The 43,037-nt window shown below is 44.7% G+C and carries 41 protein-coding genes and 1 pseudogene; 14 read left to right on the forward strand and 28 right to left on the reverse strand.

The genetic code is table 11. The features are described from left to right. Window positions 1–97: 97 nt before the first annotated feature. Window positions 98–325, forward strand: a complete 228-nt coding sequence (locus tag AB4371_RS18395) for a phosphonate metabolism protein (protein ID WP_371973534.1) — start codon at window positions 98–100, stop codon at window positions 323–325. A gap of 108 nt (window positions 326–433) precedes the next feature. Here the strand turns inward: AB4371_RS18395 and AB4371_RS18400 are convergent, their stop codons facing one another. Next, window positions 434–1,768 (reverse strand): MATE family efflux transporter, encoded by a 1,335-nt coding sequence (locus tag AB4371_RS18400; RefSeq protein WP_372150452.1) that lies wholly within the window; start codon window positions 1,766–1,768, stop codon window positions 434–436. Window positions 1,769–2,030: 262 nt separating this feature from the next. Further along, complete coding sequence (locus tag AB4371_RS18405) at window positions 2,031–3,005, reverse strand: AraC family transcriptional regulator (protein ID WP_137002312.1); 975 nt, start codon at window positions 3,003–3,005, stop codon at window positions 2,031–2,033. Window positions 3,006–3,097: 92 nt separating this feature from the next. Between AB4371_RS18405 and AB4371_RS18410 the strand changes: the two genes are divergently transcribed. Continuing rightward, window positions 3,098–4,453 carry a serine hydrolase gene (locus AB4371_RS18410; protein WP_017060556.1) on the forward strand — a complete coding sequence of 452 codons (1,356 nt, stop codon included), beginning with the start codon at window positions 3,098–3,100 and terminating at the stop codon, window positions 4,451–4,453. A 66-nt stretch (window positions 4,454–4,519) separates the two neighbouring features. After that, window positions 4,520–5,311 carry a hypothetical protein gene (locus AB4371_RS18415; RefSeq protein ID WP_017064910.1) on the forward strand — a complete coding sequence of 264 codons (792 nt, stop codon included), beginning with the start codon at window positions 4,520–4,522 and terminating at the stop codon, window positions 5,309–5,311. A 111-nt stretch (window positions 5,312–5,422) separates the two neighbouring features. Here the strand turns inward: AB4371_RS18415 and ppsA are convergent, their stop codons facing one another. Further along, complete coding sequence (ppsA, locus tag AB4371_RS18420) at window positions 5,423–7,795, reverse strand: phosphoenolpyruvate synthase (protein WP_372150453.1); 2,373 nt, start codon at window positions 7,793–7,795, stop codon at window positions 5,423–5,425. Between the two features lie 178 nt (window positions 7,796–7,973). Between ppsA and AB4371_RS18425 the strand changes: the two genes are divergently transcribed. After that, on the forward strand, window positions 7,974–8,807 hold the full coding sequence (locus AB4371_RS18425) for a pyruvate, water dikinase regulatory protein (RefSeq protein WP_017060559.1): 834 nt from the start codon (window positions 7,974–7,976) through the stop codon (window positions 8,805–8,807). 140 nt (window positions 8,808–8,947) lie between these two features. Here the strand turns inward: AB4371_RS18425 and grxB are convergent, their stop codons facing one another. From grxB to AB4371_RS18440, 3 genes are all read right to left on the reverse strand, one after another. After that, window positions 8,948–9,580 carry a glutaredoxin 2 gene (grxB, locus tag AB4371_RS18430; protein WP_102394180.1) on the reverse strand — a complete coding sequence of 211 codons (633 nt, stop codon included), beginning with the start codon at window positions 9,578–9,580 and terminating at the stop codon, window positions 8,948–8,950. A 347-nt stretch (window positions 9,581–9,927) separates the two neighbouring features. Beyond that, window positions 9,928–10,086, reverse strand: coding sequence for a hypothetical protein (locus tag AB4371_RS18435; RefSeq protein WP_004733064.1), 159 nt, complete (start codon window positions 10,084–10,086; stop codon window positions 9,928–9,930). 164 nt (window positions 10,087–10,250) lie between these two features. After that, window positions 10,251–11,231 (reverse strand): Gfo/Idh/MocA family protein, encoded by a 981-nt coding sequence (locus AB4371_RS18440; RefSeq protein ID WP_017060561.1) that lies wholly within the window; start codon window positions 11,229–11,231, stop codon window positions 10,251–10,253. 219 nt (window positions 11,232–11,450) lie between these two features. Here AB4371_RS18440 and AB4371_RS18445 point away from each other — a divergent pair, with 219 nt between their 5' ends. Continuing rightward, window positions 11,451–11,933, forward strand: a complete 483-nt coding sequence (locus tag AB4371_RS18445; RefSeq protein WP_017064907.1) for a GNAT family N-acetyltransferase — start codon at window positions 11,451–11,453, stop codon at window positions 11,931–11,933. Between the two features lie 2 nt (window positions 11,934–11,935). Continuing rightward, the gene (locus tag AB4371_RS18450) at window positions 11,936–12,709 is read left to right on the forward strand and encodes a murein L,D-transpeptidase family protein (protein ID WP_017067270.1); all 774 of its coding nucleotides are present in this window, start codon (window positions 11,936–11,938) and stop codon (window positions 12,707–12,709) included. 105 nt (window positions 12,710–12,814) lie between these two features. Here the strand turns inward: AB4371_RS18450 and AB4371_RS18455 are convergent, their stop codons facing one another. The 7 genes from AB4371_RS18455 to AB4371_RS18485 form a co-directional block, all read right to left on the reverse strand. Beyond that, complete coding sequence (locus tag AB4371_RS18455) at window positions 12,815–13,552, reverse strand: sulfite exporter TauE/SafE family protein (RefSeq protein WP_102394179.1); 738 nt, start codon at window positions 13,550–13,552, stop codon at window positions 12,815–12,817. A gap of 160 nt (window positions 13,553–13,712) precedes the next feature. After that, a complete protein-coding gene (locus tag AB4371_RS18460) occupies window positions 13,713–14,432 on the reverse strand; it encodes a glycerophosphodiester phosphodiesterase family protein (protein ID WP_372135117.1) in 720 nt (239 codons plus the stop codon). Window positions 14,433–14,488: 56 nt separating this feature from the next. After that, window positions 14,489–15,799 carry a sn-glycerol-3-phosphate ABC transporter ATP-binding protein UgpC gene (gene ugpC / locus AB4371_RS18465; protein ID WP_372150454.1) on the reverse strand — a complete coding sequence of 437 codons (1,311 nt, stop codon included), beginning with the start codon at window positions 15,797–15,799 and terminating at the stop codon, window positions 14,489–14,491. Then, window positions 15,789–16,631, reverse strand: a complete 843-nt coding sequence (ugpE, locus tag AB4371_RS18470; RefSeq protein WP_372126745.1) for a sn-glycerol-3-phosphate ABC transporter permease UgpE — start codon at window positions 16,629–16,631, stop codon at window positions 15,789–15,791. The genes ugpC and ugpE overlap by 11 nt, the downstream gene beginning before the upstream one ends. A gap of 38 nt (window positions 16,632–16,669) precedes the next feature. Further along, on the reverse strand, window positions 16,670–17,551 hold the full coding sequence (locus AB4371_RS18475) for an ABC transporter permease subunit (protein ID WP_017064901.1): 882 nt from the start codon (window positions 17,549–17,551) through the stop codon (window positions 16,670–16,672). A gap of 242 nt (window positions 17,552–17,793) precedes the next feature. Next, complete coding sequence (locus AB4371_RS18480; protein WP_372132552.1) at window positions 17,794–19,086, reverse strand: extracellular solute-binding protein; 1,293 nt, start codon at window positions 19,084–19,086, stop codon at window positions 17,794–17,796. A 305-nt stretch (window positions 19,087–19,391) separates the two neighbouring features. Continuing rightward, window positions 19,392–19,994, reverse strand: a complete 603-nt coding sequence (locus tag AB4371_RS18485) for a 2OG-Fe(II) oxygenase (RefSeq protein WP_372150455.1) — start codon at window positions 19,992–19,994, stop codon at window positions 19,392–19,394. 202 nt (window positions 19,995–20,196) lie between these two features. Between AB4371_RS18485 and AB4371_RS18490 the strand changes: the two genes are divergently transcribed. Beyond that, the gene (locus tag AB4371_RS18490) at window positions 20,197–20,985 is read left to right on the forward strand and encodes an MBL fold metallo-hydrolase (RefSeq protein ID WP_017067276.1); all 789 of its coding nucleotides are present in this window, start codon (window positions 20,197–20,199) and stop codon (window positions 20,983–20,985) included. 146 nt (window positions 20,986–21,131) lie between these two features. On the opposite strand, the gene AB4371_RS18495 is transcribed toward AB4371_RS18490, so the two are convergent. Together AB4371_RS18495 and rimK are read right to left on the reverse strand one after the other, a co-directional pair. Continuing rightward, window positions 21,132–21,560, reverse strand: a complete 429-nt coding sequence (locus tag AB4371_RS18495) for a RimK/LysX family protein (RefSeq protein ID WP_004740039.1) — start codon at window positions 21,558–21,560, stop codon at window positions 21,132–21,134. A 32-nt stretch (window positions 21,561–21,592) separates the two neighbouring features. After that, window positions 21,593–22,498 (reverse strand): 30S ribosomal protein S6--L-glutamate ligase, encoded by a 906-nt coding sequence (gene rimK, locus AB4371_RS18500; protein ID WP_004740040.1) that lies wholly within the window; start codon window positions 22,496–22,498, stop codon window positions 21,593–21,595. Window positions 22,499–23,100: 602 nt separating this feature from the next. Between rimK and AB4371_RS18505 the strand changes: the two genes are divergently transcribed. Both AB4371_RS18505 and AB4371_RS18510 read left to right on the forward strand, forming a co-directional pair. Then, window positions 23,101–24,885: an SgrR family transcriptional regulator gene (locus AB4371_RS18505; RefSeq protein ID WP_372150456.1), complete on the forward strand. Its 1,785-nt coding sequence runs from the start codon at window positions 23,101–23,103 to the stop codon at window positions 24,883–24,885. Window positions 24,886–25,072: 187 nt separating this feature from the next. Beyond that, entirely contained in the window at window positions 25,073–26,134 is a 1,062-nt protein-coding gene (locus tag AB4371_RS18510; RefSeq protein WP_029235615.1) for an MBL fold metallo-hydrolase, read from the forward strand. A gap of 111 nt (window positions 26,135–26,245) precedes the next feature. Here the strand turns inward: AB4371_RS18510 and AB4371_RS18515 are convergent, their stop codons facing one another. After that, entirely contained in the window at window positions 26,246–26,671 is a 426-nt protein-coding gene (locus tag AB4371_RS18515; RefSeq protein ID WP_017060573.1) for a MarR family winged helix-turn-helix transcriptional regulator, read from the reverse strand. A gap of 97 nt (window positions 26,672–26,768) precedes the next feature. On the opposite strand from AB4371_RS18515, the gene AB4371_RS18520 reads away from it, so the two are divergent. The 4 genes from AB4371_RS18520 to AB4371_RS18535 all read left to right on the forward strand — a co-directional run bounded on the left by AB4371_RS18520 (window position 26,769) and on the right by AB4371_RS18535 (window position 30,109). Further along, window positions 26,769–27,260, forward strand: a complete 492-nt coding sequence (locus AB4371_RS18520) for a DUF2798 domain-containing protein (RefSeq protein ID WP_372150457.1) — start codon at window positions 26,769–26,771, stop codon at window positions 27,258–27,260. Between the two features lie 33 nt (window positions 27,261–27,293). Beyond that, a complete protein-coding gene (locus AB4371_RS18525; RefSeq protein WP_017069212.1) occupies window positions 27,294–27,599 on the forward strand; it encodes a DUF3861 domain-containing protein in 306 nt (101 codons plus the stop codon). A gap of 206 nt (window positions 27,600–27,805) precedes the next feature. Further along, window positions 27,806–28,570, forward strand: a complete 765-nt coding sequence (locus tag AB4371_RS18530) for a hydratase (RefSeq protein WP_372150458.1) — start codon at window positions 27,806–27,808, stop codon at window positions 28,568–28,570. Between the two features lie 189 nt (window positions 28,571–28,759). After that, a complete protein-coding gene (locus AB4371_RS18535) occupies window positions 28,760–30,109 on the forward strand; it encodes a Na+/H+ antiporter NhaC family protein (protein WP_372150459.1) in 1,350 nt (449 codons plus the stop codon). Between the two features lie 201 nt (window positions 30,110–30,310). On the opposite strand, the gene AB4371_RS18540 is transcribed toward AB4371_RS18535, so the two are convergent. From AB4371_RS18540 to AB4371_RS18560, 5 genes are all read right to left on the reverse strand, one after another. Continuing rightward, on the reverse strand, window positions 30,311–31,471 hold the full coding sequence (locus AB4371_RS18540; RefSeq protein ID WP_102394171.1) for a multidrug effflux MFS transporter: 1,161 nt from the start codon (window positions 31,469–31,471) through the stop codon (window positions 30,311–30,313). A 210-nt stretch (window positions 31,472–31,681) separates the two neighbouring features. After that, window positions 31,682–33,175, reverse strand: a complete 1,494-nt coding sequence (locus AB4371_RS18545; RefSeq protein WP_240698176.1) for a methyl-accepting chemotaxis protein — start codon at window positions 33,173–33,175, stop codon at window positions 31,682–31,684. Further along, complete coding sequence (locus AB4371_RS18550; protein ID WP_102394170.1) at window positions 33,165–34,022, reverse strand: ABC transporter substrate-binding protein; 858 nt, start codon at window positions 34,020–34,022, stop codon at window positions 33,165–33,167. Before AB4371_RS18550 ends, AB4371_RS18545 begins: the two co-directional genes overlap by 11 nt. A 221-nt stretch (window positions 34,023–34,243) precedes the next feature. Further along, entirely contained in the window at window positions 34,244–34,624 is a 381-nt protein-coding gene (locus tag AB4371_RS18555; RefSeq protein WP_017064884.1) for a hypothetical protein, read from the reverse strand. 155 nt (window positions 34,625–34,779) lie between these two features. Then, window positions 34,780–36,492 (reverse strand): RluA family pseudouridine synthase, encoded by a 1,713-nt coding sequence (locus AB4371_RS18560; RefSeq protein WP_017072196.1) that lies wholly within the window; start codon window positions 36,490–36,492, stop codon window positions 34,780–34,782. A 279-nt stretch (window positions 36,493–36,771) separates the two neighbouring features. On the opposite strand from AB4371_RS18560, the gene AB4371_RS18565 reads away from it, so the two are divergent. Beyond that, complete coding sequence (locus AB4371_RS18565; RefSeq protein WP_017060581.1) at window positions 36,772–37,224, forward strand: NUDIX pyrophosphatase; 453 nt, start codon at window positions 36,772–36,774, stop codon at window positions 37,222–37,224. 17 nt (window positions 37,225–37,241) lie between these two features. On the opposite strand, the gene AB4371_RS18570 is transcribed toward AB4371_RS18565, so the two are convergent. The 7 genes and pseudogenes from AB4371_RS18570 to AB4371_RS18600 all read right to left on the reverse strand — a co-directional run. After that, the gene (locus AB4371_RS18570; protein WP_102394169.1) at window positions 37,242–37,679 is read right to left on the reverse strand and encodes a bifunctional diaminohydroxyphosphoribosylaminopyrimidine deaminase/5-amino-6-(5-phosphoribosylamino)uracil reductase RibD; all 438 of its coding nucleotides are present in this window, start codon (window positions 37,677–37,679) and stop codon (window positions 37,242–37,244) included. A gap of 155 nt (window positions 37,680–37,834) precedes the next feature. Then, a complete protein-coding gene (locus tag AB4371_RS18575; protein WP_372089714.1) occupies window positions 37,835–38,389 on the reverse strand; it encodes a nucleotidyltransferase family protein in 555 nt (184 codons plus the stop codon). Further along, on the reverse strand, window positions 38,389–38,676 hold the full coding sequence (locus tag AB4371_RS18580) for a putative quinol monooxygenase (RefSeq protein WP_017060584.1): 288 nt from the start codon (window positions 38,674–38,676) through the stop codon (window positions 38,389–38,391). The genes AB4371_RS18575 and AB4371_RS18580 overlap by 1 nt, the downstream gene beginning before the upstream one ends. A 950-nt stretch (window positions 38,677–39,626) precedes the next feature. Beyond that, window positions 39,627–40,484: a hypothetical protein gene (locus AB4371_RS18585; RefSeq protein WP_136978731.1), complete on the reverse strand. Its 858-nt coding sequence runs from the start codon at window positions 40,482–40,484 to the stop codon at window positions 39,627–39,629. Next, window positions 40,484–41,338: an ABC transporter ATP-binding protein gene (locus AB4371_RS18590; RefSeq protein ID WP_017072200.1), complete on the reverse strand. Its 855-nt coding sequence runs from the start codon at window positions 41,336–41,338 to the stop codon at window positions 40,484–40,486. The genes AB4371_RS18585 and AB4371_RS18590 overlap by 1 nt, the downstream gene beginning before the upstream one ends. Further along, window positions 41,335–41,706 (reverse strand): GntR family transcriptional regulator, encoded by a 372-nt coding sequence (locus AB4371_RS18595; RefSeq protein ID WP_145575318.1) that lies wholly within the window; start codon window positions 41,704–41,706, stop codon window positions 41,335–41,337. The genes AB4371_RS18590 and AB4371_RS18595 overlap by 4 nt, the downstream gene beginning before the upstream one ends. Window positions 41,707–41,929: 223 nt before the next feature. Then, window positions 41,930–43,037, reverse strand: a pseudogene (locus AB4371_RS18600) (EAL domain-containing protein); the annotation flags it as partial.

The following is a 43,037-nucleotide window of genomic DNA, read 5'->3' on the forward strand; positions in this document are numbered from 1 at the left end:
ATTTTTACTTTAATTGGTATAACTTCCTTTTAAAATGGTCCCGAATGAAACTGAAGTACTGCAGTTTTAGGCTGGTGAAGTACTTTGATACAATGGAATGATTAACTCATTTATGTTGATTGTTTTCGTTGGCAACCGCTGCTTAAGGCGTACCGCCATACTCGATTGCGTTTGGCAACTGCGTCCTCGGTTTGATGCTCCTAGCTATGCCGAGCGATTAGAAAGCTTTGAATGGTGGCATTGGGATGATGAAACACTAGCAGAAATATTGCCACCATTCCAAAAAGATTGCGGTGAGTTTTTGGCTTACTTTGAGCAAGTCTAACCCCAATATATTTTAAGTCTGAAACTAAAAAAGCAGCCTAAGTGGCTGCTTTTTCGTTTAATAACTTTATAGCGGTTTAGCTGGCAAGCCGTTTAGTTCGCTAACTGATTAATTAGAAAGTTTAGCCTCGACTTGCCCAAGTGCGCGTTGGTACATAAACCAAGCACATGTACCGGCAAGCACATTACCCACCATGGCACCCCAGAACAGGCCTTCAATACCAGCAAGCTGCGAACCAATCCACAAGCAAGGCAAGAAGAAGGCGAACAGGCGCAGTGCTGATATCGTTAAGGCAGTATAAGACTTACCAAGCGCATTCGAGATAGAAACCATCAGCATACAGATACCCAACGGCCCTAAACTGATAGGAACGATAAGTAAGTGGTAGTTCAAAATGGTCGAGACTTCGTCTTCGCTGGTCATGAGATTTGCCAACCCGCCAGAGAACATCCAAGTTACCAGTGCGATCACCAATTGGAATCCTAATACAAACATCACGGCAATCTTCACAAGACTACGTATGTTCCCTAGGTTCTTTTCTCCCAACATTCGGCCAATCATAGGTGGCATCGACATAGTCAGAGCAAGCACTGCAACAATCGAAAAGAACTCAAAACGTGAACCTAGCGCCCAAGCTGCAACGGCTGCTGTGCCGTAGCCTGCAAGCAGTTTGGTGGCGAGCATCGAAGAGACTGGTGGCAGTAGCTGACTGATCATCGCTGGTCCCATGATGTTGCCAATGGAGCGAACACTCTTACCAATGTTGAGATCGTGCCAGTCAAATGTCATCCAATGTTTCTTAGTTACCTTAGGAGCAACGATAAAGATACCCGCACCGAACGCCAAGATGGTCGCAATCGCGGCTCCGTTGATGCCCATGTCGAGCGTGAATATGAAAATCGGGTCCAATATCAAGTTGATGATGCTGGTCGCGATCATCATCGAACCGGGCAGCATGGTATTACCATTGGCACGACACACACTGTAGAAAAAGTAGAGCAGTGCGCCTGTCCAAGAGCTTACCAGCCAATAGATCCAGTAATAATCAATGATCGGCAGTACCGTCGGTGGTGCATCGAGGAGTTGTAAAATAGGACCACGCAACAGATAGATGATGACCGAGAACAGCGCGACACTCACACTGCCCATCGCAACGACTAATCCGCCGAGCTGTTTGGCATAGCGTATCTCGTTAGCCCCAATAGCTCTCGCGATCACAGCCGTTGTCGCGATGCCTAGTCCGACTTGAATCCCGATAATGATCATCTGAATTGGTAGCGTGAAGCCTTGAACCGCGAGCGGCAGTACGCCTAACTGGCCAATAAAAGCACTGTCTACAAGTTGGAAGCTCATCAGGGAGAGCACCCCAAACAGCATTGGCCATGTCATTGTATAGAGTTGTCGGCCAAGAGAAGGCGAGGGAGTTGCGGTCGTAGAATTCATAACACTCTTATCAGTCTTGAAGGTAGGTTTGTCGTAGTGACAATCCACTCAATGAAGAATTGCGTAAAGGATAACGTAACGTTAGCTCGATACCAATAAATGTCATTAAATCTATCGATATTACCTTTGCACAGTTTCATCGGTATGTGAGCATTGTACAATGTAACTTTATGCGTTCGCTTATTGAAATTTAAGGTGTCGTATCTTGTTTCTGAGTTTTATATTAGCGGATTGGGTCTAAAGGTTTTCCATTCGACTATTTCTAATGTTTCGCTTTATCCCGATAACTTGGTGGCGTGACTCCAACCCAACCTTTGAATGCACGATTGAAATTACTCAAGTCGCTGTAACCCACTTGCCAACTGATGTCTTGAACAGAAAGGTTGGTCTCTTCAAGTAGCTGTTTTGCTTTAGCTTCCCGAACTTGTTCTTTGGCTTGTTTAAAGAGAATGTTTTTGCTCTTCAGGTTTCTCTGCAGCGTTCGTTTTGTCATGCCGAGCATGGTCGCAAACCACTCAATATTGAACCAAGGTAGAGTCGCATAGGTGTCTATTAATATCTCGACAGCGTGATGCCAATCTTGGGTACTATTTCGTTCTGAAATGGCACGATAATCATCGGGCAGCGGAATCGAGAACGCACCGTATTGCTCTTCAAACTGAATATCAGAATCAAAGAAATGCTTAGGTAATTTACGTGCGCTGTTGTGCTTAGAGACCAACTTGGCGTGTGATGGTTGCCAGTGACTGTCAATGAACTTACGGCATAGGCTAATTACGGTCAGGGCGCGAAACCATTCTGCTTGTTCAAAACCTGAGGTCGATGGGTGATAGTAACTTCGATGACACAGCCACCACAATCCATCGCTTTTTTCCGTCCATATGGTGACGTGATTACTTAAGGTCGATATTTCAGTAATCAAGCAGCGTACCGCTTGCTCGAGAGAAGTGCATTGTTCAATTTTTCGGTCTAGCTCAGGTGACAATTGCTCTAGAGAGGCCTTACGTCCAACCTCAATCCCTATCGAATAGCCAAACTTACGCTCAAGGCCATGAATGAAGCGAATCACGTCTTGTGTAGGAAGCCATTGATTGGATTGTGTCAGTTCAATGGGTAGACCGCACGCAACGGCGACGGTGCGCCAATCCAGTCTATGTTTGTCACAATACTGAATATATGGAGCAATGTTACTGGTCGAAGTGAGCAGTATGCTGGTGGTGTTCGATGATGCTTTCATTGTTTTGTGCCTACCATTAAATGTCATCAAGTGACCTAATTAAGTGTAGCGCATCTCCCTATACTTTTCCTAACCTAAACAGGAGAACAATTATGAAACTTAAACACATTGCCGTTCTAGTATCGTTAGCGACCCCATCATCATTTGCTCTTGCAGCAAACCCAGTTGAAGAAGCTCTGAAAGTTGAAGGTGCTCAAGTTACCTTGACCGTGAAAGAGGCGAGCACAGCATTTACCCCAAGTTTTACTGACTCAGCTCGTGAGTTATTCAATAACTTTCATTGGCAGATGGGCGGCGACCACAGCGTTTACTACAACATGCACATGAGTGAGTTTCTACCAACGGCACTGGCGGCTCCAAACGAAGAGTACAAGCCTTTAGTCAAAAATATCGACCCACGACTCGCTGCACTGAAAGTTGATACTGAAAGCAAAGGTCAGTTGACAATGGATGAGTACTTGGCGGATGAACAGTTCCGTACCCAAGGCTTTATGTTGATTCACAAAGGGGAGATCGTTTACGAAGCTTACCCAGGTATGAAGCCGACAGATACGCACGTTTGGGCATCTACAGCAAAAACGACGGTTGGCACAGTGATCGCAATGTTAGTGGAAGAGGGCAAAGTCGACCCTGAAAAAGAGATCGCTGAGTATGTTTCTGAATTGAAAGGAACGAACTGGGATGGCATCACAGTACACCAAGTTCTGAACATGTCGACCGCGCTAGACAATGAAGAGACATTAGAGTCTATCTTGAACCCAGACTCTGATGTGGTGCGTTTCTTTGCGGCATCGTTTAACTCACCTCGTGCAAAAACGGGTGAAATGGAAACTTGGATGGAAGTGGCTCAAGGTGCACAGAAACTGGAAGGTGAAAAAGCCGGTGACCATTTCCGTTACGCATCTATCAACACCATGGTGCTGACTAAGTTAGTTGAAAACGTTGAGAACAAAACTTGGACTCAAGTATTCGAAGATCGTGTTTGGTCAAAAGTGCACGCACGTCAACCAATGCAATTCAACTTGACGCCAGATGGCATGGCGATCGCGGTTGGCTTGGTTTCATCAACGGTAGAAGACATGGCTCGCTGGGGAACACTATTTACACCTAGCTGGAAAGCGGTGGCTGATGAGCCAGTGGTGTCACAAGCTGTGATTGATCGTATCCGCAACGGCGGTGATCCAAAAGCATTCGTAGGTACTAGCAAAGAGAGCAGTTCACTGCACGCATACAACGAAAAAGCAGACTACAACGCATACCAATTTGATTTCATTTTCAATGACGGTGCAATGTCGAAAAGTGGCAACCTAGGCCAATTTATTTACATCGATCCTGCACGTGACTTTGTGGGTGTGATGTTCTCAACCAACCCATACCACTCAGGTTTTGGTGAGAATAAAGGCCCTGCACTAATGCGTTCGGCAGCAAAACTACTTGCTGACAAGTAATCTATTTATTACCTAACAGGATGTTCCAGGCTTCAAGGAGGAAGCAAACGACTTTCGAGAGATATAATGAAAAAGTTTGCTCTATTAATCCCGTTGAGTTTAGGTCTAGCCCTTCCTGCACATGCTGATTCAGATTCCGAACGTGTTATCGATCCTGCTGATGTCACTAAAGTTTATACTCAAGCTGCATTGATGCTGAATGGTAGTTCAGATATCCAATTTCAAGGGCAAGTTTCTGGCGGTTTAGAAAACGGTCAGCAGTTTGCCCTACTGGCCGAAGGGACGTTTGTCGATGAAAGCAACACAGCGCTTCGCGATCCAGACAAATTCGGTACAGAGTACAGCAACTCTAGAATTCAGTACTTCCACGTCTTTGAAACGGGGACGAAAGCTACGCCTAAAGTGGGTCTTTCATTAGATTATATTAATACGCGCAACAGTATTAAAAATGACTTATTGTCGGTTGGCGGTGTTGTTGCGATTAATCCAGCTTATACCGGTGGATTCCTGGTATTTCCAAGAGCAGGACTGATGACTGGTAGTATGGAGATCCCTGGCGTCACTTCATCTAAAGATGATTTAACGGGATACTCGCTTGGTTTGATTACCGCGAAGCATCTCGGTGACTCTGGCGCTTATGTGTCTTTGGTTCCTGAGTGGCAAGATCTTTCTGGTGATGATATCGACATGCAAAACTTCTCATTTAAAACATCGTTAAATGTGCCGATGAACACTGCAAGAACTTGGTGGTTGAATACGCGCTATGACATTACCAAAGCGGATGTTGATGTGAAAGGTGTGTCAATGCCGAATGGTTGGCAAACCGAAGCTTGGGTTGGTGTGAGATACTACTTCTAGCGCTCTAGCCAGCTAATTTGGAAAGAACCTAAAAAAGCCAGTCAACGCGACTGGCTTTTGTCGTTAAGGTACCGCGTGAAGCGTTACTTATTTACTTATTTACTTATTTACTTATTTATTAACAACGTTACCTAGCTTCAACCACGTATCGATAACCGTATCCGGGTTTAGTGAAACAGAGCTGATGCCTTGCTCCATTAACCACTCTGCTAGGTCGTCATGGTCAGATGGGCCTTGGCCACAAATACCCACGTATTTACCCGCTTTGGTTGCCGCATCGATCGCCATTTTCAGCATTGCTTTCACGGCTGGGTTACGCTCATCGAAGAGGTGTGCCACATCGCCTGAATCTCGGTCGAGGCCAAGTGTCAGTTGCGTCATGTCGTTTGAGCCGATAGAGAAGCCATCGAAGTACTTCAAGAACTCATCAGCCAAGATTGCGTTCGATGGTAGCTCACACATCATGATCACTTTCAGACCTTGGTCGCCACGGCGAAGGTCGAATTTAGCCAGAATGTCGATAACCGATGCCGCTTCGCTTGGAGTACGAACGAATGGGATCATGATTTCAACGTTCTTAAGGCCCATTTCGTTGCGAACGCGTTTGATCGCTTGAGTTTCTAGCTCGAAACAGTCTTCGAATACTGGTGAGATGTAACGAGATGCACCACGGAAGCCTAGCATTGGGTTCTCTTCATGCGGTTCAAACGTTTTACCGCCGACTAGGTTGCTGTACTCGTTCGACTTAAAGTCAGACATACGTACGATCACACGCTTAGGCCAGAATGCAGAAGCGATAGTCGCGATGCCTTCTGTTAATTTGCTTACGTAGAAATCGATAGGATCTTTGTAGCCACGAATACGTTCGTTGATTTCCGCTTTTAGCTCATCCGTTTGTGCATCGAAGTTAAGCAGCGCTTTAGGGTGAATACCGATCATCTTGTTGATGATAAATTCTAGACGAGCAAGGCCAACACCTTCGTTCGGGATTTGTGCAAAGTCGAAGGCACGATCTGGGTTACCCACGTTCATCATTACTTTGGTTGGTAGCATTGGTAGCTCATCAACCTCAGAACGTTTGATTTCAAAATCGAGTTCGCCGTTGTAAACGTAGCCTGTTTCGCCTTCTGAACATGACACTGTCACGGTATCGCCATCGTTTAGGCTGCTTGTTGCGCTGCCACAACCAACAATCGCTGGGATACCAAGCTCGCGAGCAATGATCGCAGCGTGACAAGTACGGCCACCACGGTTAGTCACAATCGCAGACGCTTTCTTCATCACAGGTTCCCAGTCTGGGTCTGTCATGTCAGTTACCAGCACGTCGCCTTCTTGAACCAGTGACATTTGGTCTAGAGAATCAACCAAGCGAACAGGGCCAGAGCCGATACGCTGACCGATAGCGCGGCCTTCAACCAAGACATCCGCCTTATTGTTTAGCTCGTAACGCTCGATAACGTTTTGATCGCTTTGAGAACATACGGTTTCTGGGCGAGCCTGAACGATGTAAAGCTTGCCGTCGATGCCATCTTTCGCCCACTCAATGTCCATTGGACGTTGGTAGTGCTTCTCGATGATCATCGCTTGTTTTGCTAGCTCTTTGATCTCTTCATCGTTGAGTGAGAACTCGTTACGCTCTTGAGTGTCGGTGTCGATGATATCGACTTGCTTGCCGATTTCTTGATTGGTCGAGTAGATCATCTTGATCAACTTAGAACCAAACGTCTTTTTAACGATTGGGTAGTGACCCGCTTCTAACATTGGCTTGTGAACGTAGAACTCGTCTGGGTTCACTGCGCCCTGTACAACCATTTCACCCAAGCCCCAAGAAGAGGTGATGAATACCACTTGGTCGAAGCCAGACTCAGTATCAAGCGTGAACATCACACCTGAAGAGGCTTTGTCTGAGCGAACCATGCGCTGGATACCCGCAGACAATGAAATGCCACGGTGGTCAAAGCCTTGGTGTACACGGTAAGAGATAGCGCGGTCGTTAAACAGTGACGCGTAAACGTGCTTGGTTGCTTCGAGTACCGCGTCGATGCCTTTCACGTTAAGGAAGGTTTCTTGCTGGCCTGCGAATGAAGCATCTGGAAGGTCTTCTGCGGTTGCAGATGAACGCACAGCTACAGACAATTCTTCGTTGTCTTCGATTAGCTCGCGGTAGTTATCACGGATGTCTTGCTCTAGTGATTCTGGGAAGGGTGCGTCTAGAACCCATTGTCGAATCGTTGCACCTGTCTTACGCAGGGCGTCAACGTCTTCAACATCAAGTTCATCAAGTAGTTGGTGGATGCGCTCATCAAGACCTTTGTAGTCAAGAAAGTCGTTAAACGCATAAGAGGTGGTAGCAAAACCATTAGGTACAGAAACACCAGCATTGGACAGGTTAGAAACCATCTCGCCCAGTGAGGCGTTCTTACCGCCGACTTTGTCGACATCTTCCATGGATAGGCCATTGAACCATAGGGTATTATTTTGCATTTATTTCTCCAGAAACATAGCAAGCATTGTAGGGATTTAAAGGCAAACGATTACGTATCAGTTTAAAAAAATGTAAATTATTTTTTAAAGCTGTGGGGGACGTAATAGTCAGCAGGGTTTCGTTATATATATTATGGTTCCCATCCTACTCAAAATAATTTTAAACATTAAATAAAAAATGCAAATTGATATCCAAAGTCGTGATGTATTCTATGTTTCTGATGGAACGGCCATAACATGTGAGACTTTAGGGCATGTTGTTCTAGGTCAATTCCCTTTTAAAGCCAATGAAAAAACCTTTCCGTTTGTGGAAAGTGAGGACAAACTTTCTGATTTATTAAAAGAGATTGAAATTTCGTATCGTGATACCGGATTAGAACCGCTAGTGTTCTTTTCGATTGTGATACCTGATATCAAAACCAAATTGCTAGAAGCGCCCGCGCACTGTTATGACGTGTTAGAGAGCATCGTGCAGAAAGTACAGGATGACATTCAGATGGCGCCTGTTCCTAAGTTGCAGCGCTCACGCAGTGTAAACAAGGACTCGGTGAAGTATTTCGACCGTATTGCTGCGATTGAGTACACGCTCGCGCATGATGATGGCATCACGCTAAAAGGGCTGGAAGAAGCCGACATCATCTTGTTGGGTGTTTCTCGAAGTGGCAAAACACCAACAAGTTTGTATATGGCGATGCAGTTTGGCTTACGCGTAGCAAACTACCCATTTATCCACGATGACTTGGCACGCTTAAAGCTGTTGCCAGAGTTTGAGATTTACCGACATAAGCTGTTTGGTTTGACCATTGATGCAGAAAGGCTCACTGAAATTCGTGAGAACCGCTTAGCAGGCAGCGAATACGCCAGTGACTCACAATGTTTGTATGAATTGCAAACGGTAGAGGCGATGTTCCGTCGAGAAGCGATACCTTACATCAACACCTCTTCACTATCGGTTGAAGAAATTTCGACACGAATCTTGGAGCGAACAGGTTTGAGAAGGCGTCTGCTGTAAGACAAAGCCTTAGAGAAATAGAATGGCCAGATAAAAGAAAATCGAAGCTCGCAGTTTACACCTGAGAGCTTCGATTTTCTGTTTGTGCTCGTTGTAGTCGCTTGCGAGTCAGAGCTTGTTTTCTTAATCGAGATAGCTTTCTAGCGAAGTAAAGACAGCTTTAGCGTTTCACTTTTCTTTTCTAACCAGCGTTCAAGTGCTGGTGGCCATGTGATGCTTGGTTCTACGCAAAAGCCACGAAGCATCGAGAAATACACCGCTTGATCGACTAGAGGCAGTGATGACTCACCATTCTCTAGATCCAGTAAGAGTTCGGCATCTTTCAGTAATGGGTTAATCAGTTGAACGAACTGAGGCGTCTTTTCTAACAGTTCTTCAAAGTTAAAACCTTCGGTCTCTTTACTGGCACGCCAAGCTTCTTTGGCTCCAGCAGAGCGATATTCAGCCAAGTCGAGGTTCCACCAACGTGGGCGTCCAATCTGTTGAGTAAGAGGGAATGCGCGAGTTTGGAACACAGTCACTTGCTCAGATGGCACACGCTGCTCATCGCTTGATTTCAAGTCCATGAAGTACGCGATGATATCTAGGCTCTCTGCCATGATAGAGCCATCGTCTTTTTGTAAGACGGGTACCATCTTTTTACCGATCAGATCGATAAGGGTTTGGGCATCATCATAATCGACAGAAACAAGCTCAATGTTCAAGCCTAGCGATTGAGCAATGTAGGAGACTCTTGCACAGAAAGGGCAGTGATCGTAAATGTAAAGCTTCATAGCTTCCCTCATTCGGGTCTTTCTTAGTATAAGATGATGCTAATGTACCAGAAACTTTCGCAGACAATAAGCCTTTGTTAACAAGAACTATTCACTGCGATTAAGTGCACGGGAATATCAAGAGAACGATGAGAATAAGCACCTAGTGTAGAAACTCGTTGCCTAATTCTATTGTCAGTTGAGTGCGGTTTTATTGTAACGAGTAAGCTAATGAGAAAGCTGGTGGGTAAATGACGGGCATAAAAAAGGCTCTGGCTGCTTACTCTAATGCAGAAGAGTGAAGTCAGCCAAAGCCTCAATTTTGTTACCTTTAGTAGAGTGACTACTAAAAGGGCAGAGTGGTTAAACTATGCTTTTTTAAGATCTTGCGCTGGGTAAGTAAGCGTCATTGCGCCTTCTACCGTTGTAACGTGAACGTAGCCGCCACCAGCACTTAGGCCAGTTACTACCATTTCACCTAGTTCAACACCTTTTGTTGCTACAACGCGATCATCAACTGAAAACACTTTACACACCTTCAATAAATTAAATAAATACGATAGATATCGAACGCGGATTTAAACAGATGGGACCTTAATCAACTAATCCGGTTATTTGTCGTAAAGATTAAATTCAGTTATGTATAAATAATTATGTATTAAAAATCAGTTTGTTAACTTACGCTGTGACGTTATTTATCCGCTGGATACACTACACCAACTTGTTGGCGCATCTCTGTAATTAACTTCGCAACCGTTAAAGCGCGCAGTTGGGCCTGCGCTTGTGTTGCGTTGTCGCCAGCAATGCAGCTAGCAAAGGCCTGCGCTTCGTAACTCATGGAGTTTTCGCTTTGTGCTTGAGTAAGGTTTTCTACCGTGCCATCGCGGTAGCGGATCTTAACGTCAGTACATTCAGCGATGTGATCGATGATGATCGCCCCTAATTCACCTTGGATCTCGCTTGGCGCATAAGAGTCGCTGACTTTGGAGTGCGCAAGGGTCACATCAAACTCAGGGTATTGGAAGATCGCACAGCCATGAGCATCGACACCTGAATCAAGTAGCTTTGCAGAAGCCTGTGCGTTTTCAGGTTTGCCAAATAGCGCGACTGTCGCGGCAACACAGTAAAAGCCAATATCGACCAATGAGCCGTTAGAAAAAGCTGGGTTGAAGGTATTTGGGTTCTCGCCGTTTAGGTATTTTTGGTAGCGCGATGAATACTGGCAGTAGTTGATGTGTGCTTTATGTACCTTGCCAATCTTTTCTAACCCAAGTTGAACTTGCTTAAAGTTCGGTAGGAATTGAGATTTATACGCCTCAAACAGCACCACACCGTTTTTCTCAGCGACTTCGAACATGCGTGTTGCTTCATCAATATTTGATGCAACCGGCTTTTCACAGATAACATGCTTGCCGTGTTCCATCATGAAGATAGATTGCTCGCAATGCAGTGAGTTAGGGGAAGCGATGTACACGGCTTCTACAGTGTTGTCATTGGCCAATGCGTCGAGTGAGTCATACGTGGTTTCAACGTCAAATTCTTGGGCGAACTGTGCCGCGCTGTCTAGATTTCGAGAGTAAACCGCAGCAAGTTGCATCGATTGAGATTCGTGCGCAGCTTGAACAAACTTTTGTGTAATCCAATTGGTTCCAATTACAGCAAACTTAATCATATAGGTATCCAGTCGTTAGTCGTCGTTAGTATATTGATTCTGCAGAGATAGTAGCACTCAACGGCTGGCAATGTGCCTGAGATTTACGGAACAATTTCCCTAAACATAGTGCCTAATATTAATGTTCAGCCTTCACAGAGCGTCTGAGTTGACCAGTGTAACGGTGCACAACTAAGCCATTTTTGCTAAGGTGTTATTGAATTCAAACAAGGTGATGATATGCAAATCCGGACGGCCAAGGTAACTGATATTAACGCGATCTTAGCGCTCTCTGAGCAGATAAACCGTCAACATCATCTTGGTGCGCCTATGGTATTTGCACCAGCGTCACAAGGCTTGGCCGACAGTGAAGAGTATTGGTTAGGTTTGATGCTTGACCCACTTGGCGCTTTCTTGGTTGCAGTAGACGACAAGCAAGTCGTTGGCTTTTTAGCGGGTAAGGTAACGCAGAACAAAGGCGTCAGTTTTATTCAGCCGCACAAGGTGGCAAGGGTCAATACGATTGTGGTGAACGATCAGGTTCAGAGCAAAGGTGCTGGTCGAGCGTTAATGAAGTCTTTTAATCAATGGGCGCAGGCGAGAGGAGCGATAGAACTTAGGTTGGAGGTAATGGAGTTTAACCAACAAGCTCAGGGTTTCTATGAGTCGTTAGGAATGGAAACTCAGTCACGAACCATGTCCATGCGTTTTGAGGAGATCTAAAGGTGCGTCTGTTTCTGCCTTTATCACTGTGTTTACTGTTTGTGGCTTCGAACGCGAATGCTGAGCAAGTCGTGGTCGAGAAAATAGTCTCTGACGCGACCGCTATCGAAACCATCGTATTCGAGTCTGCACCGGCTCATTCTCAACGTGTCTCAACGTCTTCATCTAACTCAACCTCTTCCACGAGCTCAAACTCCGAGCATGTGATTATTGTGGATGATGTTCTTAACAGTAGCCCTGATGAAAAGGTAGCTCAGCTTTCTCAAGGGTCATCGAAACGTCCACCTCAAAGTTCCTCTCGACAGTTTTACAACGTACCGGATAGCGCATCTGAGATAGATTCGCTGTCGCAAGTGGTTACGTTAGTTAAAGTCGATAAATCGAAACGTAGGATGTATCTGCTAAAAGGTGAAGAGGTGATTCAGGAGTTTCGTATTGCGCTAGGCAAACAACCGAAAGGGCATAAACGCTTTGAAGGGGACAACCGAACGCCGGAAGGGGAATACCAGCTCGATTATGTGATGGAAGAGTCGGACTTTTATCGCTCAGTACATATTAACTATCCGCAACCTTCGGATATGCAATGGGCAGAGCAAAATGATGTAGATCCTGGAGGAAACATCAAAATCCATGGCATCAAAAACGGCGAGCGTCGTTCGCCGAGCTTTATTCAAAGTTTTGATTGGACGGATGGCTGTATCGCGTTAACCAATCAAGATATGGATGAGTTTCTCCAACTTGTAAAAATGGGTACCCCTATCCATATCGAATGGTAGTCATTGGTACCCAGTTTTCTTAATCACTTTCCGCAGTCAATTAGCGCAATCAATTCGCGAAACCAATTCGTAAAAGCAACGTCCAAACTTAACCGCTAAAGCCAGTTACAGTATGACTCGACCTGCACTGAATATTGCAATCACAATCAGCAATGCAATGGTGACTGGCTTGAACTTCGCTCCACCAAATCTCTCGAACAGTTTAGAACCCACATAACCGCCAAACATGCTGCTTGGTAGAAGCGCGAGAGTCAGCCAAACTACATCGCGGTCGACTAACCCAGCGATAGATGCCGAAACAAATGCAGTGGAATCCGCCAAGACAAAGAAGGCTATCAGTCCGGCTCTAGCAATGTGCGGAGCGACTGGGCTTGCCAATGCATGAGTGCCAATTGGAGGTCCTGACATCGAAGCCGCGCCGTTCATTACACCTGCAAGGCTGCCTAGAATATAGGGAGCAAATCTAGGTTCGCTTTTGTACTGGAAGCCTTTATAGATCATAAGCGCAGACGCAAAAATGAAGGCACTGATGATCAAGATGATCGTGTCTTGGCTAACGGATTTAAGCAGAAGTAGGCCGACTGGTGTGAAGGCAAAACAAGGGATAAACACCTTTAAAACCCAGCGCCAGTTAACGTGCTTTCGAACTTTAGGCAGTAATTGAACATTGCCTAGGAGATCGATCAACATGAAGACGGGAACCAGTTCGATAACAGGCGCGAATAACGCACTTAATGGCAATGCCACTAAGGTGAAACCGAAACCTGAGAAGCCACGAACAATAGCGGCGAAAATGAAGATTGCACCCAAAATTGGGAAGGTTGGACTAAAAATGAGATCCATAAATTAAGTAACCAATGAAGCTGTCTAAATAGAGCGAGCTAATGAAACCAAGTGAGTAGCGGAATGTACTCCTACTCACTTGTGTTTGCTACCTAATTTTAAGGTTTCCCGAGAGTTAATTTTAAAGTCTCTCGGGGTTGTTTTTGCAGTATTCGCTTGGTCAATTTATAGAGGTAAATTGATTCGGAAGATCAGTGAATACGGCATCTACTTTTGAGATGAATTTGAAGTGAGAGGGATCGTTTACTGTGTAGCACCAAGTTTGAATATTTGCTTCACTGAGTGTATCAAGATCGCTCTGATTCACATGCTCGTAGTTCATGTGACAGCTGAACGCTTTAACCTCGTCAATCAACATCAAGTCGGCTTGAGTCAGCTGCTCTGTGATCACACCTACGCGGTATCTCGGCAGGTGAAGAGCCATTTCAGAAACCACTTGATGGCTGAAACTTGAAAGCAGCACTCTGTCGGTGTCTAGATTTGAACGAATCAACTCGGTATGCAGCAAATCAACGACATGAGGCGCTTGATGTCGACTGTCGACTTTGATCTCTAAGTTCACGCTGAGATCATGCTGCTCAACAAGCGCGAGCAACTCTTCCAACGTCAATATTCTTTCACCAGCGAACTGCTCAGACTTCCAACTGCCAAAATCGAGCTGACGCAGTTCTGCAAGGGTGTGTTCGTCGACACGACCCTTGCCATCGCTGCAGCGCTCAAGGGTGTGGTCGTGACAAACCACAAGTTGATCATCCTGAGTTGGCTGAATATCTACTTCAATCCATTTCAAGCCGAGTTTAGCGGCTTGTTCAATGCTTGCTTTGGTATTTTCTGGGTGAGTACCTGCTACACCCCGATGACCTACGATGATAGACGACATAATTAATCCTTCTTAAAGACGCACCGTAAAAACGCATTAAATATCAGTGTACTCGATTAAGCGAGAGCCGTCGTTATGCTTGTCGTCTCTTCGCGTGACTCTTGTGAAGTAAAGTTATTCGGCTGAATACGCTTTCCACGACTGTCAAAAATATGCAGGTTAGATTTATCAATGCTTAATCCGAGCGGCAGTACTTGGCATAGTGTCGTTTCTGGCGTGACGGCGATAAAGGGTTGGTCGTTCACAAGGCCATGAACCAATTGATTCGGCCCCAATGGCTCAACCACACTGATACGCAGTTCGAGAGGCAAGGTGTTCATCTTTAATTCGGAACAAACCTCAGAGTGTTCAGGGCGAATGCCAAGCGTGATAGTCGCGTCCTTAACGTGCGCGTACTCTGGCAGATACATTTGTTGCTCGCCGATTTCAAGATAGCCATCATCGAGCGTGGCAGTTAGGAAGTTCATCGCGGGGCTGCCAATAAAGCTTGCCACAAAGGTACTGGCAGGCTGGTGGTAAACTTCTCTTGGTGTGCCGACTTGTTCTATCTGACCTTTGTTGAGAACCACGATTCTATCTGCCAGTGTCATGGCTTCGACTTGGTCATGAGTCACGTAAACACTGGTTACGCCTAGCTCGCGTTGTAGCTTTTTGATTTCTAACCTCATGTGAGCGCGCAATGAGGCATCTAGGTTAGACAAAGGCTCGTCAAACAGGAACAGTTGAGGGTCGCGTACAATCGCTCGTCCCATAGCAACGCGCTGGCGCTGACCACCCGAAAGCTTGGCTGGCTTGCGGTCTAGATACTCTTCGATTTTCAGTGTCTTGGCGACTTTCTCAATCTTCTCTTCAATCACGTGTTGGCTGACGCCTCGGTTCTTTAAACCATAAGCGAGGTTTTTGTATACCGTCATGTGAGGGTAGAGTGCGTAATTTTGAAAGACCATTGCGATATCTCGTTGAGCTGGCTTTTCGTTATCAACACGACGGCCGCCCAAGTGAATCTCACCGCCAGAGATGCTTTCCAGACCCGCAATTGAACGTAGGATAGAAGATTTGCCGCAGCCCGATGGGCCAACTAATACAAGAAATTCACCCTTTTCGATATCAAGCGAGACATCTTTCACTGCACGATGACCGTTCTCATAAGTCTTTACCAAGTTTTTGATGCCTAACATGGTAGGTGCTTTGTGCGTATGGTTGTGAGTGGCTTGGGTGTGCCCTAACGTTTGTTTTAACTTTGGCATCGGGGTGTCCTCTGTATTTTTGTGGATAGCTCGGTGAGAAGGCAGGTGAGACATCTTGTACTCAGCGAGTGATTGAATGCGGTTATCATTCATTTGATTTGTGTCGTTATTATTTTTCACTTTCTACTAGCCCTTTTACAAACCAACGCTGAAATACAACCACCACTAAAACGGGTGGTAACATAGCTAAAATCACCATGGCAAAAACATAGTCGTAGCGCGGTAAACTGGTTTCATTGATGTTGTTGAGTACTTGTTTGATGCCCATCACGATGGTGTTGTAGCCTTCGTCCGTGGTCATCATTATTGGCCACAGATATTGGTTCCAACCCACCACAAACATGATGATGAAGATTGCGGCAATCATGGTTTTAGACAGTGGCAATAAGATGTCGACAAAGAATCGAAATGGACCTGCGTTATCTAGCTGAGCGGCTTCTAACAATTCATCGGGGATGGTTTTGAAGAACTGCCTAAAAAAGAACGTCGCGGTGGCTGAGGCGATCAAAGGCAGAATTAAACCTGTGTAGCTATTAAGAAGCCCAAGCCCAGCGACAACCTCATAGGAAGGGATAATGCGCACTTCTAATGGCAGCAAAAGCGTCACGAAGATCAACCAGAACCAAGCTGTAGCATAAGGCAGTCTGAAGTAGACCAAAGCATACGCAGCCATCATCGAAATGATGATCTTACCGATCGCAAAACCTAGCCCCATGATCATCGAGTTGGAGATCATTTTGCTGGCGGTGACTTCGCCACTGAAGCCCATGCTTTTGTTCCAAGCTTCGCTATAAATGGCCGTAAAGTTATCGCCTGGTACCCATTGCAGGCCTTCGCTGACAATGGTGTTCGGGTTATGCGTCGAGCTGGCGAAGATTAGCCAAATAGGGACCAACATAAACAGCATCCCAGCAATTAAAATTAGGTGGTCAGAGACCTTATTACTTTTCATAAATAACTCCTGTCGCGTTAAAACCTAGCTGTAGTGGGTTAGTAATGAACACGCTTTTCTACAACGCGAAACTGGATAAATGTAAGAGTGAGCACCAATAGCAACAACACAACTGACTGCGCAGAGCTGCCGCCTAAATCTGCGCCAACAAACCCGTCTCGATAGACCTTGTACACCAACGACGTTGTGCCGCCACCCGGGCCTCCATTGGTCATGGTGTCGATCACGCCAAAGGTTTCAAAGAACGAGTAGGTGAGGTTGATGACCAGAAGAAAGAAGCCTGTAGGTGCGAGTAGCGGGAAAGTAATGGTCCAGAAACGTTTTGAGTCGCTGACACAATCGAGCATTGCCGCTTCTTTTACGGCGTAAGAGATCGATTGAAGTCCAGCTAGAAAGTAGATGAAATTCACCGAAACCTGTTTCCACACCGAAACCAAAATCAGAGCAAACGTGGCATCCACAGGGTCGGTTTGGAAGCTAAAGTCCCAACCTATAACCGCAAATATCTCGGTAAACACGCCAATGTGTGGGTTAAACAAGAAAGCACCGATTACGCCTGCAATCGCAGGAGCAACCGCGTAAACCCAAGTAAGAGTGACCTTGTAAGCGCCTTGTCCGTGAATGATGTTGTCGGCTTTAACCGCGAGCAGCAGCGCTAAGGCAAGCGATAAGAAAGAGACCACGATTGCGAACATTAATGTGAAGCCAATCGAGTTCAAATACTCGCTCGATTCGAATAGCATCTGATAGTTTTCGAACCACACGAATATCGATGAGGTGCCCCAAGGGTCTTCTAGCATGAAGGACAGGTAAACTGCCTTTGCCGCAGGGTAGATAAAGAAAACCGCAATGATGAGTATCTGAGGCGCCAAAAATAGGTAAGGCAGCGGAGAGTGAAAGAATTGCTGACGTCGTTCCACAGGGTAATCCCCAAAAATTAGTGACTGTTATCACTGTTAGTTACGGTGAGCACTAGCGCTATAGCAAAGGAATGCATCCAGTTGAGTTGTAGTTTTTGGAGCAAGAAATGGCGCTAGTGAAGAATCTCCTCACTCCTTGCCATTGCGTTTTTAATAACTCAGTGACAAGTGGTGAGGAGCAATGAACAGCTTTCGGTTGTAAAGCCTTTAGCTCAGTAATCTGCTTTGGTTAAAAAGCTAAATTAGTTCATCGTACGAGCGAAGCGTTTCAGCAGTTTGCTGCTCTCATCTTCGACTTTATCTAGGCTGTTCTCGACGCTAGAGCGGTCGGCGAAGATATTGTCGAATTCACGATGCATCACTTCACGAATTTGAGGGTAGTAACCTAAGCGGTAGCCCTTAGTCCACTCGCCCGATTTTAGGCTTAGCTGCTTAACACCCACTTCTGCGTCTGGTTGTTCGTTGTAGTAGCCAGACTCTTTCGCTAGCTCATAAGCAGCCATTGTTACAGGTACATAGCCAGTGGTTTTGTGCCAGTAAACCTGAGTTTCAGGCTTAGTCAGGTAATCAAAGAACGCTGCGACACCTTTGTCTTGTTGCTGGTCATGACCATTGAGTGCAAACAGAGCTGCGCCGCCAATGAAGGTTAAGCCTGCGTCTGGGTTAACCGATTTCCAGTATGGAAGGTATGTGGTGCCGAGTTCGAAAGGTACGCGGTTACGTAAGCCACCGAATGAGCCTGAAGAACCCATCCACATTGCCACTTCTTGGCGCTCGAAAGGGGTTTGGTTTGCATCCCAGTCGCTGCCGTAATACTTGTAGTAACCGAGATCTGACCACTCTTTCATCTTGCTAACGTGCATCATCATGTCTTTGGTGTTGAACATGATCTTAGTGGACAAGCCATCGTAGCCGTTGTTTTGATCTGCGACCGGCAGGTTGTGGCGAGACTTAAAGTTCTCAAACATGATCCACGGCGTCAGAGATTGAGAAAACGCGATGTGTCCTTCTGCCTTCAGCTTCTTAGCAACGACTTCTAGTTCTTCATAAGTTTTAGGCGCGTCTGCACCCACTTCCGCGAGAAGATCTTTGTTGTAGTAAAGAACCGGTGTCGAACTGTTGAAAGGCATACCAACCATCTTGCCTTGGTTGTCGGCATAGAAGTTACGAACGCCCGCTAGGTAATCGTTTGAATTAAAGTTGTAGCCCGACTCAACCAGAATATCCTGTACCGGTTTCGCGACGCCTTTCGCGTTCATGATGGTTGCTGCGCCTGCATCGAAGACTTGCAGAATATTAGGTGCTTCACCTGCTCGGTATGCCGCGATACCGGCTGTTAAGGTCTCTGTATATGAACCCTTGTAGATTGGCGTGATCTGGTAATCATCTTGTGACGCATTAAAGTCGGTCGCAATTTTGTTTACTGTTTCTCCAAGCTGGCCGCCCATTGCGTGCCACCAAGTGACTTGAGTCGTTGCGAACGCTGGCATTGCCGCTGTCGCAGAAAGAACGCCTGCCAAAATTAGCTTATTCATCTTCGTTTCCTTTTGGATGAAATCGATGTCGAGGTATTGGATTAGAGTGTTAACGAGACGGTAGGGGTGTCGTTTGAAGCTATCTTGAACAGGGCGTATTTCACTTAAGTGGCTAAACCGTTTCACTGATATGAAAGATTCATTTCGATTTGGTTTAAGAGAAAAGTTATTGATGATTTTGATATTTATTACGTGCGGTTTTTGAGAGGTTTGTTGTTGAATGCTTGCTTAATATTTGTTCAATAAAAAAGCCTCTCGAAGGAGAGGCTTTGAATAAGCTAGAGCTTGTTATAATCGGCTTTGTTCTAGTGTGCGATATCGAGTTGGTTGTCTTTCACGCCGTTAATACGGAACCAACCTGCAATACTGAATCGCTCTGTGTTTGTCGGCAGTACCTCGTGTGGGAACTGTTCAGATAAGAACACAAATAAGCGGCCTGACTTTGGTAGAATGGTCGCGATGTGGTTGTCTTTTAGGTCGTAAACCACAAGTTCACCAGCGTCTTCTTCTGTCCACTCATCATTCATATAGAACACAGTGGTCAGGCGGCGGTTTTCATTGCCCTTGAAACAGTCTAAGTGCTTCTGGTAGAAGTCGCCTTTTTCGTATTTAGCAAAGTGCGCTTCGTACTCGAACAGACCCAAAAAGAACGCTTGGTTTGCCGCTAAACGAATTTGTTCCATTTTGTCTAGGAACAGAGATGCTGGCTGACCCATATCGCGGCGCACCCATTGAATCTTGTCACTACGAATGGTCGACTCTCGCGTTACTTCATCGTTACGGCCAATCCTAGCCTTTTTCCAGTTCTCTGGAATGCAATCCCTCAATGCCACCACTTCTTCATGCGTTAAGAAGTCATCCCAAACAAAGTAGCCTTGGGTGGAAAGAGCATCGATTAGTTGGTTCATGTATAGCACTCAGACAATAAATTAGAGGCGCATATATAGTCCTAATAACTTAGGTCAACAAATCACGTATTTTGTCGTCACGATAAAAGAGCGGAAGAGCATGGTACTTTGATGTGATTTTATAGTTAACAAATTTGTTACAAATAAATGTGAGTTTGCTATGGTGTAGGTCTGACCAGTTGTTTTATCACAAGGAGCGGTTTTGCAGCTGCATACCATCAAAGGCTATATCCAAGACATGTATCTCGTAGAGTACCCAGATAGGTTGCTGTTACTTGATGGTGCGTGCCGTGCGGATATTCCTCATCTTAGGGCTTTCATTGAAGATGAGCTTGGCCGTGAATTTAGCGACCTACATACTGTGGTTGTTACACACATGCATCCGGACCACGCAGGGGCAGCGCATACGCTCAGAAAGCTGACTAATTGTCATTTGGTGGCAGCAAACAGAGACAAAGATTGGTATCACGGCATCGATGGCATTTTGATGCACCTGACCGACTTAGCGCTTGCTAGGTGGATGGCGAACCGCTTAGGCAAGCCTAAAGCAAACCTATGGTATTCAAGAAAGTTAAAGCCGGACTACAAGCTGTCTGATGGGGATAGTATTCCAGGGTTTGATGATTGGTTGGTTCTTGAAACACCGGGCCATACCGACCGTGATCTCTCGGTCTATTGCCCATCACACAGCGTGGCTTATGTTGCCGATTTAATGGTCGAGGTTAAGAAGAAGCTGATTCCGCCGTTTCCTATCTTTCACCCTAATAAGTATCGAGCGTCTGTATCGCGCATTTATGACATGCAGCTCGATACCTTGCTGGTGGCGCATGGTGGGCAAGTCGATTTCAGTCAGAAGGCTTTTGAACACCTGCTGATGAGTGCCCCAAGAAGGCCTGTTACACATTGGCGAGTGACGAAAATCAAAACCAAGAAATTACTTTTATCGATTGGGCGATTTGGTTTTCAATCTCATGGTAAATCGAAGAAATAGATCAGAAGTCTGAATGCAAAGTCGTGTATTCAGAGCTGAAAGTAGAAATAGAAAAATAGATAGCAATAAGGCCAGTCATGAGACTGGCCTTATATCGTTGTGAGTAGCTTTAGTTATAACCTGTGGAGCGGTTACGATGACTCGGATTAGTGAGTCAGCAGGAATTCACCCGCAGGGTCAACAATCACTTTGTCACTCATGCCTTGACGTCCAAGCAACATCATGTAAGTCATGTCTTGACGGTTGCTTAGCGTGATATCGATCGGCCATTGTTGGCCACCGATTCTTAGCATGGTTTCAATCACGCAACGGTGTTCAACTTCGCCGTTAGATGATTTAATTTTCTTACTTGTTTTCAGTTTCGCCTTGCAGCGCACCGTCTCTTCTAGGTGATAAACGTCTGGGTGAAGGTCGAACTCTACGAATTTCTCACCATTTGATTTAACACATAGTAGATTGTCTACGTGTAGAGAAGAGGTTTTAGCCCCTGTATCAACACGTGTATGTAGTCCAGTTATCCCTAACTCTGGTAAGCAAAGTGCTTCGGTATTCCCTATGATCATTTTATTGTTCATTTTCTTTCCAATCATGAGTTATCGGTATTCAATCAGCCCTTGCCACGAGTACGGTTAGCGTTTGGTTTTGCATTCTTCTCGATGAATTCGAAAATCATGTCTGCTACATCTTTACCCGTTGCTTTCTCGATGCCTTCTAGGCCTGGAGAAGAGTTTACTTCCATTACTACTGGGCCGTTCTTAGATTGTAGGATATCTACACCACATAGGTTTAATCCCATGATTTTCGCTGCATTGATTGCTGTTGCGCGCTCTTCTTTGGTTAGTTTAACCAGCTGAGCAGTGCCGCCACGGTGCAGGTTAGAGCGGAATTCACCTTCACCAGCTTGACGCTTCATTGCAGCAATTACTTTGTTGCCAACAACAAAACAACGGATGTCTGCGCCATTTGCTTCTTCAATGAACTCTTGAACCAAGATGTTCGCTTTTAGGCCCATGAACGCTTCGATAACGCTTTCTGCTGCTTTGTTTGTTTCTGCTAGTACAACGCCGATACCTTGAGTGCCTTCAAGAAGCTTGATCACAAGTGGCGCGCCGCCTACGTTTTTGATCAGGTCTTGAATCTTGTCTGGGCGGCTAGCGAAACCTGTTTTTGGTAAGCCAATACCTTTACGAGACAACAGTTGTAGTGAGCGCAGTTTGTCGCGAGAGCGACTGATTGCTACTGACTCATTGATACAAAAAGTGCCCATCATTTCAAATTGGCGAACAACCGCAGTTCCGTAAAAGGTAATGGAAGCGCCAATACGTGGAATAACAGCATCGTATTGAGGTAGCTCTTCACCCATGTAGCGAATCTTCGGATTGTTACTCGCGATATCTATATCACAGTGCAACGTGTCGATAACATCGACCTGATGACCACGTGCTTCTCCAGCCTGCTTTAGACGAGCGGTAGAGTATAGATTTTCGTTGCGAGAAAGAATTGCGATACGCATGGCGTTTCCTTAGTTAATACCTGATTGGTAACTGCAAATAAATTAGTTGTTAGCTGAGCTTTCAGTTTTTTCTGAGGCTCCTTGCTTGCTTCGGGGCGAACCTTAAGGCTTTTCGTTCAACTAAGAAAACGAATTAAATTTGTCGAGTCGACAACGGAAATTTATCGATTGTGTGAGCTATTGGTACAGCAGGCTTGAGAGGGGAATTGGAATGGAAAAGCGAGTTGAGACCTAACTCATATTGGGGGTAGGAGCATATTAGGTTATACCCAACTCGCGTTTACTCGGTGCTAAAAAGTGTACTAATAACGCCAGTTACATAGATCTAAAAGTGTTCGTAGTGCTTCTCTTTCGAGCTTACTGCAGGTGCTTTTTAGCTTGTTAAGATAGTATTTTCTCATGGTCATTACTCTCTCTGGTTAGGCTTTATTTACAACCTATGGTTTGTTGCTGACCCGTTCATTATGGATAATTAAGAGGAACTAAAAAACAGATGGTATTTTTATTGGTTGTTCCTGTTTTGGTCGCATTACACTACTTTTTGATGAATGTGTTTTATAATGAGCTTAATTAGGAAGAGCTATCTTTAAAAGGTTCACTATTTGTCTGATCTAAACATGATGCGTTACTACACGCGGCTAGAATCGTTCGAGCCAAACATTTCTCATTCAGTCACCCTAGCCGAAGTAGCGGATATGCTGTTTACAAGCTTGCGTCACGCTCGAACTTTACTTGGTAAGATGCATCAAGCTGAATGGGTGGTGTGGGAGCCAAAAGTTGGCAGGAATCAACGCTCTAACTTAACACTGCGTTTTAGCAATTCAGAGTTGGCGCAGCATGTTGCAATTAAACTGATAGAGCAGGGCAAGTACGAAAAAGCACTTTCCATATTGGATAATGACCGCGCTGTGTTTGGTTCTTTACTGCAAGAAACTTCCGGCGCGACCATGCGTGAAGGGCTGCTGCACGTTCAATTAACCTATAAGCGTAAGTTTGAGGATTTGTTTCCGCACCATATACACCGCAGTAGCGAACGATTTTTGATCAGACAGGTGTTTAGCTGCCTAGTGACGTGTAATGGTAAAGGTGAGTTAAAGCCTGAACTGGCGCATCATTGGCAATATGATGCTGAAAAGCTCGTTTGGACTTTCTATCTGCGCCCCGGTCTGACATTTCATGATGGTCAGCCAGTTGATGCCAAGCAGCTGGTTGCTTTGTTTACTGCTTTACAAGCTCTGCCTTTCTATCAAGCTGAGTTAGATCATGTTTCTTCCATCTACAGTGAACAGCCATTGAGGATCAGCTTTCAACTCACCAAAGCAGACACCGGGTTCGCGGGCTTATTAGCTGGCGTTAAGTATTCGATTCAACCTGCTGCGCAAGTCACACGAGAGCCATCGCCATTAAATTCGGTCTCTCATGCTGTGATTGGAACCGGCCCCTTCAAAGTGGTTGAGACCAATAATGAACGAATCAAGCTTGCCGCATTTGAACACTATTATGGTTGCCGCTCGTTAACCGATGAGGTGACTATCTGGCAGTTTGAGGAATCAATGACGGGCACTGCTCGTTTCGATGACAGCCAAATGCACGTATCGCCTTATGGAAATTCTTCTTGTTTCCATCAATTAGGGAAAAGCGATGCGGAACTTGTTTCAGCAGACACAGACGGCCTTCGTAGCCGAGTCGAGGATGGATGCTTGTTTATCCTGTTCAATCAGAACTCAGCGGCTAACCCACTAAATAATGAGCAGCGCAAATACCTTTCACAACTGACCAACCCACAAGCGATTTTGTCACAGTTGGAACATAACAAGGGTCTGTTTAGTGTCTCTTTAGCTCAAAATATACTGCCAAGTTGGCAGAAATTGTATCGAACGCCTTCGAAAGAGACACAACTGCCGAAAAAGATGAGTATAGCGGTTTACGATTATTATGCGTTGTATCGATGTGCGATTTGCGTATCTGACATACTCAAACGATATGGTGTGGAAGTTGAGGTGAACACCTACAGTTTTCGAGAATTGGCTCAGTTATCTCAGAGTGGCGATTTAAAAGAAGATTTGGTATTGTGTAACCTGAATCTCGATGATAATGCGCCATCTTCGCTGTTCTCGTGGATGATGAACGATCCTGTTTTGCACTCTGCTTTAGGAGAGATGAACAGCGATTGGCTCAAGCAGCGCTTGGATAGTCATAAAGCATCCGTGGAACTGCCTAATTACTTGGCAGAGCTAGAACCTATCGCGTCTACTCTGATCTCAGATTATTGGTTAGTGCCTATGTTCCATCACTTACAGACCGTTCGTTTCCAAGGGATTCTTAAAAACGTAGCCATCACCAACTGGGGATGGCCAGATTTCAAGAATGTATGGTCTGCTGATTAACCTTTCTGACTAGCTAAATAACTAAGTTAACTCGTTGCCAAAGTTGGTTTTTCCAAAATCGACTTTGACACGCTTACGTCTAGATAAATTAAAAATTACACTCTGTGGTTTACTTTTTGGTTTTGGTATATAAACTAGTCAGTGTAGTTTTTGAGTTGGGTCTTTCCCAACGGTTGAAGAGATACCAATGAAAAAATATCTATTACCGATTTTAGGAGTACTTGCCGTGGTCGCTATCGTAAGCACAGGTTCACAATCAAATGACAATCTAGATAAGCTTCCAAAGAAGTTTGCTAACAGTGAGTTAGAGTACAAATCGGGCATGTCTGATATTTTTTCAATCTTGAAAGCGTATGTAACCGTGGAAAGAAATGAGCCAGTGCCACGTGCTGCATTGCCTTTGATTCCGATGACAGCCGAGCAATTGATCGAAGAGACAGAAGACGTTGCGTACCGCTTAGGTCACTCAAGTGTGATGATGAAGCTAGATGGCAAGCTAGTGATGACTGACCCTGTGTTCAGTGATCGAGCATCACCAGTGCAATGGATGGGGCCAAAGCGCTTTCACCCAACCCCAATCTCACTGCAAGATCTACCTGACATCGATGTGGTAGTGATCAGCCATGATCACTACGACCATTTAGACAAAGGTGCCGTGAAGGTATTAGCCGACAAAGTAGGGACGTTCTTAGTGCCATTAAGAGTGGGTGCACTGTTGGAAAAGTGGGGCGTGGATAAAGAGAAGATCATCGAATTGAACTGGTGGGAATCGGCAACGGCCTCAGACATTGAGTTCACGTTGACACCGACACAGCATTTCTCTGGTCGTGGCTTGCTTGATCGTGACCAAACACTGTGGGGCAGTTGGGTTATTAACGCTTCAGACAAGAAAGTCTTCTTTAGCGGTGATTCTGGTTATTTCAATGGCTTTAAAGAGATTGGCGACCGTTTTGGGCCGTTTGATTTAACCATGGTTGAAACGGGTGCGTATAACTCACTTTGGGCGGATATTCATATGTTCCCAGAACAGAGTGTTCAGGCACACATTGATCTGCAAGGTAAGGTGATGATGCCAATCCACAACAGTACCTTCGACCTTTCTATGCATGATTGGCAAGACCCAATGGAACAAGCACTGGCGATAAGCAAAGAGCGAGATGTACAAATGGTAAGCCCGGTGATGGGTGAACGTTTGGTGATCTCAGAGCCTGTACCTGTTCAGGCATGGTGGAAACTAGCATCGAATTAGAGCTGTCGTCCAAATAGACATAGCTAAACCACTAAGCTGTACAACCCAACTTATACACGAAACGCCACCGATCTTACGATTCGGTGGCGTATTTTAGTTTTATTTTTAAGATCAGCTTTCTAAGTTCTGCGCCATTTTCTTCGCAATTTTTCTGAATTGTTCTAACTCGTCTTCGGCCATGCCTTTGGTCATTCTCTTCAGCATGTCTCGATCGATATCCGAGACCTTACTCATGATCTCTTGACCCTTATCAGTCAGAACCAATAACTGGCTGCGCTTGTCTTCCGGGTTCGGAGACTTCTTCACAAGTTCCTGATTGATCAAGGCATTAATGAGCCGAGTGACCTGTGCTTTATCACGATCTAGGAAGTGTGCGATATCGATAGCGGTACATGGAGACTTCTTAGTAATGATCTTCATGACACGAATGTTCATAGGTGCGATCTCTGAGTCTAAGCTCTCAATCTGTTCGCTCATTTGACGTTTCAAAGAGTGCACTAGACGAAAGATTGATTCTAGCGATGTGTTATCAGACATAAACGATCCTTAGAAATATAGTTGACATTATCAACTACTGTATTTATAGTTGACATTATCAACTTAATTGTTCGTAAATTCAAGACAGGAAATAGATATGACGATTCAAGCAACTCTAACGCCAACTCTTCCTGAGCAAAAAGGCACACCGGTTTTATACAAAGTTTTGGTCATGATGAGCTTAATGCTGACGATTGGCGGCAGTTTAACGGCTGTGATGACTTACATGAATGTCGGATTCGGCGAGGAATTTATTGGCAACTGGCTTTCTTCGTTAGCCCTTGTTGTCGTGATCATGATGCCAATGGGCACGGTGATGATGGCTTTAGTCACCAAAGCCGTTGCTAGAGTGTTCACAACTTATAGCGAGAAAGTTCGCAACCTGATCGTAGGACTGATCATGGCATTCATAATGGAGTCCATGATGGCATTTGTAACAGCGGCAAATAACATTGGATTTTCGGATACATCGGCGTTTACCAGTGGATGGTTTAATGGATTTATTGCCGCGCTTCCTGTTGGCCTTGCGATCATGGTCGTAATGTCGATGACGGTTAAACCTAAGCTAGAACGATTCATGAAGAGCTAGCCAAAACATTTCACAGCATTGTAGGAGATCCACATGAAAGCATTTACAGGCAAACACAATAACTACCGCATCACTATTGAAGAAGTGAGCGTTAAAGAAGACCGCGAACTTCAAACCATGCAGTTTGAAATTGAAGACAGAGAAAACATGTTCGCGATTGTTGAGAAGATCAAACAAGACAGCGGCTTAGATGAGCAATCAGCAGCACGACTAGGCGTGAGTATCCGCTTACTCGGCCCATTGATGATGCAAGATAGAAAGCATCCTCTGTTTGTTAATTTTATGCCTCACTTCAGAGACTTCATGCAAAACCTTAAGAAGACCTTGAAAGGGCAGTAAAGCCTAACCATCAGCAACACATCGAAAAGCCAGTAACGAACTTACTGGCTTTTGTTGTCTTTAAATCAAAATAATTTCAGTTGTTTGCGTTTAGAATATGCGAAAATTGATGGCTGAATTTTCGGTGTAGCACCGTTGTTGAATTGTCTATTCAAGCTTTAAGAAATCCGATATTATACTGGTCATAAAACTAAAGGTGGTATTATATGACAAATGTATTTAAACAAGCAGCTGAAGAACTGTTGAGTCGTCGCGTTGCTGGCACCAAAGCACCAAGATTGGACGAACAGTACCGTCCGAATAACTTGGAAGATGCGCTAAAGATCCAATCTTCAATGATCGATTTGAAAAGCGATAAAGTCGGCGGTTGGAAGTGCTTACTTCCTCTGGCTGAAGACAAGTTTGTTGTTGCGCCAATCTTCTCGGGCAGCGTTCAACAAGGCGAAGTTTGTGAACTGTTTGCAGACAACGATGTAGTGCGTGTTGAGCCTGAAATTGCATTTACTCTTGCTAAGAGTCTGCCTGCAAACCAAGATGGCTACAGCGAAGAGCAAATCAACGAAGCGATTGGTTCTTGTCACATGGCACTTGAGTTAATGCAATCTCGTTTTGCGGATGACAGCGGCGCTGAGTTCTATGAAAAACTGGCCGATGGCCTAGTAAACCAAGGCTTATTCATTGGCCCTGAGATTGATCGCGAAAAAGCGTTCACTTCTGCAGAGATCAGTATTGAAGTGACTCAAGGCGAGCAAGTTCAAGCATTCGACGGTAAGCACCCGAATACACTGCCACCAAGCCCAATTTACTGGCTGATTAACTACATGACGCGTCGTGGTGTTGATTTCCAAGCGGGTGAAGCAATTATCACGGGCTCTTACTGCGGTATCGTGGAAATGGAATTCGATAAACCAACGACCTTCCATTATGAAGGTATTGGCGAATACCAAGTAACCTTCAAGCAGAAACGCTAACTTCTAGCGACGCACTATCTGTTATCGAAAGGCTGTTTACTGATGAGTAAATAGCCTTTTTTATTACGTGATGCTCAATAGGGTTCTTATTACTTTGCATTAAATTAGGCGTTTAGACGTCTAGACGTTGACAAGTTCTAAGTGTGACATTAGTCTGCTCTCCTTCCTGTTCTATTGTGTTGTCGTTCCATGTCCAATTCAAAAAATTCTAACGCGGTAATTGCCCCTTCGGCAGTGGCGCTTATCCCTCTGATCGTTTTCCTTGCGCTGTTTATTGGCGTGGGTACATACCTGTCGCTACAAGGCGTCGATTTTGCTTTCTATCAGCTTCCAGCTCCGATTGCGGCTCTGCCTGCCGTGATGTTAGCGCTGCTATTGAGCAAAGATAAATTGAACCGTGCGATCGAGCAGTTCTTAGGTGGCGTGGGTCACAAAGACATTATTGCAATGTGTATGATCTACCTATTAGCGGGTGCTTTTGCTGCTGTGGCTAAAGCTTCTGGTGGTGTGGACGCGACGGTAAACCTTGGTCTATCGGCTATCCCAACGAGCATGATCCTACCGGGCATCTTCCTTATTTCGGCGTTCATTGCGACGGCAATGGGTACTTCTATGGGTACTATCGCTGCGGTTGCTCCTGTTGCACTAGGCATTGCTGACTCAGCTGGCATGAGTATTCCTCTAACCGCTGGCGTGGTGCTAAGTGGCGCTATGTTTGGTGACAACCTTTCTATCATCTCAGATACCACGATTGCTGCGACTCGCTCGCAAGGCTGTGAGATGAGAGACAAGTTTAAAGAGAACATCCGTATAGCACTTCCTGCTGCACTTATCGCGATTGTTATCTTTGCTTTCAACAACACAGCAACTCAAGTTCCTGAAACAGGCCCAATTGAATGGCTGAAAGTCCTTCCGTACATCACTATTTTGATTCTTGCTGTATCGGGTATGAATGTATTCGTTGTGCTGACGATTGGTATCTTGCTGGCGGGTGGCGTGAGCCTAGGTTCTGTTGAGAACTACGGTATGACGGATTACGCTCAAGATATCTACGCAGGCTTCGGCAACATGCAGGAGATCTTCTTACTGTCGATGCTGATTGGTGGTTTGAGTGAGCTAATGCGTCGCCAAGGTGGATTGGCGTTCCTGACTAGCTTAGTAAGTGGTGTGATTCGTGCGTTTGGCTCTTCACACTCTAAGCAAGCGAATGGCCGTGCGAGTGAGTTGGGTATTGCGGGCTTGGTATCAATGGTGAACCTATGTACTGCAAACAACACGGTAGCGATTATTGTGTCTGGTAGTGTGGCTCGCCAATTAGCTGAAGAAAATAACGTTTCTCCACGTCGCTCTGCCAGCTTATTGGATATCTTCTCTTGTGTGATTCAAGGCGTATTGCCTTACGGTGCACAGGTATTGCTATTAGGTTCGGTATTTAACTTATCGCCTTTGGATATCGTGGCTAATTCTTACTACTGTTTCGCGCTTGCAGTCGTTGCTGTGTTCATTAAACACCCAGCACGTCAAGTGGCTCAAGCTTAGTAATAATTGACCAAACTGAGTGCTCACTGGCTCTGATAAGAAGGCTCCTTAATAGGAGCTTTTTTGTGCGTGAAACTCATGGCTTGAAAATTCAATGTACGTCTTCAAATACAAGAAAACCGCCTATGTAGACGGTTTCTAATTTCGTTATAGCGGTTTTCAAGTTTATTGTAGTGTGAATGACAATTAGGCTTGAGAGCTTTAATTCAGCTTATTAGTCACGAACTCTTTGTTTCTGACCATTAGCCACATCAGGCCGCCTAGCGTACCGATGGATAATTGGATAAAGCCTAGGTTTTCAATCAGTGACTCTGGGCGGATTGAAACTAATACCATGCCAAGCGAGCCACAAATCATGCTGAAGAACTGTATCAGTGCGACGGCAGAGCCCGTGTCATGATCTTGTTGATTCAACATTAAGTTGGTGCCCGGTACTCGCATGATGATCGCCATTAATGTTGCTGGAGCAGCGATGAACATAAAGAACCAAGGGGACAGGTCGCCAATGGTTAGGGTGAAGATGCCCGCAAGCGCCAATAAAGCAAAACATCCTGAGATGACCTTTTGAACCGGCATTCGGTAGGACAACTTAATGTAAATTGTTGGACCAAATGAGGCGCATAATGCATTGAATGCGAACGCGTAGCTAAACTGTTGTTCGGTCAATCCAAAGTGATCGATGTAGATATAAGAACCCGCCGCAAGAAAGCCCATCAACGCCATCGGTATGATAGAGAAAATGACCAGTAGCTTGAGGAACGAGCGGTTTTTCATGACCACGCCCATTCTTCCCCATGAACGGAACATGGAACCTTGGTATTTGGTTTCGAGCGTTTCTCGATAGCAGCAAGCTAATACTGACGCAAATGCACCAAAAATGGCGAGGGTGACGAACATCATTCGCCAAGACGCAATTTTCAGTAGAAAGGCACCAAATACAGGCGCAACCATTGGCGCGATGATCACCAGTGACATGATAGTCGCCATGATCTTTTCACGTTCTCGGCCATCATAAAGATCTTTGACAATGGCGGTAGCGATAACGGTGATAGCACTACCAGCAAAGGCTTGGAATACACGAGCACCAATTAACTGTTCGATGCTATTGGTCATCGCGCACAATATGCTCGCGACCATATAACCCGCTAATCCAATTAATAGGATCGGCTTACGACCGAATTTTTCGCTGAGCGGCCCCCAGAACAAAAGACCGATGGCGTAAGTAACGAAGTAACTGCTCAGGGTTAGGTTGACCATGGATCGGTCAGTATTAAACACCTCGACCATCTGCGGAAGCGCAGGTAGGTAAAGGTCGATGGTCAATGGAGGGAAAGCACTTATTATGACGAGAAAAAATAGCATACCGGTCTTTCCCAGTACTGGTTGTGGTCTCTTCAAGGTGGCTCTCCGTTGTCCAAAATAGGTTTTTAATTGGTGTGATAGTATCTTTAGGTTTTGTATGATTAGTTATCTCAAAGCTCTAAAATCAGCAAGGATTTGTGACCTCTAAATGTTTAACATCGAGTTGAAAGGTTCAAGCCAGCAAGTACCTATGCTGGCTTGAGGGTATACTTAGAACTTAAATTTAGCAATCTGAGTGGAGAGGACAGTAGTTTGCGTCAAGATATCATTGGATACGTTTGCCAAATCGTCATTCACGTTAACTAGTTCTTTTGCACTACTATCAAGAGACTGCATGTCATTTGCGACTTTTGAACTAACGTTTGACTGCTCTTCGCAGGCGGATGCAACAGAATCTACCATGCCATTGATGGACGTTACGGAAGAGATAATGCTCGATAGTGCTTGCTGTATTTCATCTGCGCTGGTTTTTGTTTGCTCCACTAAAGCTTTCGAGCTCTGTGTTGCAACAAATGACTCGTTTGCTTCTTTTTGTAGGCGTTCAATAATAGATTCAATTTCATTGGTTGAATCATGGGTTTTAGACGCTAATGAGCGCACTTCATCCGCAACAACCGCAAAACCACGGCCAGACTCACCGGCCCGTGCCGCTTCAATAGCTGCATTCAATGCCAATAAATTAGTTTGTTCCGCAATCGCTTTGATGACTACAATCACTCGACCTATATCATCACTGCTTACTTTTAGTGAATTCGCACATTCCGCTGCACTTTCCAGACTTACGACCAAGTCATCAATATTACGTTCATTGATATCGATTGTGTGACCACTTTGCTGACAAAGCTCGAGTGCATCATTTGATTGATACAGCGTATTTTCCGTATGAACAGCAATTTCTTTGGTTGCTAAATCAAATTGCTCAATGCTGTGCAAACTTTCTTGAGTTAACAAAGATTGTCGTTGGCTTTGTTGGTTCATTTCATCACGTAGTTGCGATATACCGTGGCCACTCTTATCCAACAGTTTGGTCGTGTTCGATGTTTCGAGAATGATAGATTGAATAGTAGCAACGAATTGGTTGAATGCTTTCGCAAGTGATGTGACTTCATCATTGCCTACTTCCGCAACACGTGAAGTGAGGTCTCCTCCACCAGAAGCAATTTCATTCATTGAATCAGCCATGTTTTTGATGGGCCTGACGACTTTTCTATCGAGGACTATGGAAATCAGAATCAGGCTAGCAATAAATATGCAAAGCAAAATACTAATCGCAAGTTGCATAGAGTTCATTAAATTAGCATTCGTCACATCATGGTTAAAACCAACATTAACTTTACCGATAGGCAATGAATCCCATGAAATAGCCATCGATGAGGATTCATCAATGTCACGTGGATTAACACTACCTAATATGTTGTTATTTTGATCGAGCACTTGAATGTTTGCGATTACGTCATTATTTGAATACGCTTCAATGATATTAAGTATCAGTGTCTTATCGTATGCATAAACAGGTTCTTGCAATATCACACTTAATTCAGAGGTTATACGCTGGATTTCTTGTGAAGATTTATCAGTAACGTTTGATTGGTTAATCATAAATTGGATTGGCAAAGCGATAGCAGCAACAATAAGCATCACTGCAGCGATCAGTAAAACCATTTTTTTTGTTATTTGGTTCATAAAAATGTACTCAGTTGGCAAGCGGATCAAAGAAATATTTTTCTGGGATAGAGCGGGTGTCTTCGGTCAGATATGGATTTTCAAGATCGATAATAGTTCGCTCTGAAAGGTTGGCCCGTGAGAGCGCCATTCTTACTTCGGAGTCTTCGAAAAAGAGTTTCTCATAGGTGCCATCAGCGAAAATTTCTTCAACCACTTCTGTGATGTGTTGCTGAAGTTTTGTGTTTTCTTTTTGGACAAAGAGCATATATGGCATGCGATAGCGGAGCATGACATGACTATCAACAGCTAAAGGTAGTTCTGGGTATGATTGCATTTCTGCAAATGGTTCCATGACACCACGAGCAAACAAGTGGCACCGATTACCAGCAAGCATCATCTCAAAAATATTTGGATATTTAAGCGATTTAGCGGTTTTTATACCATTGGCATCAAGAATGAATGTGTCTGGCCATGTTTTCCCTGAACAAACTTTAAAGCGCGTGAAATCCGCTTTAGATCTTACGTTTGCGAGTAATTGTTTATCTTTTTCATGAATTAATCCGATTCGCATACCAAGCATTCCTCGATATATAGGGAACAATATTGGAGCAAAGCGTTTTTCCATGTCGAGACTGGTCGCTGACCAATAAAGGTCAATCTCTCCCGACTCTAAATCCGCCATAACTCTTGATTGAGCAGGTTCCCCTGTTGCTTGATAGACAAACTCGATTTCATCGAATCGGCTCGAGCGATTAACAATTTCTTGAACCAAAGTAAGGTGCAGTTTTTTGTCATTCGGTTTACCTGGCAATCTTAAAGGTTCAGCGTAAGTTATTTGGCAAGTACTAAAAATAAGTATCAAAAAAGTAAAAATGGAGCGAAACATTCTTGGTTCTATAGGCGTGTGATTAAGTGGCGGTAATATCGGTTACCGTGTGCTATTTTGATACGAAATTAACGCCACATTGTGACTTTTCTCTCGTTTTGTATGGGTAATTTAATGCAAGGTCGGATCTGAAATATAAGCATGTAAATATAGGTTTCCAGCCCAATCAGGGTAGCTTGTAATCGCCAGCGACACATTGTAATGATTATAGACTTGGCTTGTTATCTTTTCTTTGGGCGTTTTTCGACTAAACCGTTACGCTCTAAACCACGTCGAACGCTGCTGCATAGTTTACCAAAGCGGCGCAGTTCTTCGAAGTTAGGGCCTTGGCCAATGGAAATACTGTGCTCCCAATACATTAACTCGCTGTCGACCATCTCAAGTAGTTTCTTAGAGCAACCCGAGCAATTTCCTTTTGGACCACAGATAAACGTCTCTGACTCGTAAAGTGGGAGTTCGTTTTTAACTTCTTCAATTAAGTTAAGCATTGCCGAGTTTAAGTCTGGCTTTTTGGATGTAAGTGGCTTCAAGCTCGGTGCTTGAGTCGCAATTAATGGGGAAGTCAGTTTGTTAGGTTGTAAATTCAAAGCAGCTGATGACATATCAAAGGCCTCAAGGAGAGAAGAAGGTGGGCATGCTACTCTTCACAACAAAGTGAATCTTGATGTAGTGCAATAAGCGTGGATATATACCCAAAAGAGGTAGGAGCCACAAGCGGTTGTGACTCCTTATCAAAGCTCGCTACTAATGAGAGATTTTAGAATTCGGCGTCGAACTGGAATTCCATCCACTCTTTGGTGACTGGGTGGTGCAGCGCAAGTCTTTCTGCGTGTAAGTGCAATCGGTCGGCTTTATTGCCATACAAGCCGTCACCGACGATAGGCATGTTAAGGCCTTCTTGGTGTGAACAGTGAACACGCAACTGGTGTGTACGCCCTGTTTTAGGATGCAGGTAAACCTTAGTGGTTTGCCCGTTTCGCTCAATCACTTCCCATTTGGTTTCTGCTGGCTTGCCGTGTTCGAAGCAGACAATTTGACGAGGGCGGTCGTACAAATCACCACGCAATGGCAGTCGAACATAGCCTTCATTTTCTGTTAGAACGCCTTCAATCATTGCCACGTAACGCTTTTCGACTTCACGAGTAATGAACTGCTTCTGTAAGCTCTTGTTCGCACGTCGTGTGAGAGCGAAGATTAGAATGCCAGAGGTCGCCATGTCTAAGCGATGAATCACAAATGGGCCTTCAACATCGGGATGCATTTCTTGAACACGTGTGTAGGCGGAATCTTTGATGGTTTTACCCGGCACGGATAGAAAACCTGCTGGCTTGTGTACTACCACGATGTGCTCATCTTGGAACAGAATATCCAGTTCTTTGCCTTCTGCTGGGTTCTCTAGCAATGGGTTTGGATCGACTTCTAGGCCTTTCATCATATGGCCTAAAATCGGCACACATTTACTCTGACAAGAAGCGTAGTATTTCTTGTGCTTGCGGATTTCCGACTTTGGAGAGCGGCCCCACCAAAATTCAGCCAATGCCAGTGGCGTGTAACCATGTAAGTACGCGTATTGCAGCAATTTAGGCGCAGCGCATTCACCAGAGCCAGCTGGTGGTATCTTGTTTGGCGTGTTTTCAAAGATTTGGTTAAGGTCTTCAACGTTTCCTTCCGCATTTTGGAAAGCGTATTGTGAAAACAACTTGTGTTGAAGCTGATGAGAAATGTGTGCTCTTTGCTCTTTTAGCTCAGCCAGTTGAGTGTTGAACACATCAACTTTAGCTTGCAACACTTGCAGGGTCTGTTCCCAGTTAAGTTTTAGGTACTTCTGCTGGTTCTTGTCGGCAACACTGGCTTTGTTTAGCTCATTATTTAGCTGTTCGAAAGCTTGCTCATCAAGGTTTTCTTTACCTTGTTCACGTTGTTCTTTACGCGTTTTTCGGCCTTCAATAATCAATAGACGTTGAGCTTCAATCTCTTGCTCGGCTTGCGCTTTTTGCTGTGCCAGTTGCTCGCACAATTCAAGGTATTCAGTATTTGCTTGCAGCGCTTTAAACTCAGCGTTGACAGCCATCATGTCGGCTGTGTCTTGATGGAAAAAGCTGTCGCTGCTGAGCATGTCGAACACGGGCGGTACAAAGTGAGGCAGTAGGTTTTGGTCGGCGATTTTCCCTGAAAAAGCAGAGAAGTACCCCAATTCACCTTCAGGGCTTTTCACCAATAACACACCAAACATTTTGCCGCGACCAGCGTCAGAATCCAGTCCGAAGTCATGCTGCCAGTCGGTTTGAGTTTCTAGATATTGTTGAAGCTGATGAGAAGCGATTTCACACAATGGGTGCGGTTCGTAGTAGAACGGGAATGTGAAACGCTCAGGCAACGAATATGACTCGATCGGCTGTTGAAAACGAGTGAAGCAATGCTCAGGTGTGTGGCTGTTTTCTGAGTCGTGCGTTGGTTTTGATGAGTGCATAGTCGTATTAATACTTATATCGTGGTGATAAATGGTTGTGAGTCTACTGTGTATGTTCAGAGACGTTAAACACAGTACAAGGCGGCGATTCTACTCTTTATCGAAAAGCGCCTCAAATAAGAAATAGTTCTATTACTGGGTAGCCAAGCGACGAGCCTATGAGTTATGGCTTGAACGCCATTAATTGATGAGTAACTTCTCGTTTTTAATCATAGAAGACAATTTAACAAACCAAGGGTGGTAGCCTTGCCGCCCTCTTATTAAAACTAAGGTAACGTTATGATTCCACTCAATACTTCGATTGTTTCCGGTGTCGCTATTTCAGAGAGCGACGGACAAATGAAAATGCTATTAATGAAGCGTGTTAAAGGTGAGTTTTGGTGTCACGTCGCAGGCTCGATTGAAGCGGGTGAAACAGGCTGGCAGGCTATCGTGCGCGAGTTTGAAGAAGAGACCCAAATTAAAGTGGAAGCTTTGTATAACGCGCAGTTTCTGGAGCAGTTTTATGAGGCGCACGTGAATGTGATTCAGCTAATCCCTGTGTTTGCGGTGCTATGCCCACCCAACCAAGCGATTGAACTGAATGACGAACACACCGAGTACCGCTGGTGTAATTTAGAAGAAGCAAAAGCGTTAGCGCCGTTCCCCAACCAACATGCCGTCTACGATCATATTTGGTCGTATTTTGTCGATAAGCCAGTCAATCCGCTTTACCGAGTGAAATTGAACTAATACTGGCTGTTTAAGATCTAGGACTTACCAAGGTAAGAGGTTAAAAAGGCGCTCACTTGCGCTTGGCATAACCCCACTTCTACCTTCACACCGTGCGATTCAAGGATCGCAACACCACGACCATTATTGCGAGGGTCTGGGTCTAGCATCGCCACGACTACGTGTTTTACACCTGCTTTAACCAATGTATTGGCGCAAGCGGGAGTTCTGCCAACAAAAGAGCATGGCTCTAAAGTTACGTAAGCGGTAACCCCCTCCATTGTTCCGTCCGTTTTGTCGTTATAACTATTCAGTGCTTCAACCTCGGCGTGGTTTCCGCCGACTTTTTGCGTGTACCCAACAGACACCACCTTATCGTTCTTCACCAAAACGCAGCCTACTGGCGGGTTTGGTTGGCAATCAGGTAAGGCTTGGCGCGAAGCTTCGAGTGCTTGCAGCATGTATTGTTGGTTCATGGTCGTTACTCAGTATGACGAGAGAGCGTAGCAGCTAGTCGCCACGCGTGGTTGATGAGTTGGTTAATTACTAACTTAATAAGCTAATAAGTGGGGCATGTTCGATCTGATTGGACTTTTAGTCAATGGTTTTAGCGTTTGAATTCGACTGCTAGTTAACTGTGACTCATCGTTAACTTGGGCCACTGGGTTAGCCAACCTTTGGATTGCACTCTTTGATCAAAGATATCTCGGCTACGCTTTGGATTGGGTGTGATTTGCAAATCAAACAAACTCTCTAAGCCAAAGGCAGAAATACACTCGATGTTTCCATGGAGGCTTTGTTTCACGGCGACGGCGGTTTCTTTCTCTGGCCAATAACTCATCGCATCCAATGAGCCTTGGTAACGTTCATCCCCATTTCTAGTGTGCATGTAGGCTTGATTGCGAACTTGCCAATTCAGTTCGGGTAACCGTTGTTTAAGCTGAGCCTCGTATCTAAGATCCGATTCGTAAGAGGTATCAATGGGATCAAAGTAGATCACATCAATATCATTGAATGGAGTCGGGGAGGCATTACCATGCTGGTGATCCCAAACGAGGTTTCTCACAAAGCCCGCAGCGACATAACACTGCGGCAAATCCAACTGAGCGACACAGTCTAAAACCTTCATTCGTAAGGGATCTTGTTTGATCAACGTGACGATGCGTTTGGCTAGCGGATGTATCATTATGATGTCGGAACATCAGTGACTTGGTAATGACGTGTCACGTTCTGGGAGATTTCACCCCATTCAGAGGCTTTTACTCGCTGTTGGTGCATTTCGAATGCTTCTCGGCTAGTGAATTCTTCATACACTTCAAAGCGATTAGGTTGAAGCGTGCTTTGACTGACTCGAAACACAATACAACCAGGTTCTTCTAGTGTCAGTTCTTTGTGCACAACCAAGGCATGTGTCACTGCTTCTAGGTCGTTGTCTGGCACTAGAATATGCCCTTGCAGAATTACTTTACTCATAATTACGTCCATTTAATTACGTCTATTTAATTTGGTCCATTACGGCTTTTTTCTATCAAAAGCTCTATCCGTTACAAACATAATCCCATTTTGATGTTGTAACGTATAGGCTAATGTGGCGATTATTAGTTCACATTGAATGTATTTTTTAGTTACACCGTAACTTTAAAGGTGATGTAATCAACAAATGACAAGACACTGGAACTAAATCAACGTTGGTCCGGTCTATTAAATTAGTATCATTGAACTGTATTGATACTGAAATGAATTTGTCATCTGAGAGAACTAACCTTAATTTTGAACAGCGGCTCATAGGATTGAATTGAGCCATAGTTGATATCTAGGTCATACTTTGATGTAAATGGTACTCAAAACTCTATATATTTTGTGATTTGTATCATTGATCTGGGCATCAAACACCGTTAGATTCGAATGGTTGGCAATAAAAATAGCTCATGAAGAGCAGTTAAAGAAAAGGAAATATCCCTTATGAAAAAAATGAGAAGAGCACAGCTTCATCGCGTTCGTATCCAATACTGGAAAGACACGTCAAAAGAAGCATCAAAGAAATAAGCTTTAAATCGTAAAGCTTTAAAAGCTGAAAAGCTTAATAAAATGTAAAACGCAACAAACTGATTTCATTAGCACTCTCAAGGACCTTCATCTGGTCGGCGACTAGCGAAATCATCCCCAAAGAGCTGGCAGGCATTAACAACAATGCAATTCAATGTCAGCTCATTAATACCTCCTCTAAGTTTATCTTCGTTTGTTAAACCTGTTACCCCAAACTAAAGCTTGTTCCTTGTTCCTTGTTCCTTGTTCCTTGTTATCGCATCCCTGTACTCGTTAACGTCTTGATAATAAAAAAGCTCCCGATTTCTCAGAAGCTTTGATTTAGATTTTGATATCTGATGTGACTGCCCGATAAAGGCTCGTGCTTAGGATAGACTCTAACGTTGGAATAGCGTCTTTAAGCTCACGTCATCCGTTCTATTTAGCTTTAGGCTCAGCAGATAGCCGCCAATGCCAATCAGTACGTAAATACTTAACGATAAAACCGGTGCTTCAGCAATCGCGCTGAATGGGTTGCTTGCTGTCAGTACCTTCATTGGAAGTGATGCGATGAGAGATAGGAAATCGTTGATGCCATAGAACCCAAACACTGCGACAGAGAGGAACTTAATCGCATAGCTTGAGATGAAAATGACAAGCAATGGAGAGTTTACCAGCTGCGAAATCGCTAGAGTGACGGTTGCCAGTGGCAATAAAACCAGTGCAACTAACATCATTCGTCCAAAAAACACGACCCAGTTGCTCAGCACATAAAACAGAGATTGTTGTTCAACCAATAGCGCCAGTTGTTGTTCACTTGAGACGTTCAATATCCAGAATAGAAAATCTGCGAACAGTACTAACAATGCACAGATAGCCGGAATCACCACTAAACCGAAGCCGAGTTTCACACCGTGAGTCATTGCGTTAGATACCGGCATACTTCTCCAAAACATCGAACTGCCTTCTTGGCGCTCTTTACGCAGCGTTTTAGGGATGTAAAGCGTTGATAGGATCAGTGAAATAAGGCCCGCGCCAAAGTAGATCACTGAGTTGAGGTCTTGTGCGAACTCTCTGTGGATGTCGCTCACGTCACCGTTCACTTGCATTTCGAAGAAAAACTCATGCTGCGCTGCGCCATTGAAGAACAGACTAACGAACAGTAAGAAACCACATAACGCGACAAACAGAGGCAATCGAGTGTTAATTTTGTGCTCGATGAGTTCTTTTTCTAGCATGTAAAAACTTGGATGCATTATGCCTTCTCCGTCTGTGTTGCAAGGAATAGATCTGCGAGACCAACGTTATAGATGTTACCCAGTGATTCAACTTGCGCTTTGTATTGACCTTCCAATAACCACTTAGTAGTGCCTAGCCCTGATTGTGAGGTCAGTGGGTTGAGTTTCTGAATCTCGCTTGAATGGTTGTTTGCGACTTCAATAATGAAATAGTCGCTCTCGATGTCTTCCATGCTTTTTTGCAGTACACAATGACCTTGCTTCAAAATCAGTACATCCGTTAAGAGGTGTTCAATTTCTGAAACCTCATGGCTTGCAATGATCATGGCGCGTTCACCGTCGTGGAACCATTCTAGTAGGTGGCGATAAAAAGTATCGCGGTACAGCAAATCTAAGCCCAGTGTCGGCTCATCTAAGATCAACACTTGAGTGTCAGTCGCGATGATGATCGCAAGGTGAAGTTGTACTTTCATCCCTTTAGAAAGCTGCTTGATAGTAGAAGACAACTTAATGTTGGTGCTGCTTAATGTCTGTTCTGCTTTTTGCTTGTTGAAGCTAGGGTGCACACCTTGTGTGTATCGAAGCAGTTGTTTAACCGTCATCCACTCTGGTAACACGTTAACATCTGAGATGTACGACAAGTGCTGCATGAGCTCTGCGTGCTGGTGGATAGGGTGGTAGCCGTTTACTTCAATCTCACCTTGATAGTTGTGTCCACCAAGCAGTGATTTGATCAGAGTCGATTTCCCTGCGCCATTATGGCCCAGCAATCCAAGCACTTGCCCCGGTTTTAACTCAAAGCTGATGTTCTCGACACCCACTTGATTTGAATAGGTTTTGGTTACGTTTTTCACGGAAAGTAAAGTACTCATGACTTGTCCTTTATATGTTGTGCTAGCTGTTTCACGAGTTCTTCGACACTCATATCAATGATGCTTAGCGTCTCAGCGATGGCTGGGATCTGTGTGTTGATGAATGATTGGTGTGCGGACTCTTTCAATTTTTGAAGTGCCCCTTCGGCCACATACATGCCTTGGCCGCGTTTTTTCTCTACCAAGCCTTCATCCACCAGTAACTGGTAGCTTTTCATGACAGTAAGGTGGTTGATCTTGAGATCGGCGGCAACCGCACGCACAGAGGGCAATGCTTGTTGCTCTAACCAAACACCTTGAAGAATTTGGTCACTGATCTTTGCGGCAAGTTGCCTAAAGATCGGTTGGTCGTCTTTCCATTCGGTCATAATTAAAACTGCATGGTGATATACATGTGTATAACACTAACCTTTTTATTCGAATTGGCAAGGGTTTTATGAAAATGGATCGGATATTTTTATATTTGGATAAAGCATGTTTGGCGGGGAGGGTACTTGAAGCCTACGTCCTTGTGGGCTCTCAAGCAGCTGTATGAGCGATGATTATTTGAATAGGAAATGGTTGCTGATCAAGATTTCTATTAGGCTGGGCCTATTGCTCCTTTGAGTCATTAGGCCGGCTATATAGGTAACCTTGATGTAAGTTGTAGCCTAACTGACACAAGATATATTGCTGCCTACGCGTCTCGACACCTTCATAAATCATTGTGATATTTGATAGGCGTCCAATCTCCGAGATATTGAGCAATACACCCTGATGATGCTCTCCTGACTCGATATCCTTAATGTTATCGATAACCTCACACCCATAGCCAATGTTCGAATATTCAGTAATCTCTACGACAAACTCATTCGCTTCCATCGCGGCTAAATGCTCTCTGAGCCTTGCGAAGTTCGACCCTACCAAAGCACTCGGACACACGTTGACACCATAGATCTCATGGCTGTTGTTTAACTTCGCTTTTCTGACTGTCTCGATGAGTAAAATAGTATGAAAGGTGAGTAAATTGGTGCGTCTCATGGTGTTGATGAAGCTTAAAACGCCAACGTTACGCACACGAGATAACAACTCGTAGTAGAGAACGCAGTTGTCTTCGGTGTTGATGATCGGCTCTTCTTCAAAGGAGATGTGTTTCCAACGAAACAGGTAGATCACGAAACCCAGAATATAGGAGCGATAAAGCAGGGTGGCGAGTATCAGAGAAAGCGCAATCCATAGTGCAACAATGTCGTCACTGTAGAAGGTGATGGTTGCACCCGTTGGTAGGGAGGTTTGATAGATAGATTTACTCTCTTCGCCAAGGTTTAAGATGTGGTAACCATTCTTCTGGATGGAAATCGAATCGACTAATAGAGGCAATAGTGAGTTCTTGTATCGAGCTTCGATAGATCGTTTAGATATTCGAGCAACCATCTCAATGTCGTGCTCGGTATCCATGAAGCGTGAATAGGCAAAGTCAGCACTATCGTAGAAGTCGTCTAATTGATTGAGCTCTATCATCTTAGAACGTGTTTTAGAGATATAGCAGGAGTCATAAGGTGTGGTCATGACGACAGAATCAAGGTTGAGCGAGTGCCTTAGCGAGTGCACAGCCCCGTGGCTATCGCAACCGTAGTCCATGACTTCTGCGGCAATGTGTTTGGTGTTCTCACTGTATTCATTCGCAATCTTCGTCGTATTGTAGTGGTCAACTGATATT

The organism is Vibrio sp. 10N.261.51.A3, from assembly GCF_041471965.1.
GTDB classification, from domain to species: domain Bacteria; phylum Pseudomonadota; class Gammaproteobacteria; order Enterobacterales; family Vibrionaceae; genus Vibrio; species Vibrio crassostreae_C.

Excerpts from the sequence above, each read along its gene's own strand:
- AB4371_RS18395 (WP_371973534.1), top strand. The coding sequence starts at position 98 with ATGATTAACTCATTTATGTTGATTGTTTTCGTTGGCAACCGCTGCTTA.
- AB4371_RS18400 (WP_372150452.1), bottom strand. The coding sequence starts at position 1,768 with ATGAATTCTACGACCGCAACTCCCTCGCCTTCTCTTGGCCGACAACTC.
- AB4371_RS18405 (WP_137002312.1), bottom strand. The coding sequence starts at position 3,005 with ATGAAAGCATCATCGAACACCACCAGCATACTGCTCACTTCGACCAGT.
- AB4371_RS18410 (WP_017060556.1), top strand. The coding sequence starts at position 3,098 with ATGAAACTTAAACACATTGCCGTTCTAGTATCGTTAGCGACCCCATCA.
- AB4371_RS18415 (WP_017064910.1), top strand. The coding sequence starts at position 4,520 with ATGAAAAAGTTTGCTCTATTAATCCCGTTGAGTTTAGGTCTAGCCCTT.
- ppsA (WP_372150453.1), bottom strand. The coding sequence starts at position 7,795 with ATGCAAAATAATACCCTATGGTTCAATGGCCTATCCATGGAAGATGTC.
- AB4371_RS18425 (WP_017060559.1), top strand. The coding sequence starts at position 7,974 with ATGCAAATTGATATCCAAAGTCGTGATGTATTCTATGTTTCTGATGGA.
- grxB (WP_102394180.1), bottom strand. The coding sequence starts at position 9,580 with ATGAAGCTTTACATTTACGATCACTGCCCTTTCTGTGCAAGAGTCTCC.
- AB4371_RS18440 (WP_017060561.1), bottom strand. The coding sequence starts at position 11,231 with ATGATTAAGTTTGCTGTAATTGGAACCAATTGGATTACACAAAAGTTT.
- AB4371_RS18445 (WP_017064907.1), top strand. The coding sequence starts at position 11,451 with ATGCAAATCCGGACGGCCAAGGTAACTGATATTAACGCGATCTTAGCG.
- AB4371_RS18455 (WP_102394179.1), bottom strand. The coding sequence starts at position 13,552 with ATGGATCTCATTTTTAGTCCAACCTTCCCAATTTTGGGTGCAATCTTC.
- AB4371_RS18460 (WP_372135117.1), bottom strand. The coding sequence starts at position 14,432 with ATGTCGTCTATCATCGTAGGTCATCGGGGTGTAGCAGGTACTCACCCA.
- ugpE (WP_372126745.1), bottom strand. The coding sequence starts at position 16,631 with ATGAAAAGTAATAAGGTCTCTGACCACCTAATTTTAATTGCTGGGATG.
- AB4371_RS18480 (WP_372132552.1), bottom strand. The coding sequence starts at position 19,086 with ATGAATAAGCTAATTTTGGCAGGCGTTCTTTCTGCGACAGCGGCAATG.
- AB4371_RS18485 (WP_372150455.1), bottom strand. The coding sequence starts at position 19,994 with ATGAACCAACTAATCGATGCTCTTTCCACCCAAGGCTACTTTGTTTGG.
- AB4371_RS18495 (WP_004740039.1), bottom strand. The coding sequence starts at position 21,560 with ATGAACAATAAAATGATCATAGGGAATACCGAAGCACTTTGCTTACCA.
- rimK (WP_004740040.1), bottom strand. The coding sequence starts at position 22,498 with ATGCGTATCGCAATTCTTTCTCGCAACGAAAATCTATACTCTACCGCT.
- AB4371_RS18510 (WP_029235615.1), top strand. The coding sequence starts at position 25,073 with ATGAAAAAATATCTATTACCGATTTTAGGAGTACTTGCCGTGGTCGCT.
- AB4371_RS18515 (WP_017060573.1), bottom strand. The coding sequence starts at position 26,671 with ATGTCTGATAACACATCGCTAGAATCAATCTTTCGTCTAGTGCACTCT.
- AB4371_RS18520 (WP_372150457.1), top strand. The coding sequence starts at position 26,769 with ATGACGATTCAAGCAACTCTAACGCCAACTCTTCCTGAGCAAAAAGGC.
- AB4371_RS18525 (WP_017069212.1), top strand. The coding sequence starts at position 27,294 with ATGAAAGCATTTACAGGCAAACACAATAACTACCGCATCACTATTGAA.
- AB4371_RS18530 (WP_372150458.1), top strand. The coding sequence starts at position 27,806 with ATGACAAATGTATTTAAACAAGCAGCTGAAGAACTGTTGAGTCGTCGC.
- AB4371_RS18535 (WP_372150459.1), top strand. The coding sequence starts at position 28,760 with ATGTCCAATTCAAAAAATTCTAACGCGGTAATTGCCCCTTCGGCAGTG.
- AB4371_RS18540 (WP_102394171.1), bottom strand. The coding sequence starts at position 31,471 with ATGCTATTTTTTCTCGTCATAATAAGTGCTTTCCCTCCATTGACCATC.
- AB4371_RS18550 (WP_102394170.1), bottom strand. The coding sequence starts at position 34,022 with ATGTTTCGCTCCATTTTTACTTTTTTGATACTTATTTTTAGTACTTGC.
- AB4371_RS18555 (WP_017064884.1), bottom strand. The coding sequence starts at position 34,624 with ATGTCATCAGCTGCTTTGAATTTACAACCTAACAAACTGACTTCCCCA.
- AB4371_RS18560 (WP_017072196.1), bottom strand. The coding sequence starts at position 36,492 with ATGCACTCATCAAAACCAACGCACGACTCAGAAAACAGCCACACACCT.
- AB4371_RS18565 (WP_017060581.1), top strand. The coding sequence starts at position 36,772 with ATGATTCCACTCAATACTTCGATTGTTTCCGGTGTCGCTATTTCAGAG.
- AB4371_RS18570 (WP_102394169.1), bottom strand. The coding sequence starts at position 37,679 with ATGAACCAACAATACATGCTGCAAGCACTCGAAGCTTCGCGCCAAGCC.
- AB4371_RS18575 (WP_372089714.1), bottom strand. The coding sequence starts at position 38,389 with ATGATACATCCGCTAGCCAAACGCATCGTCACGTTGATCAAACAAGAT.
- AB4371_RS18580 (WP_017060584.1), bottom strand. The coding sequence starts at position 38,676 with ATGAGTAAAGTAATTCTGCAAGGGCATATTCTAGTGCCAGACAACGAC.
- AB4371_RS18585 (WP_136978731.1), bottom strand. The coding sequence starts at position 40,484 with ATGCATCCAAGTTTTTACATGCTAGAAAAAGAACTCATCGAGCACAAA.
- AB4371_RS18590 (WP_017072200.1), bottom strand. The coding sequence starts at position 41,338 with ATGAGTACTTTACTTTCCGTGAAAAACGTAACCAAAACCTATTCAAAT.
- AB4371_RS18595 (WP_145575318.1), bottom strand. The coding sequence starts at position 41,706 with ATGACCGAATGGAAAGACGACCAACCGATCTTTAGGCAACTTGCCGCA.